Source organism: Pseudomonas sp. GM21, assembly GCF_000282215.1.
In the GTDB taxonomy this organism is placed as follows: domain Bacteria; phylum Pseudomonadota; class Gammaproteobacteria; order Pseudomonadales; family Pseudomonadaceae; genus Aquipseudomonas.
In genome coordinates, this window is the sequence record NZ_AKJS01000070.1 from 53,000 (window position 1) to 110,670 (window position 57,671).

A 57,671-nucleotide genomic window follows, 5' to 3' on the forward strand; every position below is an offset into this window, starting at 1 on the left:
CTGGGGCAGGGCGCTACGTTCAGTCTGGCGTTGACCCTGATCGTGCTGCGTTCGCGCGATTCTCATGTCGCGGCCAACCTGTCGAGCATGGCCCAGGGTTTCGGCTACACCCTGGCATCGATGGGGCCGTTCGCGGTCGGTATCGTGCATGACTGGACTGGCGGCTGGACGGCGGTGGGCTGGATCTTCGGCGTGATCGGCCTCAGTGCGATCATCGCCGGCCTCGGCGCCGGGCGTTCGCTGTACGTTCAGGTCGAAAGCGAAAAGGTCTGATGCCTCCCGCACTGTCGGTATTCGGCCCACGAATGCCGATAGTGTTTCGCACCGTGGCAGACTATCGTGCAGACCATCTTACGAAGTCATTTTTGCAAGCACAGGGAGTCTGCCCATGAGTGATGCCCACAGCGAATTGATCACCCGGTTTTACCAGGCTTTCCAGCGCCTGGATGCCGAGGCCATGAGCGCCTGCTACACCGACGATGTGGTGTTCAGTGATCCAGCGTTCGGCGAACTGCGCGGCCGCGATGCCGGCGACATGTGGCGCATGCTCACGACCCGGGCCAAGGATTTTTCACTGACTTTCGACAACGTGCGATCTGACGAGCGCGCCGGCGGCGCTCACTGGGTTGCCACCTATCTGTTCAGCCAGACCGGCAACACCGTGGTCAACGACATTCAGGCACGTTTCGTGTTTCGCGATGGCAAGATTTGCGAACATCACGACAGCTTTGATCTGTGGACCTGGTCCCGTCAGGCACTGGGTCTTAAAGGGTTGGTTCTGGGATGGACGCCCCTGGTCAGAAACGCCGTTCGCGCTCAGGCTCTGAAGGGGCTGAAGGCATTCCAGGCCAGTCGCTGATAAGATCGCGGCTTGTTTCCTACAAGCCTTGATCGTCACGTGAGCACCCTGAACGAATCTTCCGACATTGCCGCCGAAGCGACGCTGCCCGCCAGCAAACCCTGGTTCGTCTACCTCGTGCGCGCGGCCAATGGCTCGCTCTACTGCGGGATCAGCGACGATCCCGTGCGTCGCTTCGCTACTCACAAGAGCGGCAAGGGGGCGCGGTTTTTCCTTTCCAGCCCCGCCGTGGCGCTCGTCTACACGGAAATCTGCCGCGACAAAAGTGAAGCGCTGCGTCAGGAGCGACTGATCAAAAAACTCAAAAAAAGCGCCAAGGAATGTCTGGTCGCGAGTGCCGCTGTGGGCTTATCAACCTGACTGATAAGCGTCCATCAGGTAGATCTGTAGGCCGCTTGCTGATTGCGCGTTAAGCTGCGGATTCCTAATCCGTGCGGCGGAGCCGAGCATGTCCGAGTTGATTCTTCATCATTACCCGACGTCCCCTTTTGCTGAAAAGGCTCGCCTGCTGTTGGGTTTCAAAGGGCTGTCCTGGCGCTCGGTGAAAATCTCGCCGGTGATGCCCAAACCCGATCTGACCGCCTTGACCGGTGGCTACCGCAAGACGCCGGTGTTGCAGATTGGCGCGGATATTTACTGTGACACGTCACTGATCGCCCGTCGCCTTGAGCAGGAAAAAGCCCTGCCCGCGTTCTTCCCGGAAGGTCAGGAAATGATTGCTGCGACTTTCGCGGCCTGGGCTGATTCGGTCGTGTTCCAGCATGCGGTCAGTCTGGTATTTCAGCCGGAATCGATCGCGGTGCGTTTCGGCCATTTGCCACCGGAAGCGATCAAGGCGTTCCTCGTCGACCGCGCTGGCCTGTTCAGCGGTGGCAGCGCTACCAAGTTGTCCACCGAGCAGGCGAAGCATCAATGGCCGACGATCATGGCGCGTCTGGAGCAGCAACTTCAGCGTGAGCAGGGTGACTTTTTGTTCGGCGAACCATCGATTGCCGACTTTGCCCTGGCTCATCCAATGTGGTTCCTGAAAGCAACGCCGGTCACTTCACCGCTGGTTGATGCCTATCCGGCTGTTTCGGCCTGGTTTGGGCGGGTGATGGGCTTCGGTCATGGTGCGTCGAGCGAGATGACGTCCGAGGAGGCGCTGGAGGTGGCGCGTAATGCCACGCCAGCCAGGTTGCCGGACGAACAGTTCGACGAGCCGAATGGTTTTGAGACTGGCCAGCAGGTGGTGATCTCCGCCACTGATTATGGTGTTGACCCGGTGGCGGGCGAGTTGCTGTTTGCGGGCACCGAAGAACTGATTCTGCGCCGTGAAGACGAGCGCGGCGGTGTGGTGCATGTGCACTTTCCACGCTTTGGATTCCGCATCGAAAAACACTGATGCCCATACTCTTGTGGTGAGAGGGCAAGGCTCCCTCACCACAAGGGTTGTATGAATTATTTCAGTGCGGCGAGGATGGCGTCCGGGTCATACCCGCGAATCAGCGTGCCGTTCACGTCGATGATCGGAATCCCTCCACCACCCAGCGCGTCATAAGCCGTGCGCGCCTCGGTGTCTTTCTCGATATCGAATTCCTTGTACGGAATGCCTTTCTGATCGAGAAAGCGCCGGGTCAGTTTGCAGTAACCGCACCAGTCAGTGGCATAGAGCACGACGTTGGCCTTGGCCTGTGTCTGCTCCGACACCACTAGCGAAGGGTTGAACACCCGCTCGATCTTGCCCCAGTTCTGATAAACCACGACCACCAGCAAGATCAGCAGGAATTTTTTGAGGATGCCGTTGAGCATCAGTTGCGTCGCTTGAGCTGATCGGTCAACTGCGTCGGCAGGCCCTTGATGATCAGCGTGCCGGCTTCTTCGTCGTACTCGATCTTCGAACCCAGCAGGTGCGCTTCAAAGCTGATGGACAGGCCTTCCGCACGACCGGTGAAGCGACGGAATTGATTCAGGGTGCGCTTGTCCGCCGGAATTTCCGGAGACAGGCCGTAATCCTTGTTGCGGATGTGATCGTAGAACGCTTTCGGGCGCTCTTCGTCGATCAGCTCCGAGAGTTCTTCCAGGCCCATGGGCTCGCCGAGCTTGGCCTGACTGCTGGCGTAATCCACCAGGGTCTTGGTTTTCTCGCGGGCGGACTCTTCCGGCAGGTCTTCACTTTCTACGAAGTCGCTGAAAGCCTTGAGCAGGGTGCGGGTTTCGCCAGGGCCGTCGACACCTTCCTGGCAGCCGATGAAGTCGCGGAAATACTCCGACACCTTCTTGCCGTTTTTGCCTTTGATGAACGAAATGTACTGCTTGGACTGCTTGTTGTTTTGCCACTCGGACACGTTGATTCGCGCCGCCAGGTGCAACTGGCCCAAATCCAGGTGCCGGGACGGGGTGACATCCAGCTGATCGGTCACTGCAACGCCTTCACTGTGGTGCAGGAGGGCGATCGCCAGGTAATCGGTCATGCCTTGCTGGTAATGCGCGAATAGCACGTGGCCGCCCACTGAGAGGTTCGACTCTTCCATCAGCTTTTGCAGATGTTCCACCGCTACCCGGCTGAAGGCCGTGAAGTCCTTGCCGCCCTCGAAGTATTCCTTCAGCCAGCCGCTGAACGGGTGCGCCCCGGATTCGGCATGGAAAAAACCCCAGGCCTTGCCTTGTTTGGCGTTATAGCTTTCGTTGAGGTCGGCCAGCATGTTCTCGATGGCGCTCGACTCGGCCAGTTCGGAGTCGCGGGCGTGAAGAACTGCGGGCGTGCCGTCGGGTTTTTTGTCGATCAGGTGGACGATGCAATGACGGATCGGCATGGGCTTCTCGGCTGATTGAAGAGAGGAGGGCGTGCTCCCCGAAAAAGTGCCCAGTGTACCGTATCCACTGGTTTGGGCGCGGCATGAAGGGCAAATCCGGGGCGACCGGCGGCGCTTATGCGCTTTTTTCCCGTTTTAGAGCAATAAAGCTGACCAAATGGGTAGCTAGAGGCGGATATTTCCCCGTCGCTGTGCTAGTTTTGCCCGGTCTTACGCGAAGTCACTGCGTTAAGCGTGCATTCAGCATTTGTCAGGTCGAACCAAACCCTGATTTCGGCATCTATAACCCCGATCCAGTGGTTATTGGCCGAGGGTGCCAGATCCAGAAGATCGGGCTCGATGGCTGACACTGCACTCTGCAATCCATATGAATTTGATAGGGAAGGAACACTACATGGCTCTTACTAAAGACCAACTGATCGCCGACATCGCTGAAGCTATCGACGCGCCAAAAACCACCGCGCGTAACGCTCTGGACCAACTGGGCCAAATCGTTGCTGATCAGCTGGAAAACGGCGGCGAAATCACTCTGCCAGGTATCGGCAAACTGAAAGTGACTGAGCGTCCTGCCCGTACTGGCCGTAACCCTTCGACTGGCGCTGCCATCGAAATCGCTGCCAAGAAAGTTATCAAGCTGGTTGTGGCCAAAGGCCTGACCGACGCTGTTAACAAGTAAGACTTGTTATAAAAAAACCGTGCTCCGGAGCAATCCGGGCACGGTTTTTTTGTGTCTGTGATTTACTACCAACAGCGCTAAACCAATGTGGGAGCGAGCCTGCTCGCGAAAGCGATCTGACATTCAGCATCAATGTCAGCTGGGACGGCCCCTTCGTCGGAACGCCGCCCGGAGCCGGCTCGCTCCCACAGTTGATTTGTGTCGGTCAGTTACTCAGCTTTTTTTAACCCAGCGTTCGCGCCAGACTTTTTGCTCGGATTTGGTCTGGAACGTCCAGGCGACGAAGCGGCTTTGCTTCTGGCCTTGGGACATTTCCACCACCTGGCTTTCCAGCACGCCAGCCTTTTTGAGGGCTGTCTGGATCGCAGGCAGGTTAGAAGCTTTCGACACCAGGGTGCTGAACCACAGCACTTTGTGCTGGAAACTCGCACTTTCGGCGATCAACTGCGTCACAAACCGCGCTTCGCCACCTTCACACCACAACTCCGCCGATTGGCCGCCGAAGTTCAGCACCGGCAGTTTGCGTTTCGGGTCGGCACGGCCCAGGGCGCGCCATTTACGCTCGCTGCCCTTGGTCGCTTCGTCCATCGAGGCGTGGAACGGCGGGTTGCACATGGTCAGGTCAAAGCGCTCGCCCGGTTCCAGCAGGCCCAGCAGGATGTGCTTGGGATTGCTTTGCTGGCGCAACTGGATGGCTTTGTTCAACCCGTTGGACTGCACAATGGCTTTGGCGGCGGCGACGGCCGTAGGGTCGATTTCCGAACCGAGGAAGTGCCAGCGGTAGTCGCTGTAGCCTATCAACGGATAGACGCAGTTGGCGCCCATGCCGATGTCAAGCACCTTGACCGGCGCGCCACGAGGGATTTCACCGTCATTGACGCTGGCCAGCAGGTCGGCGAGGAAGTGCACGTAATCGGCACGTCCCGGAACCGGCGGGCAGAGGTAATCAGCCGGGATGTCCCAATGCGCGATGCCGTAAAACGACTTGAGCAACGCCCGGTTGAACACACGTACCGCGTCGGGGCTGGCGAAGTCGATGCTTTCCTTGCCGTACGGATTGATGATCACGAACTTCGCCAGTTCCGGCGTGGTTTTGATCAGCGCGGGGAAGTCGTAGCGACCCTGATGGCGGTTGCGCGGGTGCAGGCTGGCCTCTTTTCGCGGCGCGACGGGGTTGGCCGTGGCTGCTGTTTTAGGCTTCTTGCGCGAAGGTTCAGGCGTGGTAGGGGCGGTCATGTTGATTCTGGTGTTGGCTCAAAGTGGCGGTCATTGTCACACATTCATTGTTCTGAAACTGCTTTTCATGCGCGCTTTCTCGCCGCCTTCAGTAACGCGTGAATTTTATGTGAATAGGTTCTGAATTTTTTTTGTTATTTCGAATTGTTCTGTACGAACTAGTACTTTTGACAGTGGGCGCGCCTTGATGTCTCAACTATTATCGAGCGCAGAACAAGTTTTTTGTTCTGGTCAATGATGGTGAATTATACGCCATCTTTAAAGTTGGTATTTTTGTTGCGCGATATATATGAGGATACAAACATGAAGACAGTGCGTGTAGAAATTTATGCCCTTTCGGAAAATGACAGGAAGCGACTAATTCTGACGGATTATGAGAATGCAGGAGAGACTCTTTATAATTTGCTTGGGCACGACTGCGGAGTTGCACTTCCTCAGGGGGATATTACCAACGGTACGACCATCACGGTTGCGGCTGCTGGCGGGGGGATATATGTAGCTGGGAATAATGTCGAACCTTCCGAAGTTCCTGTCGGTCAGGGAGGCTCGGCGAAGTTTATTTATGATAGGTCTTCTGTAAAATGGAAAGTTGTATCAAATACTTCTGCAGCTAGCGGTGTGGTCAGTATCTAGTTTGAATTTTATAGCCAGATAGGAAATCCAAAGCTTGATCTAACAGTTGCCGGATTTTTGGTTGTAGTTGTCAGGTCAAGCTTTCGCGGTTAACAAAGCTTCGGAATGAGATCAACTTTTTCGGTAGCTCAATACGTTCTGGTTACGTGCACTGTCGCGGGTGCTATCACCCCTGGCGCTCTTTCTGGTGGGCAGCGGAATATCGCTCCTTCAAGCACGTCATGAATGAAGTGGTTTAACGACTGATCGATGGCGTTGTTTATGCTGGTCAACTGATCGGCCGGATCTAGTAGTAGGCATGATTTTTCACGATGTTCATTTTTATGTGGGGCAAAACCGTTACTGTTTCTTGAGATCAAGTAACTAAGAAGGTTATTAAATATGCGCGATTTTTATTCCTGGTTGGCGCTCAGGCTAAGGGTGTGGCTCTCGCTGCTAAGTATCTGAATATCGGCAAGCCAATTTAAAATCGCCATATTGTCAATATTTCACAAATATCCCCGGAACTGGGGTGAATGAATAACCAGAGGTGAGTCATGGAACATAACATCATGGGCATCGACCCTAGCGATTCGCAGAACCACGCGATTTTTAATGCCACCACTCAAAAGCGAAACACAGTTGACCCGCGAACAGGTTTGTTTGAAGTGTATGTGCCGTTACCGTCGGTGACCGGTAATACGGGTGCCGGGCCGGTGGTGGATATGAGCCTTTTCTACACCCCGGTAGTCAACAACGCGGCGGCCCTGGGAGACGGTTGGTCCTTCGCCTTTACCCATTACTATGAAAAAAACCAGCAGTTGACGTTGCACTCGGGCGAAGTGCTACGTGTGGAAAACAAGGATCTGGAGCAGCCAGCCGTCATTGTCACCTGGGATCAGGGAATACTGACGGTACTACGCCGGGATGGCAGGGCCGAAGTTCTGAAACAGCTGGGTGATACCCAGATTTATATGCCAGAAACGCTGACGACCGATGGTTACAACTTTCTGACACTGAGCTGGATTGCGACAGCTCATGTGATAGGCGAGAGCACTCACCATCAAATTAAATTGACACAAATCAAGGATGCTTTACGTGTTCTGCTCAAGGCGGAATACACCCCGGCATCAGTCGAAATCAACTTCTGGCCCGACGATGCCTCTGAAAAACTGAGCTTCAATCTTGCCCTTGAGGATTATGCGCTTAAATCAGTGACCGCTGCGAATGGCACAACATGTACCTTCGGTTATCAGGATCATGCCACCTGCGGTTGGTTGTTGAACGAGTTCAACAGTTTTGAAGGTCTTAAAGAAACAGTCGCCTATGAAGACGTCGGACTGGCGTTTGACGATAACCCCAAGTTGTCAACGCTTCCCAGTGTTCGCTCCCATACGTTGACACCGCGCGGAAGCACGACAGAGGTTAAAACTTATTACTCCTATGATCGTCTTGATTCTAAAAGTTACGCCACCACGGTTTGGTTGGGTGCCTCGGGAGTCTCCCCGACCCCAGAGCAGGTAGCTGATAACTCAATTCGCGAGACTGTTTATAAGTACGATGATCGCCATGAATTGTTCCAGGAGACGACGACGCAAGAGAGGGCTTCAGTCACAACGAAATATACGACGAGCTTATTTAACGAGTCAGTGCGCTCAACGATAGTCACGTATCAGAAAGATAATAAAACTCGTAAAAAAACAGTGTCGAGCAAGTTTGGCGGCAACGCGGAAATTCTTTCGAATTCTCAGTGTGGTGAATGCTCAGAGTGGTATCACTCCGACTCTATTTACCAAGCGCTTAGCAGGGCGCGAACAGTCTATGGGATTTTGCTGGGGGAAAACGCCGGGGAATTGGGTTCAAGCAATGGAGATTACAATGATTACAACCTTGTATTGGGTTTTCAGGAAGGCGCGGTTGGTAAAAAAAAGCTTGATCGTGCGCCCGGTGATTTTTTTTCAAAGTACCTTGAAGCTGAAGTGATTCAAAAAGGCATTAGTGCCGAAACATCGTTTTCTCTTCCTGAGAAGGAGTATCAATGGTTTGGGCGGCAGTATAAAACGATAAAGGATTGTACAGCTTTCAAATATTATAATTACAAACATATCTGGGGGCTGAGCGAAAAAAAGATCACCTATGTTTTACAAATGATTAATGCTGCCCAAGACATGACGAAGGCTGCCTTTGTTGGTCAGCAGATCGAATACTTCGAGGATGATGACTTTCGCAAAGGGCGTCAGCGGAAAGTTACCCTGGATTCCGCGGAAAGTAAGGGTGAATTATTGGGGATCGGTGAGCCTGCACGCACCTTCGACTATACCCTGGAGGGCACCGAACTCACTACCACGACCACAAAAACCGACGCACAAGGGCATACGCGTACCTCTTCAGAGACTCACAGCATTTTGAGTGGCCGTCTGATTCGTCAGGTCGATGAAGACGGCAATCGGGCCGACTATAGCTACGATACCTACGGTCGATTGTCCACTCACACTACGTGTGCACAAAGCCCCACTTACCAGCAGACCACCACCTATGCCTACCCATCCCCCGAGCGCTTGGAAGTAACAGAGCCCAATGGCTTGAAACGCGCCAGCGAACATGATGGTCAGGGCAATCTGGTCAAGGAGTATTTGCAAACACCTGAATGGGCCGAATGGCGTCTGGTTCTGGAGGTCAGCTATGACAAGCTGGGCCGCGAGTTGCGCACAACTCGCCATGATTACTTGGCCGACGGCACCCAAGTCAGCGAGTGGCACGAACTGAAGTACGACACCTGGAATGAGGAATGCGGTCGTCTGTACAGCGATGGCCTGGAAACATTCAACATTTACGACCCTGTGGCCATGACCCGGACGGAATGGACCGGAGGCGCGGCTGACAAACATGCCAAGGTCACGAGTTACAACGACGATGAAACCGTTGCCAAGGTCGAGTGGAAAAATGCGGTCGGTACGGTTTATCAATCCCAGACTGCCACCTATACCCCTGCCGGGCAGGTCTCGCAGCTGCAGACCACCACAGAGTTCGGGATTATCACTATCACGTATACCTACGATGGTTTCGGACGCTTGTTGAGTGAGCAACACTCGGAGAAAGGTAAGGCGCAAGGTGCCGCGGCACTCACTTATACCTACCGCTACCAGTACCCCCTGCACTGGCTGATCAGTGAGGCCAAGCAGATCGACATTGAGTTTGATGGGGTAACAAGGACATTGGGTAAACGCGTCTTCGACAGTTGGGGGCGGGTGAGTTCGTTTTCCCGAGGCAGTTCTACCGAAACTTTCACGTACGATGGCGCAAGTAATGTCCCTAGCTCGAAAAAAACCGCCGAGGACACAACGCTGAACTTTGAATACATCAAGGAACTAGGCAATCGCTTGAGTAAAGTGAGCGCAGCGGCTGGTACCGAGAAGAGTTTTACCTACGCCTATGGTGCGCAACTCACCTCAACGGCAGGCGAGGGTGAGCGGTTGTTGAAATATGATCACGATCTCAACACTCGATTAAGCAAGCAGCGAGCGCAAACGCAGGCAACTAAAGAGGCTCAAGCATCGCTCGCTAAAGAAGCCCAATGCACCTATTCATTCGGCGGGCGCTTGCTCAGTGAAGTGGATGTACAGGGTAATGAGATCAAGTACGACTATAACAATCTTGGGCAACGGCAGAAGACAGAAAGCAGCGACCTGAATACCACGCATGCCTACAATTCTTTTGGACGTTTGAAGGAGGAAATCATTACGCAGGGCCAGACGAGTCTCACAGTGAGCTACGACTACGATCCTCAACAGCGCGAAATCTGCCGCAGCTTCAAGCTTGGCGACAAGGTTGACCTGACGTTGCATCGTTTCTACAACTTCAATAACAGCTTAAACACGATCCAGCTGAAAAAAGGTAGCGAAGTTCTGGGCTCGCGTGTTCTGGACTACACGGAGGGTGGGCGGCTCGCCTCTTGCACAACCACCGGTGTATGGCGGCCGAAAAACCCGCAGAACAAAGACATCGACAGTCAGACGTTCACCTACGATGCGCTAGGGAACATCACTAAGTGTGTTACCCAATTCGGGACAGGAAGCTGCGAGAGCACCTACACCTACGATGATAAAAATGGCTGTCGTCTTGAAAGAGTTGCGCATAGCCATTCGGACTATCCCCATCCTTGGACCCTAGTCTATGACGGCGCAGGGCGGGTGACCAAAGACCAGAAAGGTACAACCTATAGCTATGACTGGTTGGGACGGATGACGCAGGCGGGGTCGAGGCATTTTACCTACGACCCCATGGACCGCTTAATGATCTGCAGCAAAGGGGAGGAGCAACGTCAGATCATCTATTCCGGGCTTCAGGTGCGCGGCGAGTATCACCTCAGTGAAGCAGGCACCGGCCGACATCTGTCCCCCGGTAGTGCTGCGTGTACCGTGCAGCTGGTCAGGCGTTCAGGGGTAGACAGGACCTTGTTAGAACTGCGCGATGCCGAGGGATCAGTATTGGTCAGCTGCGACGTGCAGGCAGAAACGATAAAGCATCATGCCTATACCGCCTATGGCGAACACTCATCCGACGAAAAAGACTCGTTACTGGGTTTCAACGGCGAGTACCGTGACGCTGACAACGATCAGTACCCACTGGGTCAGGGATATCGCTGGTATGACCCGGACAGCCGGCGCTTCAATAGTCAGGATAGCCTCAGCCCCTTCGGTTTGGGCGGCCATCACGCCTATGGGTACTGCAACGGAGACCCCGCCAATGTGCAAGACCCCAGCGGCCACGTCGGTTCCGGCGCGGTGAGCGAGGGATTACGCCGTCATTGGGGTGATCGCACGCCTGCTCCACTCAGCTTGGGCAAGCACGGGGCGTTGATCAGTACGATAATTTGGTCGGGCATTGGTGTGATGACTGCCTTAATGACCGGGGGGGCCTCATTGTTGCTGACAGCTGCCTTGGTCGGACTGGCTATTGCTGCGGCTGCCACCGCCATAACTGCCGTGGTCATTGCCGATACAAATCCCCAGCTGGCATCGATTTTGGGCTGGGTGTCACTAGGGTTGACGGTCTTTGGTGGCGTGGCGACATTGCTCAAGAAAGTCGGGCAATTTGCTCTTTACCTGGCCCGCTCCGGCATGGCCGTGGCCAGGAACCTCATCCATAAAGCTACGTCTAGCATGGTACCTACCCTGAGGCAGTTAAGATTGTTCAATGGTTACGCAAAATTGTATGCGCAGCCTGCTCAGCTCATTAAAAGCGGTATAAATGGACTGGATAAAACCGTCAGAAATCTGGTTGACGATGCGCTCCATCCGATCAAAAACTTCCCCTTCGATGGCAAGTCCTTGATAAGGGAGGGAGGAGCCGCTCAGCTCTTTAACGTCGGTGATTTGAATACGGTCATTTGCTTCGTCACTGGCGTGCTCGCGAATGCCGGGGTGTTTGAGTCTGACCGGGACAATTTCATCAATGGAAACATCAATAACGCCACATGGCTGGCTTGGGGGGAATTCAATATAGGGCGCCGTTGATTTAGACACTTAAGTCGTCGGCGTATGGTTCGTCGACAACCTGGGGGCGCTCGTCTTGGGCGAGTGCTCCCACAGTGCCGAATTTGCGTAGGGCGTGACTACAGACGTCTTGTCCCGTCTAAGCGAGGATTATATTTAGCCGGGCGTTATGAAGTTCCAATCTTCGAATTCTCAGATCAGAAGCAAAAAATGCCAGTCAACTTAGCTGACTGGCATTTTCCTTTACGCCATTACCCTTTTACAAACTGGCAATCCGCGCATGCTGCTCAGCCAACTTGCCCAAAGCCTGTTCAGCTTCAGCCAGTTTGGCGCGTTCTTTCTCGATGACTTCAGCCGGGGCCTTGTCCACGAAACCGGCGTTCGACAGCTTGCCACCGACGCGCTGAACTTCACCTTGCAGACGCTGGATTTCCTTGTCCAGACGCGCCAGTTCCGCACCTTTGTCTATGAGGCCGGCCATTGGCACCAGCACTTCCATCTCGCCAACCAGTGCCGTGGCGGACAGTGGTGCTTCTTCGCCGGCAGCTAACACCGTGATCGATTCGAGGCGAGCCAGCTTCTTCAGCAAGGCTTCGTTCTCGGTGAGACGACGCTGATCTTCAGTGCTGACGTTCTTCAGGTAAATCGGCAGGGGTTTGCCAGGGCCAATGTTCATTTCGCCACGGATGTTACGCGTGCCGAGCATCAGTTCCTTGAGCCATTCGATGTCGTCTTCGGCGGCCGGATCGATGCGCTCTTCATTGGCCACTGGCCAAGGTTGCAGCATGATCGTCTTGCCTTCGATACCGGCCAGCGGCGCGATGCGCTGCCAGATTTCTTCGGTGATGAACGGCATGAACGGGTGCGCCAGACGCAGCGCAACTTCCAGCACGCGAACCAGCGTACGGCGGGTGCCGCGCTGACGTTCGACCGGCGCGTTTTCGTCCCACAGCACAGGCTTGGACAGTTCCAGGTACCAGTCGCAATACTGGTTCCAGATGAACTCGTACAAGGCTTGTGCCGCCAGGTCGAAACGGAACTGGTCGAGTTGACGGGTCACTTCGGCTTCGGTGCGTTGCAGTTGCGAGATGATCCAGCGATCCGCCAGGGACAGCTCGTAGGCTTCGCCGTTTTGGCCACAGTCTTCGCCCTTGTCCAGAACATAACGCGCGGCGTTCCAGATCTTGTTGCAGAAGTTGCGATAGCCTTCAACGCGGCCCATGTCGAACTTGATGTCACGGCCGGTGGACGCCAGCGAGCAGAAGGTGAAGCGCAGGGCGTCGGTGCCATAGCTGGCGATACCGTCGGCGAACTCGTCGCGGGTCTGCTTCTCGATCTTCTTCGCCAGTTTTGGCTGCATCAGGCCGGACGTGCGTTTCTGCACCAGTTCTTCCAGTTCGATGCCGTCGATGATGTCCAGCGGGTCCAGGACGTTGCCCTTGGACTTGGACATCTTCTGGCCTTGGCCATCACGCACCAGACCGTGCACATAAACGGTCTTGAATGGAACCTGCGGCGTGCCGTCTTCGTTTTTCACCAAGTGCATGGTGAGCATGATCATCCGGGCGACCCAGAAGAAAATGATGTCGAAACCGGTCACCAGCACGTCGGTGGAGTGGAATTTCTTCAGGAATTCGGTCTGCTCAGGCCAGCCAAGCGTGGAGAATGTCCACAAGCCCGAACTGAACCAGGTATCGAGAACGTCGTTGTCCTGCTGCAGCGCAACGTCCGGGCCGAGGTTGTTCTTGGCACGCACTTCGGCTTCGTCGCGACCGACGTAGACCTTGCCCGACTCGTCGTACCAGGCCGGAATCCGGTGGCCCCACCACAACTGACGGCTGATGCACCAATCCTGGATGTCGCGCATCCACGAGAAGTACATGTTTTCGTATTGCTTGGGTACGAACTGGATGCGGCCGTCTTCTACGGCAGCAATCGCGGGTTCGGCCAATGGTTTGGTCGATACGTACCACTGGTCGGTCAGCCACGGTTCGATGATTGTGCCGGAGCGGTCGCCTTTCGGCACTTTCAGCGCGTGATCATTGACGCTGACTAGCAGGCCGGCGGCGTCGAACGCAGCAACAATCTGCTTGCGGGCTTCGAAACGGTCGAGGCCGGCGTATTCGGCCGGGATCTTGCCGTCGATGCTTTCGTTCAAGGTGCCGTCGAGGTTGAACACCTGGCAGGCCGGCAGTACGGCGGCGTTCTTGTCGAAGATGTTCAGCAGAGGCAGGTTGTGGCGTTTGCCGACTTCGTAGTCGTTGAAATCGTGGGCCGGGGTGATTTTCACGCAGCCGGTGCCGAATTCAGGGTCGCAGTAATCGTCGGCGATGATCGGGATGCGGCGGCCGACCAGCGGCAGCTCGACAAATTTGCCGATCAGGGCTTTGTAGCGTTCATCGTTCGGGTTAACCGCCACGGCGGCGTCGCCGAGCATGGTTTCCGGACGAGTGGTCGCGACGATCAGGTAGTCATTGCCTTCAGCGGTTTTTACGCCGTCGGCCAGCGGATACTTGAGGTTCCACAGGAAACCCTTCTCGTCGTGGTTTTCCACTTCAAGGTCGGAAATCGCTGTGTGCAGCTTGGTGTCCCAGTTGACCAGACGCTTGCCGCGGTAGATCAGGCCGTCTTCGTGCAGGCGCACGAAGGCTTCTTTTACGGATTCCGAGAGGCCGTCATCCATGGTGAAGCGCTCACGGCTCCAGTCTACGGACGAGCCGAGGCGACGGATCTGACGGCTGATGTTGCCGCCGGATTCATCCTTCCATTCCCAGATTTTCTCCAGGAATTTCTCGCGACCCAAGTCGTGGCGGCTCTGGCCTTTGGCTTCGAGTTGGCGTTCCACCAGCATTTGCGTGGCGATACCTGCGTGGTCGGTGCCCGGCTGCCACAGGGTGTTGCGACCCTGCATGCGGCGGAAACGGATCAGGGCGTCCATGATCGCGTTGTTAAAACCGTGACCCATGTGCAGGCTGCCAGTGACGTTCGGCGGCGGGATCATGATGGTGTAGGACTCGCCCGCGCCTTGCGGGGCGAAGTAATTCTCTGACTCCCAGGTGTTGTACCAGGAAGTTTCAATGGCGTGCGGCTGGTAGGTCTTATCCATGCGCGGCGGGACCCTATTGGCATTTATTCAGGAAAAGCCGGCAAGTATAGCGGGGCATGGGGCGCAGGGCGAGTGACGCAACGCCCCGCCGGCAATCCCTTCATCGGGCATTCTGTCTGTGCATGATTTTATTTTCTGGCGGGTCGTAGAGAAGAGTTTGGAGAACGGTGAGATGAGTTTGTTATAAAACGAAGTGCACCTATTCTTTATTTTTATATTGAACTGTAATTTAGAATAGGGCCATAAAATTGCAGATTTGAAGTGGTGTCCAAAGTAAATGGCTGTTTTTAAAGGCGACTGAGCGGATGGCGCGTCTGATTATAAGTATTGCTGGATTTGATGTTTAAAGGTGGTTGGTTAATTGATTTTGTCAACTGTCATTTATAGCAGTTGATGTCGTATTTCTGGGTTGCTATGGTTGTTGAACTTTCGAGTCAGATGAGTCGGGAGTTAAAATAAACTATATTGGTGCAAAAAAACATTTCGCATAAGTGGCCGTTTTTAGCATGAGCGAGTTCATGCTTGTGATGAATGTTATTGATGCCCGGTCTATAAAAGGTATTTAAGATGAGCAATTCAGGTGTTTTGTATGAAATAAATATTTATGACGATTATGCGGCAGAGCAAGGAGTGAAATTGCCAAGCACGAGTAAGGTTACGCCGGCTGCAAATAGGATTGTTGTAAAAAACCTCACGATCAAATTTTCGAAAGTCATTAATGTTGACGGTACAGAGACTCAAATTTCAGGGGGGAACAATCTGGAGTTTACCGCAGCCAAAGGGGACGCTAAGTGGCGCCTTTCGTCTAACAATACGTATAACCCGGAAAGTGGTGTAGCAAGCGTTCCTCCTCCTAGTTGGTAGGATTAATGATCAAATTGTACGCATATAGAAGGCGTTTATTTAATGGGGAGACTTTGGTCTCCCCTTTTTTCGGTTGTTAATTGGAGTGTTTCAGGTTTTTTACAGTTGGCGCTTTGTATGGCTGGTTTTCGATGTCAGCCCGCCTCGGGCACTTAGAGTGCGCATAATACTATCGTCACTTCAAGCGCATTTTCCGATGATGTTGATACTTTTTAACTGGTCTCCTATATCGATGGGAAAGGCCTGGTGATCATCGGTTTTTGTCCACCTTTTTGAGTGATTTCTGCAGGTATCTATTATGCATGTACGGTCAGTATGACACTCGTCCAGCCCGATACCCGCTCGCCCGCCGCGTTGAACCCAATCCCCATATTTGTTGACTGTTAGCTTGCCGAAAAAATACTGCCGTGTGTTTTATATACATAAACAATGGCGTGCGCGGCGTCCTGGACCTTGAGCGAGGGGGGAGGGAAGTCACCGTGGTGGGAGCGCGATAGCGTAAGAGGTAGTCATTGTGAGTGTCCTATGATTAGGATTAGATGTGCCTTCATCGACCTGTATCAGCGAAAAGGCACTCTTGTTTTTTGTTCGATAGAGCATTTCACGAACAGTTGGTTAGCTTGAAACATTGAAGTCGACGATTTCCCAAGGGGAAACCTCTGTCCCGTTTTCAACCTGTGCCGTGGCTGCGGAGAAGTTGCCGGCTGCGAGCTGCTGGGTTACCTGAAGTTCCCAACTGCCATCAGGCCGGACATAGGCGGTGCCCAGTTCCAGCCCGCCACCGGAGCGAGCCACGCGCAACTTGGTGTTGGGGGCTGCCGTGCCTTTGATCCAGAACGGCACCGAGACGGTTGTCGGGCGTCGGTTGGCTGATGATGGGTTTGCTGCCGTAGGGCATGGCTGTACTGCCGTTGGATGCCTCTACGATGAAAGGGAAGTTTTCAGCATATTCCGAAGTGCCTTCGGGGTAGGCCGAAATGGAGTATGGGCCTTCTGGCAAATTGATGGAGCATCGCGCTAGCCAGGAGCCATTGTTATCTGCGGTCGTCCTGGCCAGAACAAGTCCGGTCCCGGTTTGGCAGGCGATAACGACCGCCCCCCGGTGCCGCTTTGCCTAAAAAAACAGGCTTGTCTTGGGGGGGGGAGTTTAGTTATCGGTTGGAAGATTGTTGGGGCGCTCATTTCAACGTCTCCTGCAGTAAGTGTGAGGTGTTCACGCTTACGGTTTTTCAGGAGCGCGCCTACTGTCAGAAATAACAGTTCAGATAAGCGGTCAGGTATTCCATCGTCCTTGCGAGCTACGGGAAAGCTGTACGTGGCAAGCACGGCAGCGAACTGCCGTGGGTGATTTAGGGGTTATTCGTACTGACTTAATAACCGCTCCATCCGCGCATCCAGCCGGCGCTTGATCTCGGTTTCAATATGCGGGGCGAAGTCGTCGATCACGTCTTGCATGATCAGCATCGCGGCAGCGCGCAGTTCGCTGTCCAGATGCAGCAAGGCATCATTGCCCTTGCTGGGTTCCGACGAAGGTTGCGCGACAGGAGCCGGTGGCGGTGTCGGTTCGACCGGCTGCGGCGCATTGCCGACAGCCTCGAACAACATGGGAATCTGTTCCTGGTCACTGTCAATGACCGTGTCGGTCAGCAGCGGTGGTTGCAGGTTGTCATCGCCGAGCAGTTGGCGGATCGACTCGAGGTCGTCCAGTAAGTGCGCGGACTGTTGTTGCGGTTTCGGAGTGTCCATCGGAATGCTCAGAGTCGCTGTAAACGGTGGTCTTGCAGAGGATAGCCCTGTTCGCGGTAGAAACGGAAACTCTCCCGCGCAGCCGCACGAATCGTCGGATCTTCCACTACTACTTCCGCCACGCGGGCGAACTTGTTGGCGAATGCCGGCACTTTCAGGTCGAGATTGACCAGCAAATCCTGGTGCTGACCACAGTCATCACCCAGTCCCAGCACAATCAGACCGTCCGGCTCGCTTTCGACAGGACCATGAGGCACGAAGCTTTCGCCCTTGAAAGCCCACAAACGGGCATCGAGTTCCTCGCGCTGGGCGGCATCGCTGCAATGCAGGTAAATGCGGTGGCCCATGCGCCAGGCTTTTTCGGTGAGCTTGCAGGCGAAATCCAGCCGTGCCGACGGATCGGCGCTGGGCAGGATATAGAAGTCGACTTTGGTCATTGCGGTTCCTGAGCCAAGGGCGGCGCTACTGGAAAGCAACGCCGACCCAGGTCATCGGTTTCAGGCTTTGGCGCGGTCCAGCAGGTATTGGGTCAGCAATGGCACAGGACGGCCAGTGGCGCCCTTGTCCTTGCCACCGCTGGTCCATGCGGTGCCGGCGATGTCCAGGTGCGCCCAATTCAGGTTTTTGGTGAAGCGCGACAGGAAGCAGGCAGCGGTGATGGTGCCGGCTTTCGGGCCGCCAATGTTGGCGATGTCGGCGAACGGGCTGTCCAGTTGCTCCTGGTATTCGTCGAACAACGGCAATTGCCAGGCGCGGTCGTCAGCCGTCTGGCCGGCGCTCAGCAATTGGCCGATCAATTCGTCGTTGTTACCCAGCAGGCCCGAAGTGTGGGAGCCCAAGGCCACGACGCAAGCGCCGGTCAGGGTCGCGATATCAATCACGGCTTGCGGCTTGAAACGCTCGGAGTAGGTCAGGGCATCGCACAGCACCAGACGACCTTCGGCGTCGGTGTTGAGGATCTCCACAGTCTGGCCGCTCATGGTGGTGACGATGTCGCCCGGGCGCGAAGCGTTGCCGCTCGGCATGTTCTCGGCGCAGGCCAGGATGCACACCAGATTGATCGGCAGGCTGAGCTCAAGCACGGCACGCAGGGTGCCAAACACGCTGGCGGCGCCACCCATGTCGTACTTCATTTCATCCATGCCGGCGCCCGGCTTCAGGCTGATGCCGCCAGTGTCGAAGGTGATGCCTTTGCCGACCAAGGCGTAGGGTTTCTCGGATTTTTTGCCGCCGTTGTATTGCATGACGATCAGGCGCGGCGGCTGGGCGCTGCCCTGGCCTACGGCGTAGAACGAGCCCATGCCCAGGTCCTTGATCTTCTTCTCGTCAAGGACTTCGACTTTCAGGCTTTTGAATTCTTTACCAAGGTTCTTGGCTTGCTCGCCGAGGAACGTCGGGTGGCAGATGTTCGGCGGCAGGTTGCCCAGGTTGCGGGTGAAAGCCATGCCGTTGGCAATTGCGGTGGCGTGGGTCACGGCACGCTGGACTTCAGCCTGTGCAGCCTTGATGGTCAGCAGGGTGATTTTTTTCAGGGCGCGAGGTTCGGCTTTCTGGCTCTTGAACTGGTCGAAGGTGTATTCGCCGTCCACCAGGGTTTCTGCCAGCAGGCGGGTTTTGCCGTAGCTGTCTCGGCCTTTGACCACGACTTCATCCAGCGCCAGTACCGCATCACTGCCGCCCAGGCCTTTGAGGGTGTTGAGTACGCCGGCAATGATTTTGCGGAACGGGCGGTCGCCGAGCTCTTCGTCCTTGCCCACGCCTACCAGCAGAACGCGTTCAGCCTTGAGGTTTGGCAGGCTATGCAGCAACAGGCTCTGGCCAACCTTGCCGGCGATATCGCCGCGCTTGAGCACTGCACTCAGGGTGCCGCCACTCAGTTCGTCCAATTGTCTGGCCACAGCGCCAAGCTTGCGGCCTTCGCCGACGGCGACGACCAGAGTGGCGGTCTTCAACGTTTCTGGGCTAACGCTTTTTACAACCAGTTCCATGTCCGGGTCCCTGAATAATGGTCAACGTGCGTGGGCAAAACGGCGACGCACAGACGCTTGCTTATATAGATGGAAAAACGCAGGTCACGGCCCGCGATAAAGGCCGCAGTTTGAACCTCGCTCCGTGCGCCTGACAACCCTCGGTTGTACGATCTTCCGCGCATTGACCGCCAGCTTGAGCATGCGCAGTGACAGGCGCACCCAATCACAGGATAATGCGCGATCTTTTTCGGCAGCTCTGCCCTGTGGGCTGTCTGATACGTTTGCTTGTTTGGCCGCCTTAGCCTGACAACCCTGGAGTCTCTGGTTTGATCGTCTTCCGATATCTGTCCCGCGAAGTCCTGTTGACCTTGAGCGCAGTCAGCGCCGTGCTGCTGGTCATCATCATGAGCGGTCGCTTCATCAAATACCTTGCCCAAGCGGCCGCAGGCCTGCTGGATCCGGGCTCGCTGTTCCTGATCATGGGCTTCCGTCTACCGGGTTTCCTGCAACTGATCCTGCCACTGGGCCTGTTTCTCGGGATCCTGCTGGCCTATGGTCGCCTGTACCTCGAAAGCGAAATGACCGTGCTGTCGGCCACCGGTATGAGTCAGCAGCGTTTGTTTGTCATTACCCTGTTTCCGGCCACGCTCGTCGCGCTGGTAGTGGCTTGGCTGAGCCTGAGCCTGGCACCACAAGGTGCCAATCAGTTTCAGTTGCTGCTGAACAAACAGGATGCACTCACCGAATTCGATACCCTGGAGCCTGGGCGCTTCCAGGCGTTGCGTGACGGGACTCGGGTGACCTATACCGAGCAACTGACCGATGACCGCGTCAATCTGGCGGGTGTGTTCATTTCGCAGAAAAACACCAACTCCGACCAGAAGGATCGCGGGATTTCCGTACTGGTGGCCGAGAAGGGCCGTCAGGAAATTCGTCCGGACGGCAACCGCTACCTGATTCTCGACAACGGCTATCGCTATGACGGTAATCCAGGGCAGGCCGACTATCGGGCGATCAAATACGACGAGTACGGGGTATTGCTGCCAAAGCCGGAGGTCAGTGAAGAAGTGACTGATCGTGATGCAATGAGCACCCGTTCGTTGATAGACAACGAAGACCCTCGTTCGCACGGCGAGCTGCAATGGCGTTTGTCCCTGCCGTTGCTGGTGTTCATCGTGACCCTGATGGCGGTGCCGCTGTCACGCGTCAACCCGCGCCAGGGGCGTTTCCTCAAGCTGCTGCCGGCGATTCTTCTTTATATGGCTTACCTGACCATCCTGATCGCCGCTCGCGGCGCCCTCGATAAGGGCAAGATTCCGCCTGCCCTGGGGTTATGGTGGGTTCATGGGATGTTCCTGATTATCGGTCTCGGGTTGCTTTACTGGGAGCCGTTGCGCTTGAAGATGGCGAGTCGCCGCAGTGCACTGGAGGTGGCTCGTGGTTAAGCTCGATCGCTACATCGGTAGCAGCGTATTTATGGCGATCCTGGCGGTATTGGGGATTATTCTCGGCCTGGCGACGCTTTTTTCCTTCATCGATGAGATGAGCGACGTCGGCGAGTCCTATACCCTGTTGGACGCGTCCAGTTACGTCTTGCTGACGGCTCCGCGCCGTCTTTACGACATGTTGCCCATGGCGGCACTCATCGGATGCCTGATTGGCCTAGGCAGTCTGGCCAGCAACAGTGAGCTGACCATCATGCGCGCCGCTGGCGTGTCGATCGGTCGAATCGTCTGGGCGGTCATGAAGCCAATGCTGGTCCTGATGTTGGTGGGTGTGCTGATCGGCGAATACGTCGCGCCAGCCACCGAGGTCACCGCTCAGGCCAATCGCTCGCTGGCTCAGGGCGGCGGCGATGCGCAAAGCGCCAAACACGGCCTGTGGCACCGCCAGGGTGACGAGTTCATTCACGTCAACTCGGTGCAACCCAATGGCCTTCTTTACGGTGTGACCCGCTATCGCTTCGATAAAGAGCGACACATGCTGTCGTCAAGCTTTGCCAAGCGTGCCGAGTTCGACAAGGATCACTGGCAACTCAGCGACGTCACGACCACGGTGTTCCATGACAAGAGCACCGAAGTGGTCACTGTCCCCGTCGAACGCTGGGATATTGCTCTGAGCCCGCAGTTGCTGGACACCGTGGTAATGGCGCCTGAGTCGCTCTCGATCAGTGGTCTGTGGAATTACATCCACTATCTGGCTGACCAGGGCCTGAGCAATGGCCGCTACTGGCTGGCGTTTTGGGTCAAGGTGTTGCAGCCGCTGGTGACTGCCGCGCTGGTACTGATGGCGATTTCCTTCATTTTTGGTCCTTTGCGCTCCGTGACCCTCGGTCAGCGTGTGTTCACAGGCGTTCTGGTGGGTTTTACCTTCCGTATCGTCCAGGATTTGCTGGGGCCTTCGAGCCTGGTGTTCGGTTTCTCGCCGCTGTTTGCGGTGCTCATTCCGGCCGGTGTCTGTGCTCTGGCCGGTTTCTGGTTGTTGCGCCGGGCCGGCTGATCAAGGGTTCTACAGCCCTTGGCGGACGCTTAAAACGCCCCTGTCGCAAGACCGGGGCGTTTTTGTACCTGCCGTCTGACCTGCAAACGTGACGCTTGCGCCGTGGATCAGGTACAATTCCCGGCTATTTTTCGGCGGGCTATGCCTGCAGCCTTTTTGAGTGTTGATCCGTGAGTGATTTGAGTCATATCCGCAATTTCTCCATCATCGCCCACATTGACCATGGCAAGTCGACGCTGGCTGATCGATTCATCCAGATGTGCGGCGGCCTTGCCGAGCGCGAAATGGAAGCCCAGGTGCTGGACTCCATGGACCTGGAGCGTGAACGCGGGATCACCATCAAGGCCCACAGCGTCACCCTTTATTACACCGCTCGCGATGGCATCAAGTACCAGCTGAACTTCATTGACACCCCGGGCCACGTTGACTTCACCTACGAAGTCAGCCGGTCGCTGGCGGCCTGTGAAGGTGCGTTGCTGGTGGTCGATGCCGGTCAGGGCGTTGAAGCGCAGTCGGTTGCCAACTGCTACACGGCGATCGAGCAGGGTCTGGAAGTCATGCCGGTCCTGAACAAGATCGACCTGCCACAGGCCGATCCGGACCGTGTTAAAGAAGAAATCGAAAAAATCATCGGCATCGATGCCACCGACGCGGTCGAGTGCTCTGCCAAGACCGGCCTGGGCGTCGACGAAGTGCTCGAGCGCCTGGTCGCCACCATTCCTGCGCCGACCGGCAACTACGAAGATCCGCTGCAAGCGTTGATCATCGACTCCTGGTTCGACAACTACCTTGGCGTTGTTTCCCTGGTACGCGTGCGTCACGGTCGTGTGAAGAAAGGCGACAAGATCCTGGTCAAATCCACCGGCAAGATCCACCTGGTGGACAGCGTCGGTGTATTCAATCCGAAACACACCCCAACCGCTGACCTGAAGGCCGGTGAAGTGGGCTTCATCATTGCCAGCATCAAGGACATCCATGGTGCGCCAGTGGGCGACACCCTGACGTTGAGCACGACGCCAGACGTCGACGTGCTGCCGGGTTTCAAACGCATTCAGCCGCAGGTCTACGCCGGTCTGTTTCCGGTCAGCTCCGACGACTTCGAAGATTTCCGTGAAGCCCTGCAAAAGCTCACGCTGAACGATTCGTCCCTGCAGTACACCCCGGAAAGTTCCGACGCCCTGGGCTTCGGTTTCCGTTGCGGGTTCCTCGGCATGCTGCACATGGAAATCATCCAGGAGCGCCTGGAGCGCGAGTACAACCTGGACCTGATCACCACGGCGCCGACGGTAATCTTCGAGCTGCTGCTCAAGACCGGCGAGACGATCTACGTCGATAACCCGTCGAAGCTTCCGGACCTGTCCTCGATCGAAGACATGCGTGAGCCGATCGTGCGGGCCAATATTCTTGTGCCGCAAGAACACCTGGGCAACGTCATCACCCTGTGCATCGAAAAACGTGGTGTACAGGTCGACATGCTGTTCCTTGGCTCTCAGGTACAAGTGACCTACGACCTGCCGATGAACGAAGTGGTGCTGGACTTCTTTGACCGTCTGAAGTCCACCAGTCGCGGCTATGCTTCGCTGGACTACCATTTCGATCGTTATCAATCGGCTAGCCTGGTGAAACTGGACGTGCTGATCAACGGTGACAAAGTCGACGCCCTGGCGCTGATCGTGCACCGTGACAACTCGCACTATAAAGGTCGCCAGTTGACCGAGAAGATGAAGGAGCTGATTCCTCGACAGATGTTCGACGTGGCAATCCAGGCCGCCATTGGCGGGCAGATTGTGGCGCGGACAACCGTCAAGGCCCTCAGAAAGAACGTATTGGCCAAATGCTACGGCGGCGACGTCAGCCGTAAGAAAAAGCTGCTGGAAAAGCAAAAGGCCGGTAAAAAACGCATGAAGCAAGTCGGTAACGTGGAAATTCCACAAGAAGCCTTCCTTGCAGTGCTCAGGTTGGATAGTTAGGTCCTATGTCACTAAATTTCCCGCTGTTGCTGGTCATCGCCGTGTTCGTCTGCGGTTTGTTGGCGTTGCTCGATCTGGTTTTCCTGGCACCGCGTCGGCGTGCTGCCATTGCCTCCTATCAGGGCAGCGTCAGCCAGCCTGATGTGGTGGTGGTCGAGAAACTGAACAAGGAGCCGCTGCTGGTCGAATACGGCAAGTCGTTCTTTCCGGTGTTGTTCATCGTGCTGGTCCTGCGTTCGTTCCTGGTGGAACCGTTCCAGATTCCTTCCGGTTCGATGAAACCGACCCTGGATGTTGGCGACTTCATTTTGGTGAACAAGTTTTCTTACGGGATCCGCCTGCCGGTGATCGACAAGAAAGTCATCGAAGTGGGTGATCCACAACGCGGCGATGTGATGGTGTTCCGCTACCCGAGCGATCCGAACGTCAACTACATCAAGCGCGTCGTGGGCCTGCCGGGTGACAAGATTCGTTATACCGCTGACAAGCGTCTGTTCGTCAACGGCGAGTCGATTGCCGAGCAAATGGTCGGCTCCGAGCCGGGCACGCTGGGCAGTGCTGAGCTTTACAAGGAAAAACTCGGCGCTGCCGAGCACCTGATCCGCAAGGAAATGAGCCGCTATCGTGCTGCGCCGGATCATTCGTGGACCGTGCCAGCCGGGCACTACTTCATGATGGGCGACAACCGCGACAACTCAAACGACAGTCGCTTTTGGGATGATCCAAGCATTCCCAAGGATCTGCTGGGCATGGTTCCCGACAAGAATATCGTCGGCAAGGCCTTCGCAGTCTGGATGAGCTGGCCGGAACCTAAACTCAGTCACCTGCCGAATTTTTCGCGGGTTGGCCTGATCAAGTAATCACACACGGCGCTGTTGAACACAGCGCCGAATGCTTTTCTGGAGTCGACACAATCGGCGCCGTCAGCATGAAGCCAATGATATTCAGGACGTTATTTTTGAACACAGCGTTAATTGTCCCAGGCCTGCGCCGACTCTCGGCGATGGCGGTGGAATCCAACCACGAACTCAGCGTGGGTAAACCGTGAGCGTCTCCTTAAGTCGTCTCGAGCGTCAGCTCGGCTACACCTTCAAGGATCAGGAACTGATGGTCCTGGCCCTGACTCACCGCAGCTTTGCCGGGCGTAACAATGAACGCCTGGAATTCCTCGGTGATGCCATCCTCAACTTCGTCGCTGGCGAGGCGCTGTTCGATCGCTTCCCACTGGCGCGTGAAGGCCAGTTGTCACGTTTGCGTGCGCGCCTGGTGAAAGGCGAGACCCTGGCCGTACTGGCCCGTGGTTTCGATCTGGGCGACTACCTGCGCCTGGGCTCCGGTGAATTGAAAAGCGGCGGTTTTCGTCGCGAGTCGATTCTGGCTGATGCCCTGGAAGCGCTGATTGGTGCGATCTATCTCGACGCCGGCATGGACATGGCGCGCGAGCGCGTGCTGGCCTGGCTGGCCGGTGAGTTCGAAGGCCTGACATTGGTCGACACCAACAAAGATCCAAAAACCCGCCTGCAGGAATTCCTGCAATCGCGTGGTTGTGAGCTGCCACGTTATGAAGTGGTGGATATCCAGGGTGAGCCACATTGCCGGACGTTCTTCGTCGAATGTGAAATCACCTTACTGAATGAAAAAAGCCGAGGTCAGGGTGTGAGTCGTCGTATTGCCGAACAGGTAGCGGCCGCCGCAGCACTGATTGCCCTGGGTGTGGAGAATGGCAATGACTGATTCAACTGCAACTCGCTGTGGCTATGTTGCCATCGTCGGCCGTCCCAACGTGGGCAAGTCCACGCTGCTGAACCACATCCTGGGTCAGAAACTGGCGATCACCTCGCGTAAACCGCAAACCACCCGCCACAACATGCTGGGTATCAAGACCGAAGGCGCCGTGCAGGCGATCTACGTCGACACCCCGGGCATGCACAAGGGTGGCGAAAAAGCGCTGAACCGCTACATGAACAAGACCGCATCGGCGGCGTTGAAAGACGTCGACGTAGTGATCTTCGTCGTTGACCGCACCAAGTGGACCGACGAAGACCAGATGGTGCTCGAGCGCGTCCAGTACGTGACCGGTCCGTTGATCGTGGCGCTGAACAAGACTGACCGTATCGAAGACAAAGCTGAACTGATGCCGCACCTGACCTGGTTGCAGGAACAGCTGCCGAACGCGCAGATCATGCCGATCTCGGCCCAGCACGGGCACAACCTCGAAGCACTGGAGCGTGTGATTGCCGGTTACCTGCCGGAAAACGATCACTTTTTCCCGGAAGACCAGATCACCGACCGCAGCAGCCGCTTCCTCGCCGCTGAACTGGTGCGCGAGAAAATCATGCGCCAGATGGGCGCCGAGCTGCCGTACCAGATCACCGTGGAAATCGAAGAGTTCAAGCAGCAGGGCAAAACCCTGCACATCCATGCCTTGATCCTCGTTGAGCGTGACGGCCAGAAGAAAATCATCATTGGCGACAAGGGTGAGCGCATCAAGCGCATCGGCACCGAGGCGCGCAAGGACATGGAGCTGCTGTTCGACTCCAAGATCATGCTCAACCTCTGGGTCAAAGTGAAAGGCGGCTGGTCCGATGACGAGCGCGCGTTGCGTTCGCTGGGTTATGGCGACCTGTAACGCCTGATCCTGGATGCATAATTCCCGTGTGGGAGCGAGCCTGCTCGCGATAGCGGTCTGACATTCAACATTGATGCTGAATGTGATGCCCCCATCGCGAGCAGGCTCGCTCCCACAGTGGTTTGTGGTGGTCAGTAAAACTGTGTTTGCTCATTGAGAAGTGCGACTTCCATGTCCTCAACCCCTCCCATCGCCCAACCCGCCTACGTCCTCCACTCCCGCGCTTACCGCGAAAACAGCGCATTGGTGGATTTCCTCACGCCGCAAGGTCGGCTGCGGGCGGTGTTGCGCAGTGCGCGGGGCAAGGCCGGGACGTTGGCGCGGCCGTTCGTGCCGCTGGAAGTCGAGTTTCGGGGGCGCGGTGAGTTAAAGAACGTCGGGCGGATGGAAGCCGCCGGTGTTTCAACCTGGCTCAGTGGTGAGGCGCTGTTCAGCGGCCTCTACCTGAATGAGCTGTTGATTCGCCTGCTGCCCGCCGAAGACCCTCATCCCGCGGTATTCGATCACTACGCCGCCACGTTGCTCGCCCTGGCCGAAGGCCGTCCGCTGGAGCCGTTGCTGCGCTCTTTCGAATGGCGCCTGCTCGACGACCTCGGTTACGGCTTTGCGCTGACCTCGGACATCCACGGCGAGCCCATCGCCCCGGACGGTCTCTACCGCTTACAGGTGGATGCTGGCCTGGAGCAGGTCTACCTGCTGCAACCCGGGCTGTTCAATGGCACCGAACTGTTGGCCATGGCGGATGCCGACTGGACTGCGCCCGGGGCGCTGTCCGCCGCCAAGCGTCTGATGCGTCAGGCATTGGCCGTGCATCTGGGCGGCCGTCCTTTAGTCAGCCGCGAGCTGTTTCGCAAGCCGTAGTCTCCCCGTATGCTGTGCGCCGAATCTTTCAATTCAGGAGCGCTTCCGTGACCACCAGCAATCGCATTCTTCTTGGCGTGAACATCGACCACGTTGCCACCCTGCGTCAGGCCCGGGGCACTCGCTACCCGGATCCGGTCAAGGCTGCACTGGACGCGGAAGAGGCGGGCGCTGACGGCATCACCGTGCATTTGCGCGAAGACCGTCGGCACATCCAGGAGCGCGACGTTTTGCTACTCAAGGACGTGCTGCAAACCCGCATGAACTTCGAAATGGGCGTCACCGAAGAAATGATGGTGTTCGCCGAACGCATCCGCCCGGCGCACATTTGCCTGGTCCCGGAAACCCGTCAGGAACTGACTACTGAAGGTGGCCTGGACGTGGCAGGGCAGGAGGCGCGGATCAAGGCCGCCGTGGATCGCTTGTCGAAGCTTGGCTGCGAAGTGTCGCTGTTCATCGACGCGGATGAGCGGCAGATTGAAGCGTCCCGCCGTGTTGGTGCGCCGGCCATCGAACTGCATACCGGTCGTTACGCCGATGCCGAGACGCCGACCGACGTGGCTGAGGAGCTCAAGCGTGTGGCCGATGGCGTCGCGTTTGGTTTGGCTCAAGGGCTGATCGTCAATGCCGGGCACGGTTTGCACTACCACAACGTTGAAGCGGTGGCGGCGATCAAAGGCATCAACGAACTGAACATCGGCCATGCGCTGGTGGCACATGCGTTGTTTGTCGGCTTCAAGTCGGCGGTGTCGGAGATGAAAGCGCTGATCCTGGCCGCCGCAAAAGCCTAAAGACCAAACACAAAACAACTGTGGGAGCGAGCCTGCTCGCGATGGCGTCTTAACATTCAACGAAGATGTTGACTGCAAGAAAGCTATCGCGAGCAGGCTCGCTCCCACATTATTTGATTTGTGTCGTTGGGGTCAGAGCGGTGCAGGCTCTTGAGCAGGCTTCGACTTGTCGATCCCCGGCACATGCAGGTTACCTTCGGCCACCTGATCACCTTCAAGCTGTGGCTGCGTGACCCACGTAAGGATGTCGTAGTAACGACGGATGTTCGCCACGAAATGCACCGGCTCGCCGCCCCGGGCGTAGCCATAACGCGTCTTGCTGTACCACTTCTTCTCTGACAGGCGCGGCAGCATTTTCTTCACATCCAGCCACTTGTCCGGGTTCAACCCTTCCTTCTTCGCCAGTTTGCGCGCGTCATCCAGGTGGCCGGTGCCGACGTTGTAGGCCGCCAGGGCAAACCAGGTGCGATCCGGCTCCTGAATCGACGCGTCCAGTTGATCCTTGATATAGGCCAGGTACTTGGCTCCACCCATGATGCTTTGCTTGGGGTCGAGGCGGTTGGACACGCCCATTGCTTGCGCGGTGTTCTGGGTCAGCATCATCAGGCCGCGCACGCCGGTCTTGGACGTGACCGCCGGTTGCCACAACGACTCCTGATAACCGATGGCGGCCAGCAGACGCCAGTCGACTTTTTCTTTCTTGGCGTATGCCTTGAAGTGCTGTTCGTACTTGGGCAGGCGCTGCTGCAAGTGCTGGGCGAACGTGGTGGCACCCATGTAGCCGAGCACGTCGACATGCCCGTAGTAGCGGTCTTTGAGGCGCTGCAGGGTGCCGTTTTTCTGCACCTTGTCGAGGTAGTCGTTGATTTCGTTGAGCAGGCTGTTATCTTCGCCAGCGGCCACGGCCCAGCTCTGGTTGCTGGCATCGCCGAGATCGAAGGCGACCCGGATGTTGGTGAAGTACACCTGGTTCATCGCAACTTCGTTGGAGTCGACCAGGGTCAGATCGATCTGGCCTTCATCGACCATGCGCAGCAGGTCGACGACTTCGACCGCGTCGGATTCTTCATACTCAATGCCGGGGTATTTCTTTTTCAGCTCCGCCAACTGTTCTGCGTGGGTGCTGCCTTTGAGCACCATGATCTTCTTGCCGACCAGATCACCGGCGTCGGTCGGCCGCGATTGGCCGTTGCGGTAGATGACCTGTGGGGTGACATCCAGGTAGGAGTGGGAAAACCTGACCTGTTTTTTACGTTCTTCGCTGCCGACCAGACCGGCCGCAGCCAGCACCGGGCCGTTAGGCTTGCCGACCTGGCTGTACAGGTCGTCGAGGTTGTCGGCGGTCTCGATCTTGAGTTCCACCCCCAGATCGTCGGCGAAGCGCTTCACCAGCTCGTATTCGAAGCCGGTTTCACCGTTGCGATCCTGGAAGTAGGTGGCGGGGCTGTTGCGGGTAACCACGCGCAGCACGCCATCCTCCTTTACGCGCTCCAGCGTGTTGGGTTTATCAACACAGCCATTGAGCAGCAGGAAGAGTCCGGTTGCGATCAGCCATTTGGCGTACCGCGGACGCAAAGCCGTTGGGGAAAACATCTGCGCAGTATACGCAAAGGACCACGAGCGCCATATCTCGACAGCAAAGGGCTTGTCTGCTAGGCAATTGAAAAGGCCTCCGGAGCCCGCAGGAATGGGCCCGGACAGCATTTTCCGAGTGGAAAAAATAACCCTTTTTGAGTGTCTTTTCGAGGCCCGTATCTGCGGTCCGACACCCAGGTGCAGCCGCCCGTACCGTTTCGGGTGATGTCGCGGGCGGTTTAGGCTAGAATGCACGGCCTCAAAGCACACCCCTCCCGAGGCTGTCCCGAAGATGTTGATCCTGCGCGGCGCTCCTGCCCTTTCTGCCTTTCGCCACAGCAAACTCCTTGAGCAACTGAGCCAGAAGGTCCCGGCTGTCAGCGGCTTGTATGCTGAATTCGCTCACTTCGCCGAAGTTACCGGCGTCCTGACCGGCGACGAACAGCAGGTGCTCGCGCGCCTTCTGAAGTACGGCCCAAGTGTTCCGGTACAAGAGCCGACCGGTCGTCTGTTCCTGGTGTTGCCGCGTTTCGGCACCATCTCGCCGTGGTCCAGTAAAGCGAGTGACATCGCCCGCAACTGTGGCCTGAGCAAGATCCAGCGCCTGGAGCGCGGCATCGCGTTCTACGTGGCTGGCCAGTTCAGCGACGCCCAAGCACAGCTTATCGCTGACGTACTGCACGATCGCATGACGCAGATCGTTCTGGCCAACCTCGAACAGGCCGCCGGCCTGTTCAGCCACGCCGAACCCAAGCCGCTGACTGCGATCGACGTGCTGGGTGGCGGTCGCGCCGCGCTGGAAAAAGCCAACACCGAGCTGGGCCTGGCCCTGGCCGAAGACGAAATCGACTACCTGGTCAACGCCTTCGTCGGCTTGAAGCGCAACCCGCATGACATCGAACTGATGATGTTCGCCCAGGCGAACTCCGAGCACTGCCGTCACAAAATCTTCAACGCCAGTTGGGACATCGACGGTCAGAGCCAGGAAAAAAGCCTGTTCGGCATGATCAAGAACACCTACCAGATGCACAGCGAAGGTGTTTTGTCGGCTTATAAGGACAACGCTTCGGTGATCGTCGGTAACGTCGCCGGTCGTTTCTTCCCGGACCCTGAAACCCGCCAGTACGGCGCGGTGCAGGAACCGGTGCACATCCTGATGAAAGTCGAAACCCACAACCACCCGACCGCGATTGCCCCGTTCCCGGGTGCATCCACCGGCAGTGGCGGTGAGATCCGGGACGAAGGCGCGACCGGCCGTGGCGCCAAGCCGAAGGCTGGCCTGACCGGTTTCACCGTATCCAACCTGCAAATCCCGGGCTTCGAACAGCCGTGGGAAGTGCCGTACGGCAAGCCTGAGCGCATCGTGACCGCGCTGGACATCATGATCGAAGGCCCACTGGGTGGTGCCGCGTTCAACAACGAATTCGGTCGTCCAGCCCTGACCGGCTACTTCCGTACCTTCGAACAGTCGATCACCACCCCGCGTGGCGACGAAGTTCGTGGTTACCACAAGCCGATCATGCTGGCCGGCGGCATGGGTAACATCCGTGCCGAACACGTACAGAAAGGCGAGATCACCGTCGGCTCCAAGCTGATCGTGCTCGGCGGCCCGGCGATGCTGATCGGTCTGGGCGGCGGCGCGGCTTCCTCCATGGCCACCGGCACCAGCTCGGCTGACCTGGACTTCGCTTCGGTACAACGCGAAAACCCTGAGATGGAGCGTCGCTGCCAGGAAGTCATCGACCGTTGCTGGCAGTTGGGTGACAAGAACCCGATCAGCTTCATTCACGACGTCGGCGCGGGCGGTCTGTCCAACGCCTTCCCGGAACTGGTCAACGACGGCAACCGTGGTGGCCGCTTCGAACTGCGCAACATTCCAAACGACGAGCCGGGCATGGCCCCGCACGAAATCTGGAGTAACGAATCCCAGGAACGCTATGTTCTGGCGGTCGGCCCGGCTGACTTCGAACGCTTCCAGGCGATCTGCGAGCGCGAGCGCTGCCCGTTCGCCGTGGTCGGCGAAGCCACTGCCGAACCGCAACTGACGGTCACCGACAGCCACTTCGGCAACAGCCCGGTGGACATGCCGCTGGAAGTGCTGCTGGGCAAAGCCCCGCGCATGCACCGTTCGGCCGTTCGTGAAAACGAACTGGGCGACGATTTCGATCCGTCGACGCTTGAAATTGCAGATTGCGTCGAGCGCGTTCTGCATCACCCGGCCGTGGCGAGCAAAAGCTTCCTGATTACCATCGGCGACCGCACCATCACCGGCCTCGTGGCCCGTGACCAAATGGTTGGCCCGTGGCAGGTTCCGGTGGCCGACGTTGCCGTCACCGCCACCAGCTTCGACGTCTACACCGGTGAAGCCATGGCCATGGGCGAGCGCACTCCGCTGGCGCTGCTGGACGCTCCGGCGTCGGGCCGTATGGCTATCGGCGAAACCCTGACCAACATCGCCGCTTCGCGCATCAATAAGATCTCCGACATCAAACTATCGGCGAACTGGATGTCCGCTGCCGGTCACCCGGGTGAAGACGCGCGCCTGTACGACACCGTGAAAGCGGTCGGCATGGAACTGTGCCCTGAGCTTGGCATCACCATTCCGGTGGGCAAGGACTCCATGTCCATGGCCACGCGCTGGAGCGACGAAGGCGTCGACAAGACCGTGACTTCGCCAATGTCCCTGATCGTGACCGGTTTCGCGCCAGTGGCTGACATCCGTCAGACCCTGACCCCGGAACTGCGCATGGACAAGGGCACCACCGACCTGATCCTGATCGATCTGGGCCGTGGTCAAAACCGCATGGGCGCCTCGATCCTGGCACAGGTGCACGGCAAGCTCGGCTCGCAAGCGCCGGACGTTGATGATTCCGAAGACCTCAAAGCCTTCTTTGCGGTGATCCAGGGCCTGAATGCCGACGGTCACCTGCTGGCGTACCACGACCGTTCCGACGGTGGTCTGCTGACCAGCGTGGTGGAAATGGCCTTCGCCGGCCACTGCGGTCTGAGCCTGAACCTCGACGGTCTGGCAGAAACCTCCGCCGACATCGCTGCGATCCTGTTCAACGAAGAACTGGGCGCCGTGATTCAGGTTCGTCAGGACTCCACACCGGACATCCTCGCGCAGTTCAGCGCTGCCGGTTTGGGCGAGTGCGTGTCGGTGATCGGTCAGCCGATGAACAACGGTCAGATCAACATCACCTTCAACGGCGAAACCGTGTTCGAAGGTCAGCGTCGTCTGCTGCAGCGTCAGTGGGCTGAAACCAGCTACCAGATCCAGCGTCTGCGTGACAACGCCGATTGCGCCGAACAAGAGTTCGACGTGCTGCTGGAAGAAGACAACCCGGGCCTGAGCGTCAAGCTCAGCTTCGACGTCAACCAGGACGTTGCCGCGCCTTACATCAAAAAAGGCATCCGCCCACAGGTTGCCGTTCTGCGTGAGCAGGGCGTCAACGGTCAGGTGGAAATGGCGGCCGCGTTCGACCGCGCCGGTTTCAATGCGATCGACGTGCACATGAGCGACATTCTGGCCGGCCGTGTCGACCTGAACGAGTTCAAAGGTCTGGTGGCGTGCGGTGGTTTCTCCTACGGCGACGTACTCGGTGCCGGCGAAGGCTGGGCCAAGTCCGCGCTGTTCAACAGCCGTGCTCGCGATGCGTTCCAGGGCTTCTTCGAACGCAACGACAGCTTCACCCTCGGCGTGTGCAACGGTTGCCAGATGATGTCCAACCTGCACGAGCTGATTCCGGGCAGCGAGTTCTGGCCGCACTTCGTGCGTAACCGCTCCGAGCAGTTCGAAGCGCGCGTGGCCATGGTTCAGGTCCAGGAGTCGAACTCGATCTTCCTGCAAGGCATGGCCGGTTCGCGCATGCCAATCGCCATCGCTCACGGTGAAGGCCATGCCGAATTCGCCAGCGAAGAAGCGTTGCTGGAAGCCGATCTGTCGGGCTGCGTGGCAATGCGCTTCGTCGACAACCACGGCAAGGTCACCGAAAAATACCCGGCCAACCCGAACGGCTCGCCGCGCGGGATCACCGGTTTGACCAGCCGCGACGGTCGCGTAACGATCATGATGCCGCACCCGGAACGTGTGTTCCGCGCCGTGCAGAACTCGTGGCGTTCGGAAGACTGGAACGAAGACGCACCTTGGATGCGTATGTTCCGTAATGCTCGGGTCTGGGTAAACTAAAAGCGGGTTAACTAAGCGTCGTGTACAAGCTCAGCTTTTTTGTTCCAACCAGCCATGTGGAACAAGTCAAAAACGCCGTATTCGCCGCTGGTGGCGGACGGATCGGCGCTTACGACCATTGCGCCTGGCAAGTGCTCGGCCTCGGCCAGTTTCGCCCGTTGGACGGCAGTCAGCCGTTCATTGGTGAAGCGGGACAGGTCGAACAGGTTGAGGAATGGAAGGTTGAGCTGGTGGTCAGCGATGAGTTGATTCGCTCTGTGGTGGTGGCGCTGAAGCAAAGCCACCCCTATGAGACGCCGGCTTATGAAGTGTGGCGGTTGGAGGATTTTTGATTCTCTTGCCGCTGAAATGAAAAACCCGCTGAATTCGCGTTCAGCGGGTTTTTTGTTGCTCTGAATTACAAGGATCCAGCCAGAATGGGGTTACGGGCGGATCTCGATCATCGTGCCGTCCGGTACCAGGTTCCAGACTTCGCGCATGTCCATGTTGCGCATGGCGATGCAGCCGTCCGTCCAGTCCAGGGTGTGGAACAGGGATTCAGGGTTTTCCTCAGTGTCCGGCGTTCCGTGGATCATGATCATGCCACCGGGATCGACACCCTCTCTGCGCGAACGGGCAGAGTCGCTGATGTTCGGGTAGGAGATGTGCATTGCCAGGTTGAAGCGATCGCTGACCTTGCGCCAGTCCACCCAATAGAGACCTTCTGGCGTGCGTTTGTCACCCTCCATCAGTTTTGGGCCTTGGGGATGCTTGCCCAAGGATATGCGATAGGTCTTGAGCGGCTTGCCATTATTGATCAATTGCAGTTGGTGAGCGGATTTCAGGACCAGAATTTTTTCGATGACTCTGCCATTCAGGGGTTCCGCAACGGAAGCCTGTGACATGGCAACGAACGACAAGCATAAAACGACAAGCAACCAGCGCATTGAAACGATATCCCTAGAGGTGTCGGCTATTTTAGTTATAGATGTTTTAAGTGATGGCAAGCTGAGCAAGTGGCGGGATCGATTCGGACCGCACAGGGTAGGCCTCGGTCCGCCGGTCAGCGAAGAAGCATTCTAGGGTACGGCCCACTGTGCGGAAAGCCAGGTCGGACCAAGGGATGTCGGCTTCCTCGAAAAGCTGCACTTCCAGGCTCTCGGGGCCGGCACAAAAGTCCAGGTCTGCCAGCTCGGCGCGAAAGAATACATGCACCTGGCTGATGTGCGGCACGTCGATCAATGTATAGATACTCAGGTTGCGCACCCGGGCACAGGCTTCTTCGGCGGTTTCGCGAATGGCCGCCTGCTCGATGGTTTCACCGTTCTCCATGAAACCGGCAGGCAGGGTCCAGTAACCGAGCCGTGGCTCGATGGCACGCCGACACAGCAACACTTTCGAGCCCCAGGTCGCGACGCAACCGGCGACGATGTTGGGGTTCTGGTAGTGAATCGTATGGCAGCTGTCGCAGACAAATCGCAGACGCGAATCGCCTTCGGGAATACGCTGGGTCACCGGGTTGCCGCACTGACTGCAAAATTTCATGCTTGGGTTCCTGAATGCTGCGCCTATCTTGGCGTGCGGCGGTGTCTGTCGGCAAGTTGTCGTTTAGCGACATGCAGTGGTTATGGGGTTGGGCGGTCGGTTCGATTGGTGCATGATGCAAAGTAGAGAATAAATCGAGAAGTCTCATGCTGGACGAGCTACTGCATCGAGTAAGCAACCACACTCCACGCACACTGGAAACCGACAAGCGTTTCCCGGAGGCTGCGGTACTGGTGCCCATCACTCGCAGTGATGAACCAGAACTGGTTCTGACCCTGCGCGCCAGCGGGCTCTCGACCCACGGCGGTGAAGTGGCCTTTCCCGGTGGTCGTCGCGACCCCGAGGACCCCGACCTGATTTTCACCGCGCTACGTGAGGCCGAAGAAGAAATCGGCTTGCCACCGGGCCTGGTTGAAGTGATCGGCCCGCTTAGCCCGTTGATCTCATTGCACGGCATCAAGGTCACGCCTTATGTCGGGGTGATTCCGGATTTTGTCGAATATCGGGCCAACGATGCCGAGATCGCTGCTGTCTTCAGCGTACCGCTCGAATTCTTCCGCAAGGACCCGCGCGAACACACCCATCGCATCGATTACCAGGGCCGTAGCTGGTACGTGCCGAGCTACCGTTATGGCGAATACAAGATCTGGGGCTTGACGGCGATTATGATCGTCGAGTTGATCAATCTGCTCTATGACGCGAAAATCAGCCTGCATCAACCGCCCAAGAGTTTTATCAACACCTGAGCCATCGTTCGTATGGCGTCAACCGTGCTTTGTATGAGCCTGCCTGGCCTTGAGGACAACAAGATGAAATATCGTTTGGGCGACGCCCGCGTCGAAACCCATCCGCAGAGCTGGGTCGCGCCCAATGCCGTGCTGGTGGGCAAGGTCAAACTGGAAGAGGGCGCCAACGTCTGGTTCAACGCCGTACTGCGGGGCGACAACGAACTGATCCTGATCGGCAAGAACAGCAATGTCCAGGACGGTACCGTGATGCACACCGACATGGGCTACCCGCTGACCATCGGCACTGGCGTGACCATTGGTCATAACGCCATGCTGCATGGCTGCACCGTGGGTGATTACAGCTTGATCGGCATTAATGCGGTCATTCTGAATGGCGCGAAAATTGGCAAAAACTGCATCATCGGCGCCAATTCGCTGATCGGCGAAGGCAAGGAAATTCCCGATGGGTCGCTAGTCATGGGTTCCCCAGGCAAAGTGGTGCGTGAGCTGACCGAGCAGCAGAAGAAGATGCTGGAGGCCAGCGCTGCCCACTATGTGCATAACTCGCAGCGCTATGCCCGTGATCTGGTCGAGCAGGAAGAATGAGCGCCACTGAACGACCGGTGCCATCGCCCTGCGTGAATATTTGCGCGTTGGATGACGACGACATTTGCACCGGGTGTCAGCGGACGGTGGAAGAGATCACGCGCTGGAGCCGTATGAACAACGAAGAGCGCCGCGCGGTGTTGGGGTTGTGTCATGAGCGGGCCAAATCCAGCGGGTTGCTGTGGATGATCGGCAAAACCCCGGACCTGTAGCAGCTGGCGAAGCCTGCGTCCGGCTGCGTCCGGCTGCGCAGCAGTCGCAAAATCAGGCACTTCGGTTATTCAGTCAAATCGCGTTCTCAGGGTTTACGACTGCTGCGCAGCCGGACGCAGCCTTCGGCAGCTGCTACAAGGTTAGCGTTCGGGTTTGGTGGTTGGGCATGGCATTGGCCAGCGCCACGGCGTTTGCGGTGTCCGAGTGCATCGACTGGCTGGTGTTCAGCATCACCAAACGCCCGTTGCACGATCGCCTCTGGATAAGTTCGGCGCTGAGCATTCCCCTCGATACCTTCATTTTTTTCGGCATGATCGACGCGTTTACTCCCGGTGTGATCCTCACAGCCATGGGTTCGAAGTTCGCTGGCGTGACCGTTGTTTGGCTGATCATGGCCTGGCGCTTGCGCAAACAGGCCCTCGTCAGCTGAAGCCAAACCCTTCGGTTCATGTAAAATGCCGCGCTTTCTCCCCATGGGAAGCGCGCATGGCGTTGCATCCCTCGATGATCCGCTTCTTGAGGACCTGAGATGACCCGTATCGGAACTCCATTGTCGCCAACCGCGACCCGCGTATTGCTGTGTGGCTGTGGTGAGTTGGGCAAGGAAGTGGTAATCGAGCTGCAACGCCTGGGCGTTGAAGTGATTGCCGTGGATCGTTATGCCGACGCCCCGGCCATGCAGGTCGCCCATCGCAGCCACGTGATTAATATGCTCGATGGCGCCGCCCTGCGTGCGGTGATCGAAGCCGAGAAGCCGCACTTCATCGTGCCGGAAATCGAAGCCATCGCGACCGCCACTCTGGTCGAACTGGAAGCCGAAGGCTTCACCGTGATTCCGACCGCGCGTGCCGCGCAGCTGACCATGAACCGTGAAGGCATCCGTCGCCTGGCCGCCGAAGAGCTGGACCTGCCGACCTCGCCGTACCATTTCGCCGATACTTTCGAGGATTACAGCAAAGCCGTCGAAGACCTCGGCTTCCCATGCGTGGTCAAGCCGGTGATGAGTTCCTCGGGCAAAGGCCAGAGCCTGTTGCGTAGCGCCGATGACGTCAAAACCGCGTGGGACTACGCGCAAGAAGGCGGCCGCGCCGGCAAAGGTCGCGTGATCGTTGAAGGTTTCATCGACTTCGACTACGAAATCACCCTGCTGACCGTGCGTCACGTCGGCGGTACCACCTTCTGCGCGCCGGTCGGTCACCGTCAGGAGAAGGGCGACTATCAGGAATCCTGGCAGCCACAAGCCATGAGCCCGGTTGCTTTGGCTGAGTCCGAGCGTGTGGCCAAAGCGGTCACCGAGGCGCTGGGCGGTCGTGGCCTGTTTGGCGTCGAGTTGTTCATCAAAGGCGATCAGGTGTGGTTCAGCGAAGTCTCGCCGCGCCCGCATGACACTGGCCTGGTGACCCTGATTTCCCAGGACCTGTCGCAGTTCGCGCTGCACGCACGGGCGATTCTGGGCCTGCCGATTCCGCTGATCCGTCAGTTCGGCCCTTCGGCTTCAGCGGTGATTCTGGTGGAAGGGCAGTCGACCCAGACCGCTTTCGCCAACCTGGGGTCTGCGTTGAGCGAGCCGGACACGGCGTTGCGTCTGTTTGGCAAGCCAGAAGTGAATGGTCAGCGCCGGATGGGCGTGGCATTGGCGCGGGATGAGTCGATTGAATTGGCTCGTGCCAAGGCCACCCGTGCTTCTCAGGCTGTCGCGGTAGAGCTGTAAACCGAGTCGCGCCTATCGCGGGCAAGTCCGACTCCCACAGGTATTGCATTCTTTCTGGCCGAATGCGTTCCCTGTGGGAGCCGGGCTTGCCCGCGATGGCGATCTATCAGGTTACCCGATTCAAATCGTTGTTACGCGTCTCCTTCAGGCACAGCACCGCAATCAAGCTCAACACCGCCGCCACCGACACATACCCGCCGACATAACTCAGACCGCCCATCGCCACCAGCTTCTGCGCGAAGAATGGCGCCGCCGAGGCCCCGACGATCCCGCCCAGGTTGTACGCCGCCGAGGCTCCGGTATAGCGAACGTGAGTCGGAAACAGCTCAGGCAGCAACGCACCCATCGGCGCAAACGTCACGCCCATCAGAAACAATTCGATGCACAGGAACAGCGCCACGCCCCAGGTTGAACCTTGGGTTAGCAGCGGTTCCATCAAGAACCCGGACAAAATCGCCAGCACGCCACCGATGATCAGCACCGGTTTGCGCCCGTAACGGTCGCTGGCCCACGCCGACAGTGGCGTCGCGGCGGCCATGAACAGCACCGCGAAGCACAGTAAGGCGAGGAAGGTTTCACGGGTGTAGCCGAGGGTCGTCACGCCGTAACTCAGCGAAAACACCGTCGAGATGTAGAACAGCGCATAGCACACCACCATCGAGCCGGCGCCCAGCAGCATCGGCGCCCAGTATTGGCTGAACAGCTCGATCAGCGGGATCTTCACCCGCTCCTGGCGGGCCATGGCATTGGCGAACACCGGGGTTTCGTGGAGTTTGAGGCGCACGTACAACCCGACCATCACCAATACGGCGCTGAGCAGGAAGGGAATCCGCCAGCCCCACGAGCGGAATTGTTCATCGTTCAGCGTCATTGCAAGGGTCAGGAACAGACCGTTTGCCGCCAGAAAGCCAATCGAAGGGCCAAGCTGGGGGAACATGCCGAACCATGCGCGTTTGCCTTTGGGCGCGTTCTCCGTGGCCAGCAACGCCGCACCGCCCCATTCACCGCCCAGCCCCAAGCCTTGGCCGAAGCGCAGCACGCAAAGCAGGATCGGCGCCCAGGCGCCAATGCTGTCGTAACCCGGCAACACGCCGATCAGCGTCGTGCAGACGCCCATCAGCAGCAGCGAAGCGACGAGTGTTGATTTTCGCCCGATGCGATCACCGAAGTGGCCGAACAGGGCAGAACCCAGCGGTCGCGCAAGAAAGGCGATACCGAAGGTGAGAAACGCCGACAACATTTGCGCGGTGCCGGAGGTCTGTGGAAAGAACACCGGCCCGATCACCAACGCTGCTGCGGTGGCATAGACGTAGAAGTCGTAAAACTCGATGGCGGTGCCGATGAAACTCGCGGTGGCCACCCGGGTGGCGGAGTTCGTCGGTTGTGCGGACGTGGTTTCGGTATAAGTCGTGCTGGTCGTCATGCGGTTATCCCTGACAGTCATGTGCCCCAGTGGAGCGAATTATTATGGTCGAACACCCAGGGATGTGGGTTTTGTTGCAGAGTGCGGGTAGCACTGAAGTGAGGCGGGGCTTGGGTAAGCGCCCCGATTATAGGAAGGAGCCTAACGATTCAACAAGGGGATTAAATAACGACTGGAACTGAACTGGTATGCCAGATCAGCACCCGCGTGACGCGATTGTCTTCGGTCTCCAGAATTTCCAGGCGATAGCGCCCGATCTTCAGGCATACCGCGCTGTCCGGAATGGTCTCAAGGGCTTCGGTCACCAGTCCGTTAAGGGTTTTCGGGCCATCGCTGGGCAGGTGCCAGCCCAGGCTCTTGTTCAAGTCGCGAATCGACGCCGCACCATCAATCACCAGGCGTCCATCGGCCTGAGGATGGATGTGCGGGTTGTCCAGGCTGTGCTGGCTTTCGAACTCACCGACGATTTCTTCAAGAATGTCCTCCAGGGTCACGATACCCAGCACTTCGCCGTACTCGTCGACCACCATGCCCAAGCGCCGCTGCTGCTTGTGGAAGTTCAGCAGCTGCAGCTGCAGCGGGGTGCTTTCCGGGACGAAATAAGGGTCATGGCTGGCCGCCATCAGCGCTTCCATCGTCAGGCTGGCATCGGCCAGCAAATGACGGATGTGCCGGGTGTTGAGCACCGCTTCGACCTGGTTGATGTCGCTGTGGAACACCGGCAGGCGCGTGCGCTTGTTGTGGCGCAATTGCTCGATGATTTCTTCAATCGGGTCGTCGAGGTTGATGCCGTCGACGTCACTGCGCGGCACCAGAATGTCGTTGACCGTGATGTTGTCCAGCGCGTGGATGCCGGACAGCGGGTGCGGGCGGCAGACGCTATGGTCCTGATCTTCGTGCCGATCCGTCGGCGCTTCGTCTTCGCTCTGCTGCACGACTTTGACTTTGCGAGCGAACGGTCGCATCAACAACTGGCTCAAGCCATTGAGCATCCAGGCGGCCGGGTAGATGATTTTCAGTGGCGCGCCGAGCAAGGTGTTGCCCAGGTTCAGCACCGCGTCAGGGTGGCGATAGGCGAGTGTGCGCGGCAGGTAGTCGGCGAACACCAGGAGTGCGGCGCCAGCGCCGAGACAGGCGACCCATGGGCCGTTCCCGGCCCAGGTGAAAATCGCCAGCAACGTGCTGATGACCATGACCAGCGCACGGCACAGGGTGTTGCAGAAGATCAGGCTGTTGAGCGGGAAGCTCAGCTTCGCCACCGGTTTGTCGCTCGAACGCGAGGCAGTCCGCTGGGCCAGCAACTGCTGTTGTGCTGCTTCGATGGCGGTAAACAGCCCCGACCATAAAATCAGCAGGGCCAATACCGCGAGCATCGGCCCTATGGGCAAGTCGTCCATTAATGCCGCCCGTCAGATATGCAGGATGTATTCACGAACCAGCTTGCTGCCGAAATACGCCAGCATCAGCAGGCAGAAACCAGCCAGGGTCCAGCGAATTGCCTTGTGTCCGCGCCAGCCGAGGCGATTGCGGCCCCACAGCAGAACACTGAAGACAATCCAGGCCAGGCACGCCAGCAAGGTTTTATGCACCAGGTGCTGGGCGAACAGGTTGTCGACAAACAACCAGCCGGAGATCAACGACAACGATAGCAGCGTCCAGCCGGCCCACAGGAAACCGAACAGCAGGCTTTCCATGGTTTGCAGCGGCGGGAAATTCCTGATCAGCCCTGACGGATGTTTGTGCTTGAGCTGATGGTCTTGAACCAGCAGTAGCAAGGACTGGAACACCGCAATGGTGAACATGCCGTAGGCGAGGATCGACAGCAGGATATGGGCGAGGATGCCCGGTGCTTCGTCGATGACCTGTACGGTGCCGGCCGGCGCGAACTGCGCCAGCAGCACGGTCGCGGCCCCCAGCGGGAACAGCAATATCAGCAGGTTTTCCACCGGGATCCGCGAGCAGGCCAGCAAGGTCAAGGCAATGACCGCGGCGGCAATCAGGCTGGCGGCGCTGAAAAAATCCAGGCCCAGGCCGATCGGCGTCAGCAGGTGGGTAAGCAGGCTGGCGCTGTGAGCCAGGACCGCCAATACGCCGAGCGTGACCAGCAGGCGCTTGTTCGCCTTGGCGCCGGTGGCCAGGCGAGAGCCCTGATAAAGAGTCGCAGCGGCATATAAGCAGGCGGCGGCGAGAGTGGTAAGCAAACTGGGTGACAAGGGGAGCATAAATCCTGTTAGGCAAGCCCGAAAGGGGCTGAGTTTGGCATAGAACCCCCGCCGCACGAAAGTGTGAGGTGTCCGCCAGACGCAGTCTTCGCTATAATCCGCGACCTGCCCACGCCGCAGGCTCGCCGAGCACATGTTTATTCCGGTCTGGGCCGCCATTATCCCGGTCTACACAGGGCCTGAAAGGATCGCGCAATGTTTGAAAACTTAACCGACCGTCTCTCGCAGACGCTGCGCCATGTCACCGGCAAGGCCAAACTGACCGAAGACAACATCAAAGACACCCTGCGTGAAGTGCGCATGGCGTTGCTCGAAGCCGACGTCGCCTTGCCCGTGGTCAAAGACTTCGTCAATTCGGTCAAGGAACGCGCTGTCGGCACCGAGGTGTCGCGCAGCCTGACACCGGGCCAGGCCTTTGTGAAGATCGTCCAGGCCGAGCTCGAAAGCCTGATGGGCGCGGCCAACGAAGACCTGAACCTGAGCGCCGTTCCACCTGCCGTGATCCTGATGGCCGGTTTGCAGGGCGCGGGTAAAACCACCACCGCCGGCAAACTTGCGCGCTTCCTTAAAGAGCGCAAGAAAAAGTCGGTCATGGTCGTGTCCGCGGACGTTTACCGTCCGGCGGCAATCAAACAGCTGGAAATGCTTGCGGGTGAAGTCGGTGTTACCTTCTTCCCGTCCGACCTGAGCCAGAAGCCGGTCGACATCGCGCAAGCGGCTATTAAAGAAGCAAAGCTTAAGTTCATTGATGTGGTCATCGTCGATACCGCCGGTCGTTTACACATCGACGAAGAGATGATGGGCGAGATCAAGGCGCTGCACGCCGCGATCAACCCGGTCGAAACCCTGTTCGTGGTTGACGCCATGACCGGCCAGGACGCCGCCAACACCGCCAAGGCGTTTGGTGATGCACTGCCGCTGACCGGCGTGATCCTGACCAAGGTCGACGGCGATGCCCGTGGCGGTGCCGCCCTGTCGGTTCGAGCCATCACCGGCAAGCCGATCAAGTTCATCGGTATGGGCGAGAAGAGCGAAGCGCTCGATCCGTTCCATCCTGAGCGTATTGCTTCGCGCATCCTCGGCATGGGCGACGTGCTCAGCCTGATCGAACAGGCCGAAGCGACCCTCGACAAGGACAAGGCCGACAAACTGGCCAAGAAACTGAAGAAGGGCAAGGGCTTCGACCTCGAAGACTTCCGCGATCAGTTGCAACAAATGAAAAACATGGGCGGCCTCGGCGGTCTCATGGACAAACTGCCCAACATGGGCGGCGTGAACCTGGCGCAGATGGGCAATGCCCAGGGTGCGGCAGAAAAGCAATTCAAGCAGATGGAAGCCATCATCAACTCCATGACCCCGGCCGAACGCCGCGACCCTGATGTGATCAGCGGTTCGCGCAAACGCCGGATCGCCATGGGTTCCGGCACTCAGGTGCAGGACATCGGTCGCTTGATCAAGCAACACAAGCAGATGCAGAAGATGATGAAGAAATTCTCCGCCAAGGGCGGAATGGCCAAAATGATGCGCGGCATGGGCGGTATGTTGCCCGGCGGCGGCATGCCAAAGATGTAAAGAATTCGCGCAAGGGCTTGCTCTTGCGCAACCCCACAAGGAAGTGGGAACTCCAGCAAACCCGCACTTGGCGGGAGCTGACTGGCCGTTTTCAACGACGGCTCTATAGCAAATCTGGATGGCGTCCGATAGGCCGCCGGAAAAAGACATTTGCAAAAGTCCGGATATTCCTTAGAATATGCGGCCTTTCGGGCACCTATGCCCGCTGTGCCTTTAGATTTGCAGCACCGACTACAGGAACGATGTTCACATGCTAACAATCCGTCTTGCCCTTGGCGGCTCCAAAAAGCGCCCGTTTTACCACTTGACCGTAACCGACAGCCGCAACCCGCGCGACGGTTCGCACAAGGAACAGGTTGGTTTCTTCAACCCTGTTGCTCGTGGTCAAGAAGTCCGTCTGTCCGTGAACCAAGAGCGCGTAGCCTACTGGCTGAGCGTTGGTGCACAACCTTCTGAGCGTGTTGCTCAGTTGTTGAAGGACGCGGCTAAGGCTGCGGCCTGAGCAATATGAACGCGACGCCAGCTGTTGCTGATGATTTGATCGTTATTGGCAAAATTTATTCGGTTCATGGCGTTCGCGGCGAAGTGAAGGTGTATTCCTTTACTGATCCGACAGAAAACCTGTTGCAGTACAAAACCTGGACGCTCAAGCGCGAAGGCAATGTGAAACAGGTCGAGCTGGTCAGCGGACGTGGGAACGACAAGTTCCTGGTCGCAAAGCTCAAGGGTCTTGATGATCGTGAAGAAGCCCGTCTTCTGGCCGGTTATGAGATCTGCGTGCCGCGCAACCTGTTCCCTGAATTGACCGACGGCGAGTACTACTGGTACCAGCTGGAAGGTCTGAAGGTTATTGATCAACTCGGGCAATTGCTCGGGAAAATCGATCATCTTCTGGAAACCGGCGCCAATGATGTAATGGTGGTCAAGCCTTGCGCTGGCAGCCTGGATGATCGCGAACGCCTGTTGCCCTATACGGAACAATGCGTGTTGGCTGTCGATCTGGCCGCAGGCGAGATGAAGGTGGATTGGGACGCGGACTTCTAAGCGTGGCTAACTTGCGCGTAGAAGTGATCAGTTTGTTTCCCGAGATGTTCTCCGCCATCAGCGAGTACGGCATCACCAGTCGGGCGGTGAAACAGGGGCTGTTGCAGCTCACCTGTTGGAACCCGCGAGACTACACGACGGATCGACATCACACTGTGGATGATCGCCCATTTGGCGGTGGTCCGGGCATGGTGATGAAGATCAAGCCCCTGGAAGATGCACTGGTTCAGGCCAAGGCAGCAGCCGGGGAGGCGGCGAAGGTAATTTACCTGTCCCCCCAAGGCCGTCAACTGACTCAGTCGGCGGTGCGCGAGTTGGCGAATCTGGATGCATTGATCCTGATTGCCGGCCGCTATGAAGGCATTGACGAGCGTTTTATAGATACTCATGTCGATGAAGAGTGGTCGATTGGCGACTATGTACTGTCTGGCGGCGAGCTGCCGGCGATGGTCCTGATCGATGCGGTTACACGACTGCTGCCTGGAGCTTTAGGGCATGCGGACTCCGCCGAGGAAGATTCCTTTACGGATGGTCTGCTGGATTGCCCGCACTACACCCGACCGGAGGTGTATGCGGATCAGCGTGTTCCCGACGTGTTGCTAAGTGGCAATCACGCGCATATCCGGCGTTGGCGTTTACAGCAGTCCCTTGGTAGGACCTTTGAACGACGCGCCGATCTTCTGGAAAGCCGCTCGCTTTCTGGAGAAGAGAAGAAGCTGCTCGAGGAATACATCCGCGAGCGGGACGATAGTTAACAACGTATCGATGGTAGATCCGACGATTTACCTTAGGAGCACAGCATGACTAACAAAATCATCCTTGCACTCGAAGCAGAGCAGATGACCAAAGAGATCCCTACCTTTGCCCCGGGCGACACCATTGTCGTTCAGGTGAAAGTGAAGGAAGGCGACCGTTCGCGTCTGCAAGCGTTCGAAGGTGTTGTTATCGCCAAGCGTAACCGCGGCGTAAACAGTGCTTTCACCGTTCGTAAAATCTCCAACGGTGTTGGCGTAGAGCGTACTTTCCAGACCTACAGCCCGCAAATCGACAGCATGGCCGTTAAACGTCGCGGTGACGTACGTAAAGCCAAGCTGTACTACCTGCGTGACCTGTCCGGTAAAGCAGCTCGCATCAAGGAAAAACTGGCTTAAGTCCAGCTTCCGATGCAGAAAAAAGCAGCCTACGGGCTGCTTTTTTGTTGCCTGCGATTTATGCCGGCAATGGTTCCGCGAGTGCGCGTGCTATGAAAGACTGTTCGTCACTTTCCAGTCGTTACCTGTCTTGCCTGAGCCTTTATGCCTGCCATTGATCATCCGCTGATAGACCAATTTCTCGACGCCCTGTGGCTGGAAAAAGGTCTTGCCGATAACACCCGCGATGCCTATCGCAGCGACCTCGCGCTGTTCAACGGCTGGTTGCAGGAGAAAGGACTGGAGTTGATCAACGCTGGCCGTGAGTTGATCCTCGATCACTTGGCCTGGCGACTGGAGCAAAACTACAAACCCCGTTCCACGGCGCGATTCCTCTCGGGTGTGCGTGGCTTTTATCGTTATTTGCTGCGGGAAAAACTGATCGCGGTTGACCCCACCTTGCGCGTCGACATGCCGCAGCTGGGCAGGCCCTTGCCGAAATCCCTGTCGGAAGCCGACGTCGAGGCCTTGCTCAAGGCGCCGGATCTGAGCGAAGCCATCGGCCAACGTGACCGCGCCATGCTCGAAGTGCTTTATGCGTGTGGTTTGCGGGTGACAGAGCTGATCAGCCTGACGCTGGAGCAGGTCAATTTGCGCCAGGGTGTGCTCCGGGTCATGGGCAAGGGCAGCAAGGAGCGCTTGGTGCCGATGGGCGAGGAAGCGATTGTCTGGGTCGAGCGCTACATGCGCGACGCCCGTGGCGAGTTGCTCGGCGGGCGTCCCAGTGATGTGCTGTTCCCCAGCCTGCGCGGCGAACAGATGACCCGCCAGACCTTTTGGCATCGCATCAAGCACCAGGCCAAGGTCGCCGGAATCGGCAAGTCGTTGTCACCACACACCCTTCGCCACGCTTTTGCGACGCACCTGCTCAACCACGGCGCCGACCTGCGTGTGGTGCAAATGCTGCTTGGCCACAGCGATTTGTCCACCACGCAGATCTACACCCATGTCGCCCGTGCACGCTTGCAGGACTTGCACGCCAAACACCACCCGCGCGGTTAGCGCGGACCGGCCGACGCAGGCTTCGCCAGCTGCATAAATGCGTCGTGCAGCGTGAGCGAGATGTCGTGCATCAGGCGCATTCGGCCACGCGAGCCTTATGTGGTAGGCTTTGCCGGTTTGCACGATGGGCGTTTATGACCCGGTGTATCGCACGGGCGTTCTGATCGTCCCATTTGTCCGCCTTCAGGAGTTCTCATGCGTCTGACCCAGATTTTCGCCGCCGCCGCCATTGCGTTGGTCAGCACCTTTGCCGTCGCTGATGACGCGGCCGACAAAGCCATTCGTAAAAGTCTGGAAAACCTCCAGCTCGACGTGCCCGTCGAAACCATCACGGCCAGCCCGCTGCCAGGTCTGTACGAAGTCAAACTCAAAGGTAGCCGCGTGTTGTACGCCAGCGCCGATGGCCAGTACGTGGTTCAGGGCTACATGTTTCAGCTCAAGGACGGCAAACCGGTCAACCTGACCGAGAAGACCGAGCGCCTGGGCGTTTCCAAACTGGTCAATGAGATTCCGGTCGCGGACACCGTGGTGTATCCGGCCATCGGTGAAACCAAGTCGCACATCACGGTGTTTACCGACACCACCTGCCCGTACTGTCACAAACTGCACGCCGAAGTGCCTGAGCTGAATAAACGTGGCATCGAAGTGCGTTATGTCGCATTCCCGCGCCAGGGTCTGGGATCGCCGGGTGACGAACAGCTGCAAGCGGTCTGGTGCTCGAAAGACAAGAAAGCCGCCATGGACAAAATGGTCGACGGCAAGGAAATCAAGGCCGCCAAGTGCGATAACCCGGTTTCCAAACAGTTCGCCCTCGGTCAGTCGATTGGCGTGAATGGTACACCGGCCATCGTTTTGGCCGACGGTCAGGTCATTCCGGGCTACCAGCCAGCGCCACAAGTCGCCAAACTGGCACTGAGCGCGAAGTAAATTCGAATCGTCACGGTCAGCCATTGACGATCATGGTCCGGCAGCAACATTGCCGGGTCATTAATAGGGAACCGCGAGCACGCGGTTGTTTTCACGGCCGACCTTGAGTCGGCCGTTTTATGGGGAGTTCACAGTGAAACCGGTCAAAGTAGGCATCTGTGGGTTAGGAACCGTCGGTGGCGGTACCTTCAACGTACTTCAGCGCAACGCCGAGGAAATTGCTCGTCGTGCCGGGCGTGGAATCGAAGTGGCACAAATTGCCACGCGCACGCCAAAGCCTCAGTTCCAAACGACCGGTATTGCGATTACCAACGATGTCTTCGAAGTGGCCACGAACCCTGAGATCGACATCGTTATAGAGTTGGTGGGCGGCTACACCGTTGCCCGCGAGCTGGTACTCAAGGCCATCGAGAATGGCAAGCATGTGGTCACCGCGAACAAGGCACTGATTGCCGTTCACGGTAATGAAATTTTCGCCAAGGCTCGCGAGAAAGGCGTGATTGTGGCGTTCGAAGCGGCTGTGGCCGGCGGCATTCCGGTGATCAAGGCGATCCGTGAAGGCCTGTCCGCCAACCGCATCAACTGGGTCGCCGGGATCATCAACGGCACCGGCAACTTCATCCTCACCGAAATGCGTGAAAAGGGCCGAACCTTCGAAGACGTGTTGGCCGAGGCGCAAGCCCTGGGTTACGCCGAAGCCGATCCGACTTTCGACGTTGAAGGCATCGACGCAGCCCACAAGCTGACGATCCTGGCCTCCATCGCGTTCGGTATCCCGCTGCAATTCGACAAGGCCTACACCGAAGGCATCACCAAGCTGACCACCGCTGACGTGAACTACGCCGAAGCGTTGGGCTACCGCATCAAGCACCTCGGTGTGGCACGCAGCACGCCTGCCGGTATCGAACTGCGCGTACACCCGACGCTGATCCCGGCTGATCGCCTGATCGCCAACGTCAACGGCGTGATGAACGCGGTCATGGTCAACGGCGATGCGGCCGGTTCGACGCTGTTCTACGGCGCAGGTGCGGGCATGGAGCCAACCGCTTCGTCGGTGATCGCCGACCTGGTGGACGTGGTTCGCGCCATGACCTCCGACCCGGAAAACCGCGTACCGCATCTGGCCTTCCAGCCGGACTCGCTGTCGGCGCATCCGATCCTGCCGATCGAATCCTGCGAAAGCGCCTACTACCTGCGCATTCAGGCCAAGGACCATCCGGGCGTGTTGGCTCAGGTGGCGAGCATCCTGTCGGAGCGTGGCATCAACATCGAATCGATCATGCAGAAAGAAGTGGAAGAGCATGACGGTCTGGTGCCGATGATCATGCTGACTCACCGTGTGCTGGAACAGCACATGAACGACGCGATTGCCGCCCTTGAAGCGTTGACCGGTGTTGTCGGTCCGGTTGTACGGATCCGTGTCGAACACCTTAACTAAGCAGCTGCAAGCTGCAAGCTGAAAGTTGCAAGCTAGAGACCAGTGTTGCTCAGCTTGCAGCTTGAAGCTTGAATCTTGAGGCTCAAACCGAAGGTTTGAAAAAATGCGCTATATCAGTACCCGCGGCCAGGCACCGGCCCTGAATTTCGAAGACGTCCTGCTGGCCGGTCTCGCCACAGACGGCGGTCTGTACGTCCCGGAAAACCTGCCACGTTTCACCCAGGAAGAAATCGCTTCCTGGGCCGGCCTGCCGTATCACGAGCTGGCCTTCCGGGTGATGCGCCCGTTCGTGACCGGCAGCATCCCTGATGCCGATTTCAAAAAGATTCTCGAAGAAACGTACGGTGTGTTCTCGCACAACGCCGTAGCGCCACTGCGTCAGTTGAACGGCAACGAGTGGGTGCTGGAACTGTTCCACGGCCCAACCTTGGCGTTTAAAGACTTCGCCCTGCAACTGCTCGGTCGCCTGCTCGACTACGTGCTGGAAAAGCGCGGCGAGCGTGTGGTGATTGTCGGCGCGACTTCCGGTGATACCGGTTCGGCCGCCATCGAAGGCTGCAAGCATTGCGAAAACGTCGACATCTTCATCCTGCACCCGCACAACCGCGTGTCCGAAGTGCAGCGTCGGCAGATGACCACCATTTTCGGCGAGAACATCCACAACATCGCCATCGATGGCAACTTCGATGACTGCCAGGAAATGGTCAAGGCGAGCTTCGCTGACCAGAGCTTCCTCAAAGGTACGCGTCTGGTCGCGGTGAACTCGATCAACTGGGCGCGGATCATGGCCCAGATCGTCTACTACTTCCACGCCGCCCTGCAGCTCGGAGGCCCGGCGCGTTCGGTATCGTTCTCGGTGCCAACCGGCAACTTCGGCGACATCTTCGCCGGTTACCTGGCGCGCAACATGGGCCTGCCGATCAACCAGTTGATCGTCGCCACTAACCGCAACGACATCCTGCACCGCTTCATGAGCGGCAACCAGTACGTCAAGGAAACCCTGCACGCCACGCTGTCGCCGTCGATGGACATCATGGTGTCGTCGAACTTCGAACGCCTGCTGTTCGACTTGCACGGTCGCAATGGCGCGGCGATTGCCGGGCTAATGGACAGCTTCAAACAGGGTGGTGGTTTCAGCGTCGAAGAGGAGCGCTGGACCGAAGCCCGCAAACTGTTTGATTCGCTGTCCGTGGACGACGTGCAAACCTGCGAAACCCTCGCCGAGGTGTACGAGCAAACCGGCGAGCTGCTGGACCCTCACACGGCCATCGGCGTGAAAGCTGCACGCGAGTGCCGTCGCAGCCTGGATATTCCAATGGTGATTCTCGGCACCGCGCATCCAGTCAAATTCCCTGACGCAGTGGAGAAGGCTGGCGTAGGAAAAGCGCTTGAGCTCCCTGCACATCTTTCTGATTTGTTTGAGAGAGATGAGCGTTGCACCGTGTTGCCAAACGACCTGAAAGCCGTGCAGGCCTTTGTCAGTCAGCATGGCAACCGCGGCAAGCCGCTGTAACCGTAAAAGCTGTCACATTTTGAAGCCCGTCTCCTGACGGGCTTTCTCATTTCTGCGTGCCACACTTGTAGCGTTTTCGCCCGTGAGGAAAGGGTGAGTTGATCACGAAGGAAGTGGCAATGTGGTTTTGTAGAGGGTTCAAACCAGCTGTGTGCTGGGTGTTTTTAGTCAGCGCCATCGGCTTTATTCAAACGGCGCTGTCGGCACAATTGGCGATTTCCGAGGCAAAGGGCTCTGTCATTGGCGTGATGATTGAGCTGAATGCCGAAGAAAAAAAATGGATGGCCGAAAACCCGCAAATCATCGTCGCGTCGACTCAATATCCGCTGTATCTGTTCAAGGATGAGCACGGTCAATGGAGCGGTTTGAACAATGACCTCCTCAATCGCATCGGTGAGATGACGGGGTTGCAGTTTATTCATGAGGAGTCGTTTTCCACCGCCCAATTGCTTGAGAGGCTGGAGAGTGGCGCGGCGGACATGAGCACGACGCTGGCGATGAACGACGAACGCAAGACGTTCCTGGATTTCAGTCATGCATTCGGAGGAGCGGGGTGGGTATTTGTCGGACGGGCGGGTTTGCCTGAGATCCAGTCTCTGGAGCAACTGATGAAAAGGGTGGTGGTGCTGCCGGCCAGGCATGCGCTGGAGCCGGTGATTCGTCGTGACTTTCCCTCCATCGAGCTACGCTCGGTCAAAACGTACGCCGAGGCCAGGGCCTTGGTCGAGAGCGGAGATGCCTACGCCACCATCGAAAATGAAACCGGCGCGCAGCTCTACCCGTCTGGACAACTCAAGGTGGGGCGTACGGTGGAGGGCAAATGGGAAGCGGACTACCTGACAATACGCAAAGGTCAGCCGCAGTTGCTCAGCGTCCTCAACAAGGCGCTCGAGGCGTTTCCGCCTGCCGAGTTGCGTGCCATTCGCTCGAAGTGGCTCAACGGGATCGGCCCGGTGCGTGAGCCGACTGGATGGCAACGGTTCACCCAGTGGGGGTGTTGGGGCGTTTGTATAGTCAGCGTGTTCGGCCTGCTGTCCTTGCTCTGGAATCGACGTCTGACGGTACTGATCCAGCATCGCCTGAAGGCCGAGAAAAGTCTCAGCGATCAACTGGCCTTCCAGCAGGCGATGATGGACGCGATGCCCGACCCGATGTTTGTACGTGACCTGGAAGGGCGGATGGTCATTTGCAACAAGAGTTATGAGGAAGGCTTGTCGACCCGTTTTGATCAGGTTCAGGGGCGACAGCTGATCGAGCTCGACCTTCTGCCCAAGGCGACCGCCGAACTTCTGCATGCCGAATTTACCGTCCAGCTCGCCACGCGCCAACCCCGGTTCATTGAGCGTCATTTGTTGTTTCACAATGGCGTCAGGAACGTTTACCAATGGACTGTGCCGTTCTACAGCGCCGACGGCCAATTGCGAGGTTTATTGGGAGGCTGGACCGACAGAAGTCGGCGACGAGGAGAGTGAAGCCTTTGTTTTCTCCTTGTCATCTTCGCCGTGCATGCTCTATCAACCAGAGGCGCCGACGCGCCTGCACCTGAAATCCAGAACTTTCTTCTCGGGCCAGTGGTCATTAATGGTGAGCAGACCCCAGGCACTTTGTTTTCGGACTATTGAGTGGTGATCGAGATGGAAAGTATTAGTCTATTGCTCGTAGAGGCGCTGAGCCCCTATCAGGTCACGCTGACTCCGTCGGGCGCCCAGGGTGAATGCCTGGTGACATTGAAGAATACGACGGGCGCGATTGTCGTCGAACGCGCATTCAATCAAGCGCAGCTGACCGACAAACGTCTGCTGACCGACGTCGTCGACGGATTGCACCGCGACGTACTCATTGCCGAAGGACGGCTGGAGCCCTGTGTCATCGCGGCATTGCGTAATGCGGCTCAGGACAAAATCCTGGCCAGCCGAAATTGAAGTGATTTTTGTGGGAACCATCCCGCGACAAAGTCAGTCAGACCCTACAACAGCAGGATCAAGCATTGTGCTCCGGTGCTTGTAGCTTGCTGCTACGGGCCTTTATGTAGGCCACGTTTGACCCCGAGTCGTCTCCCCACTTCTCGGGGTTTCTTTTTGCCTGCGATTGGCCGTAACGCAGAATCAGCGCTTGAGCTTAGATAGCCCCATCTTTGCGCAATTGTGCAATTTGCAGCGCGTCATAGCCAAGTTCCTGGAGCACTTGTGCGTTGTGCTCACCGAGTTGCGGCCCGACCCATTCTGAAGTGCCAGGTGTTTCAGAGAGTTTCGGCACAATACCCGGCATCTTGAAATCCTTGCCATCCGGAAGCTTGGCCTGCAGGAACATTTCCCGGGCCAGGTACTGCGGATCGCTGAACATGTCTTCGGCGCTGAAGATCCGGCTGGCCGGGACGTCCGCTTGATTCAGCCGTTCGATGACCGTGTCCAGTGGCAGCGAATTGACCCAGCGGTCGATCACCCCATAAATCTCGTCGCGACGGCCATCACGCCCGTCATTGCTGGCCAGCACTGGGTCATTGGCCAGGTCGTCGCGGCCGATGATCAGCATGAAACGTTTGAAAATCGCATCGCCATTGGCGCCGATCTGCACATGTTTGCCGTCGGCGCTGGTGTGGATCGAGGAGGGCGTGATGCCCGGCATGATGTTGCCAGTGCGCTCGCGAATGAATCCAAACACATCGAACTCCGGCACCATGCTTTCCATCATCGCGAAGATTGCTTCGTACAGCGCCACGTCGACCACTTGGCCGAGACCGCCGTTCACTTCGCGATGACGCAGGGCCATCAGTGCGCCGATCACACCCCAGAGTGCCGCAATCGAGTCGCCGATGGAAATTCCGGTGCGCACCGGTGGCCGGTCCTCGAACCCGGTGATGTAGCGCAGGCCACCCATGGATTCACCGACCGCGCCAAAACCGGGTTGATCTTTCATCGGCCCGGTCTGACCGAAACCGGAGAGGCGCACCATCACCAGCTTCGGGTTCAATGCATGCAGGACTTCCCAGCCCAGGCCGAGCTTTTCCAGGACGCCAGGGCGAAAGTTCTCGATCAGGATGTCCGCTTCGCTGAGCAGCTTTTTCAGAATCGCCAGGCCGTCGGGGTGTTTCAGGTTCAGGGTCAGGGACTTTTTGTTACGCGCCTGAACGAACCACCACAGCGAGGTGCCTTCGTACAGCTTTCGCCATTTGCGCAACGGATCGCCACCGTCGGGGGATTCGATCTTGATCACTTCGGCGCCAAACTCACCGCAAATGCGCGAGGCAAACGGCCCGGCGATCAGGGTACCCAATTCAATGACTTTCAGACCTGAGAGTGGTTTTCCGGAGAGCGGCATGCGGGATCCTGTAGGACAAAGGCTGGGCGAATACGCCGTTTTAACATAGCCGAACGTCAGACGAGCAAGCAGAATCGCCTTCAGTTCGATGATTACCTACAGCATCGGTTAGACTTGCCGCCTTTCCTCGTATCAAGAAGCCCGTTCATGGCCCAGCCGTCCACGACCTACAAGTTTGAACTGAACCTCACCGACCTCGACCGCAGCGTTTACGAGACCGTGAAGCAGACCATCGCCCGTCACCCTTCGGAAACCGAAGAACGCATGACCGTGCGGCTGCTGGCCTACGCCTTCTGGTACAACGAGCAGCTGTCATTCGGCCGTGGTCTGTCGGACGTGGATGAACCCGCCTTGTGGGAAAAGAGCCTGGACGACCGCGTCCTGCACTGGATCGAAGTCGGCCAGCCAGACGCCGATCGCCTGACCTGGTGCTCGCGTCGCACCGAACGCACCAGCCTGCTGGCTTACGGCAGCTTGCGCGTCTGGGAAACCAAAGTGATCCCGGCCATCAAAAACCTGAAAAACGTGCACATTGCTGCCGTGCCGCAGGAAGTGCTGGAAACCCTGGCCAAAGACATGCCACGGGTAATCAAGTGGGACGTGATGATCAGTGAAGGGACGATTTTCGTCACCGACGATCGTGGTCAGCACGAAGTCCAGTTGCAATGGTTGAGCGGCGAACGCGGCTGATCAATCGCTGCAGTCCCGTTTCACTCGGTTTTATCCAACGTATTCAAGAGAAGCACCTGTCACCCCATGCGCATCGAACCTCGCCTGTTGCCCGACACCCTGCCATTTCTCGGTGATCTGCCGCCGCTGCTGACCCGCCTGTACGCGGCGCGGGGCGTGCTGACCGAGGCGGAACTGGACAAGAGCCTGGCGCGGCTGATTCCGTTTCAGCAGCTCAAGGGCATTGAAGCCGCCGTGGATTTGCTGGTGACGGCGCTGGAGCAGCGCCAGCGCATTCTGATCGTCGGCGACTTTGACGCCGATGGTGCGACGGCCAGTACCGTGGGCGTATTGGGTTTGCGCCTGCTGGGCGCGGCTCACGTCGATTATCTGGTGCCGAACCGGTTTGAGTACGGCTACGGCCTGACGCCTGAAATCGTCGAAGTGGCCTTGACCCGCACGCCGCAATTGCTGATCACCGTGGACAACGGCATCTCCAGTGTCGAAGGCGTGGCGGCGGCGAAAAAGGCCGGCCTCAACGTGTTGGTCACCGACCACCACTTGCCCGGCGATGAATTGCCGCTGGCCGATGCCATCGTCAATCCAAACCAGCCAGGGTGCGACTTCCCGAGCAAGGCGCTGGCCGGCGTCGGGGTGATTTTCTATGTGCTGATGGCCCTTCGCGCCCGACTGCGCAGCCTCGGCTGGTACGAAAGCAAGCCGCAACCGAACATCGGCGAGTTGCTGGATCTGGTCGCGCTGGGCAGTGTTGCAGATGTGGTGCCGCTGGATGCCAACAACCGGATTCTGGTGCACCAGGGCCTGGAGCGGATTCGCGCCGGACGTGCCCGGCCGGGAATCAAGGCCATCCTTGAAGTGGCCAAGCGTGATCATGCCCGTATCACTTCCACGGATTTGGGCTTCATTGTCGGCCCGCGCCTGAACGCAGCAGGGCGCCTGGACGACATGAGCCTGGGCATCGAGTGCCTGCTCACCGACGACACGGGGATGGCGCGGGAAATGGCCGTGCAACTCGACGGCATGAACCAGGACCGCAAATCCATCGAGCAGGGCATGCAGCGTGAAGCGCTGGCGCAACTGAAGGATTTGCCGGTCGAGTCGATGCCGTTCGGTTTGTGCCTGTTTGATCCCGAGTGGCACCAGGGTGTCATCGGTATCCTCGCTTCGCGTATGAAAGAGCGCTATTTCCGTCCGACCATCGCCTTTGCCGATGCCGGCGATGGTTTGCTCAAGGGCTCGGGGCGTTCGGTACAGGGTTTCCACATTCGCGACGCGTTGAGCGTGGTGGCGGCGCAGCATCCCAACCTGATCAGCAAATACGGCGGCCACGCCATGGCGGCTGGCTTGACTCTGCCGGAAGCGAATTTTCCGCTGTTCGCCGAGGCCTTCGACGCGGAAGTGCGCCGGCAATTGCGCGAAGAAGACCTGACCGGGCGCCTGCTGTCGGACGGCACGCTGGCGGTCGAAGAGTTCCACCTCGAACTGGCCCGCGCCCTGCGTCATGCCGGTCCATGGGGGCAGCACTTTCCCGAGCCGTTGTTCCATGGCGTGTTCCAGTTGGTCGAGCAGCGTGTCGTCGGCGAACGTCACCTGAAAGTGGTGCTAAAAAGCGAATGCGGTTCGGTGAAACTAGACGGTATCGCCTTCGGCATCGACCGCGAAATCTGGCCGAACCCGACCATCAAGTGGGTGGAACTGGCCTACAAACTCGACCTCAACGAGTTTCGCGGTAACGAAACCGTGCAGCTAATGATTGCCCACATCGAACCGCGATAGCGATCTCCCTGACGCCAAATATCCCAGGAACCCTCCCTCATCTCCCCGATGTCGACTAGGCTCTAATCACTGCTTGATTATCCTTGTGACGTCTTGTCGAATTTTTTGCCCGCGGGGGCGGGTGCTGCGTCTTTTTCCTGTCACTCGTCGACTTTTCAAACAGAACCCTGGAGCCTGCCCACTGATACGAGAGGTGACCCATGAGTCTGCTGCTTGAACCCTATACCCTGCGTCAATTGACCCTGCTCAACCGTATCGCGGTTTCCCCAATGTGCCAGTACTCCAGCGTCGATGGGCTGGCCAATGACTGGCACCTCGTTCACCTCGGCAGTCGCGCGGTCGGCGGCGCCGGCCTGGTGTTTACCGAAGCCACGGCAGTCACCGCCGACGGGCGCATCACCGCCCAGGACCTCGGCCTGTGGAACGACGAACAGATCGAACCCCTGCAACGCATTACGCGCTTTATCGCTGCACAGGGCGCCGTGGCCGGTATCCAGTTGGCACATGCCGGGCGTAAAGCCAGCACCCATCGGCCGTGGCTCGGCAACCATGGCAGCGTCAAACCCGAAGACGGCGGCTGGGTGCCGGTGGGCCCGTCGACGATTGCCTTTGACCCGCAGCACACTCATCCACGGCAACTCGATGAAAGCGAGATCGCCGAGGTCGTTCAGGCCTTTGTTGATTCGGCCAAGCGCGCACTGACAGCCGGTTTCAAAGTGGTCGAAATACACGCCGCCCACGGTTACCTGTTGCATCAATTTCTATCACCGCTGAGCAATCAGCGACGCGATCAATATGGCGGTTCGTTCGAGAATCGCATTCGGCTGGTGCTGCAAGTCACCGAAGCGGTGCGTGCGGTGTGGCCTGAAGAGCTGCCGCTGTTCGTGCGGGTGTCGGCTAC

51 protein-coding genes and 1 pseudogene (2 of these 52 running past the window's edge) are annotated in these 57,671 nt (G+C 57.7%); 37 read left to right on the plus strand and 15 right to left on the minus strand.

What is annotated here, in order from left to right; all coding sequences use genetic code 11:
• From PMI22_RS19085 to PMI22_RS19070, 4 genes are all read left to right on the plus strand, one after another.
• On the plus strand, positions 1–273 hold the 3' portion of the coding sequence (locus PMI22_RS19085; RefSeq protein ID WP_007944827.1) for a CynX/NimT family MFS transporter. The gene continues 1,038 nt to the left of window position 1, outside the view; the window shows 273 of its 1,311 coding nt (coding positions 1,039–1,311); its start codon lies beyond the left edge, outside the window; its stop codon occupies positions 271–273.
• Positions 274–388: 115 nt separating this feature from the next.
• Positions 389–859, plus strand: coding sequence for a nuclear transport factor 2 family protein (locus PMI22_RS19080; protein WP_007944829.1), 471 nt, complete (start codon positions 389–391; stop codon positions 857–859).
• 39 nt (positions 860–898) lie between these two features.
• Positions 899–1,219 carry a GIY-YIG nuclease family protein gene (locus PMI22_RS19075; RefSeq protein ID WP_007944830.1) on the plus strand — a complete coding sequence of 107 codons (321 nt, stop codon included), beginning with the start codon at positions 899–901 and terminating at the stop codon, positions 1,217–1,219.
• Positions 1,220–1,307: 88 nt separating this feature from the next.
• Entirely contained in the window at positions 1,308–2,243 is a 936-nt protein-coding gene (locus PMI22_RS19070) for a glutathione S-transferase family protein (RefSeq protein WP_007944831.1), read from the plus strand.
• A 56-nt stretch (positions 2,244–2,299) separates the two neighbouring features.
• On the opposite strand, the gene PMI22_RS19065 is transcribed toward PMI22_RS19070, so the two are convergent.
• On the minus strand, positions 2,300–2,650 hold the full coding sequence (locus PMI22_RS19065; protein WP_007944832.1) for a glutaredoxin family protein: 351 nt from the start codon (positions 2,648–2,650) through the stop codon (positions 2,300–2,302).
• On the minus strand, positions 2,650–3,654 hold the full coding sequence (gene yejK / locus PMI22_RS19060; RefSeq protein ID WP_007944833.1) for a nucleoid-associated protein YejK: 1,005 nt from the start codon (positions 3,652–3,654) through the stop codon (positions 2,650–2,652). Before yejK ends, PMI22_RS19065 begins: the two co-directional genes overlap by 1 nt.
• 394 nt (positions 3,655–4,048) lie before the next feature.
• On the opposite strand from yejK, the gene PMI22_RS19055 reads away from it, so the two are divergent.
• On the plus strand, positions 4,049–4,330 hold the full coding sequence (locus PMI22_RS19055; RefSeq protein WP_007905514.1) for an HU family DNA-binding protein: 282 nt from the start codon (positions 4,049–4,051) through the stop codon (positions 4,328–4,330).
• 213 nt (positions 4,331–4,543) lie between these two features.
• On the opposite strand, the gene rlmF is transcribed toward PMI22_RS19055, so the two are convergent.
• A complete protein-coding gene (gene rlmF, locus PMI22_RS19050; RefSeq protein WP_007944835.1) occupies positions 4,544–5,566 on the minus strand; it encodes a 23S rRNA (adenine(1618)-N(6))-methyltransferase RlmF in 1,023 nt (340 codons plus the stop codon).
• 303 nt (positions 5,567–5,869) lie between these two features.
• Here rlmF and PMI22_RS0129305 point away from each other — a divergent pair, with 303 nt between their 5' ends.
• Positions 5,870–6,199, plus strand: a complete 330-nt coding sequence (locus PMI22_RS0129305) for a hypothetical protein (RefSeq protein WP_157214420.1) — start codon at positions 5,870–5,872, stop codon at positions 6,197–6,199.
• Between the two features lie 536 nt (positions 6,200–6,735).
• A complete protein-coding gene (locus PMI22_RS19045) occupies positions 6,736–11,694 on the plus strand; it encodes an RHS repeat domain-containing protein (RefSeq protein WP_007944836.1) in 4,959 nt (1,652 codons plus the stop codon).
• Between the two features lie 238 nt (positions 11,695–11,932).
• Here the strand turns inward: PMI22_RS19045 and PMI22_RS19040 are convergent, their stop codons facing one another.
• Complete coding sequence (locus tag PMI22_RS19040; protein ID WP_007944837.1) at positions 11,933–14,779, minus strand: valine--tRNA ligase; 2,847 nt, start codon at positions 14,777–14,779, stop codon at positions 11,933–11,935.
• A gap of 567 nt (positions 14,780–15,346) precedes the next feature.
• Here PMI22_RS19040 and PMI22_RS31335 point away from each other — a divergent pair.
• Complete coding sequence (locus tag PMI22_RS31335; RefSeq protein ID WP_157214421.1) at positions 15,347–15,643, plus strand: hypothetical protein; 297 nt, start codon at positions 15,347–15,349, stop codon at positions 15,641–15,643.
• A 615-nt stretch (positions 15,644–16,258) separates the two neighbouring features.
• On the opposite strand, the gene PMI22_RS0129310 is transcribed toward PMI22_RS31335, so the two are convergent.
• The 4 genes from PMI22_RS0129310 to PMI22_RS19025 form a co-directional block, all read right to left on the minus strand.
• Positions 16,259–16,486 carry a hypothetical protein gene (locus PMI22_RS0129310; RefSeq protein ID WP_033049083.1) on the minus strand — a complete coding sequence of 76 codons (228 nt, stop codon included), beginning with the start codon at positions 16,484–16,486 and terminating at the stop codon, positions 16,259–16,261.
• 513 nt (positions 16,487–16,999) lie between these two features.
• Positions 17,000–17,389, minus strand: a complete 390-nt coding sequence (locus PMI22_RS19035) for a hypothetical protein (protein WP_007944838.1) — start codon at positions 17,387–17,389, stop codon at positions 17,000–17,002.
• Positions 17,390–17,397: 8 nt separating this feature from the next.
• On the minus strand, positions 17,398–17,826 hold the full coding sequence (locus tag PMI22_RS19030; protein ID WP_007944839.1) for a DNA polymerase III subunit chi: 429 nt from the start codon (positions 17,824–17,826) through the stop codon (positions 17,398–17,400).
• A gap of 60 nt (positions 17,827–17,886) precedes the next feature.
• Positions 17,887–19,377: a leucyl aminopeptidase gene (locus PMI22_RS19025; protein ID WP_007944840.1), complete on the minus strand. Its 1,491-nt coding sequence runs from the start codon at positions 19,375–19,377 to the stop codon at positions 17,887–17,889.
• 308 nt (positions 19,378–19,685) lie between these two features.
• On the opposite strand from PMI22_RS19025, the gene lptF reads away from it, so the two are divergent.
• The 8 genes from lptF (at position 19,686) to pdxJ (ending at position 28,109) form a co-directional block, all read left to right on the plus strand.
• Entirely contained in the window at positions 19,686–20,804 is a 1,119-nt protein-coding gene (gene lptF, locus PMI22_RS19020) for an LPS export ABC transporter permease LptF (protein WP_007944841.1), read from the plus strand.
• Entirely contained in the window at positions 20,797–21,858 is a 1,062-nt protein-coding gene (gene lptG, locus PMI22_RS19015) for an LPS export ABC transporter permease LptG (protein ID WP_007944843.1), read from the plus strand. The genes lptF and lptG overlap by 8 nt, the downstream gene beginning before the upstream one ends.
• 170 nt (positions 21,859–22,028) lie before the next feature.
• On the plus strand, positions 22,029–23,828 hold the full coding sequence (gene lepA / locus PMI22_RS19010) for a translation elongation factor 4 (protein ID WP_007944844.1): 1,800 nt from the start codon (positions 22,029–22,031) through the stop codon (positions 23,826–23,828).
• Between the two features lie 5 nt (positions 23,829–23,833).
• Positions 23,834–24,688, plus strand: a complete 855-nt coding sequence (gene lepB, locus PMI22_RS19005) for a signal peptidase I (protein ID WP_007944845.1) — start codon at positions 23,834–23,836, stop codon at positions 24,686–24,688.
• Positions 24,689–24,872: 184 nt separating this feature from the next.
• Positions 24,873–25,562, plus strand: a complete 690-nt coding sequence (rnc, locus tag PMI22_RS19000) for a ribonuclease III (RefSeq protein WP_027924885.1) — start codon at positions 24,873–24,875, stop codon at positions 25,560–25,562.
• The gene (gene era, locus PMI22_RS18995; RefSeq protein WP_007944847.1) at positions 25,555–26,457 is read left to right on the plus strand and encodes a GTPase Era; all 903 of its coding nucleotides are present in this window, start codon (positions 25,555–25,557) and stop codon (positions 26,455–26,457) included. Before rnc ends, era begins: the two co-directional genes overlap by 8 nt.
• A 171-nt stretch (positions 26,458–26,628) precedes the next feature.
• On the plus strand, positions 26,629–27,318 hold the full coding sequence (gene recO / locus PMI22_RS18990; protein WP_007944848.1) for a DNA repair protein RecO: 690 nt from the start codon (positions 26,629–26,631) through the stop codon (positions 27,316–27,318).
• Positions 27,319–27,365: 47 nt separating this feature from the next.
• Positions 27,366–28,109, plus strand: coding sequence for a pyridoxine 5'-phosphate synthase (gene pdxJ / locus PMI22_RS18985; protein ID WP_007944849.1), 744 nt, complete (start codon positions 27,366–27,368; stop codon positions 28,107–28,109).
• Between the two features lie 132 nt (positions 28,110–28,241).
• On the opposite strand, the gene mltF is transcribed toward pdxJ, so the two are convergent.
• On the minus strand, positions 28,242–29,702 hold the full coding sequence (gene mltF / locus PMI22_RS18980) for a membrane-bound lytic murein transglycosylase MltF (protein WP_033049084.1): 1,461 nt from the start codon (positions 29,700–29,702) through the stop codon (positions 28,242–28,244).
• A 274-nt stretch (positions 29,703–29,976) separates the two neighbouring features.
• Here mltF and purL point away from each other — a divergent pair, with 274 nt between their 5' ends.
• Both purL and PMI22_RS18970 read left to right on the plus strand, forming a co-directional pair.
• On the plus strand, positions 29,977–33,873 hold the full coding sequence (gene purL, locus PMI22_RS18975; RefSeq protein WP_007944852.1) for a phosphoribosylformylglycinamidine synthase: 3,897 nt from the start codon (positions 29,977–29,979) through the stop codon (positions 33,871–33,873).
• A 20-nt stretch (positions 33,874–33,893) separates the two neighbouring features.
• Positions 33,894–34,205, plus strand: a complete 312-nt coding sequence (locus PMI22_RS18970) for a YqfO family protein (protein ID WP_007944853.1) — start codon at positions 33,894–33,896, stop codon at positions 34,203–34,205.
• Between the two features lie 90 nt (positions 34,206–34,295).
• Here PMI22_RS18970 and PMI22_RS18965 read toward each other — a convergent pair whose 3' ends face one another.
• Together PMI22_RS18965 and PMI22_RS18960 are read right to left on the minus strand one after the other, a co-directional pair.
• Positions 34,296–34,799 (minus strand): L,D-transpeptidase family protein, encoded by a 504-nt coding sequence (locus tag PMI22_RS18965; RefSeq protein ID WP_007944854.1) that lies wholly within the window; start codon positions 34,797–34,799, stop codon positions 34,296–34,298.
• A 46-nt stretch (positions 34,800–34,845) separates the two neighbouring features.
• Entirely contained in the window at positions 34,846–35,397 is a 552-nt protein-coding gene (locus PMI22_RS18960) for an NUDIX hydrolase (RefSeq protein WP_007944855.1), read from the minus strand.
• A 146-nt stretch (positions 35,398–35,543) separates the two neighbouring features.
• Between PMI22_RS18960 and PMI22_RS18955 the strand changes: the two genes are divergently transcribed.
• From PMI22_RS18955 to purT, 5 genes and pseudogenes are all read left to right on the plus strand, one after another.
• Complete coding sequence (locus PMI22_RS18955; RefSeq protein ID WP_007944856.1) at positions 35,544–36,143, plus strand: CoA pyrophosphatase; 600 nt, start codon at positions 35,544–35,546, stop codon at positions 36,141–36,143.
• Positions 36,144–36,206: 63 nt separating this feature from the next.
• A complete protein-coding gene (locus PMI22_RS18950; RefSeq protein ID WP_007944857.1) occupies positions 36,207–36,731 on the plus strand; it encodes a gamma carbonic anhydrase family protein in 525 nt (174 codons plus the stop codon).
• Positions 36,728–36,943 carry a DUF1289 domain-containing protein gene (locus PMI22_RS18945; RefSeq protein WP_007944860.1) on the plus strand — a complete coding sequence of 72 codons (216 nt, stop codon included), beginning with the start codon at positions 36,728–36,730 and terminating at the stop codon, positions 36,941–36,943. The genes PMI22_RS18950 and PMI22_RS18945 overlap by 4 nt, the downstream gene beginning before the upstream one ends.
• Before the next feature lie 167 nt (positions 36,944–37,110).
• Positions 37,111–37,374 (plus strand): annotated as a pseudogene (locus PMI22_RS32335) (VUT family protein); the annotation flags it as partial.
• 99 nt (positions 37,375–37,473) lie between these two features.
• Positions 37,474–38,655: a formate-dependent phosphoribosylglycinamide formyltransferase gene (purT, locus tag PMI22_RS18935; RefSeq protein ID WP_007944864.1), complete on the plus strand. Its 1,182-nt coding sequence runs from the start codon at positions 37,474–37,476 to the stop codon at positions 38,653–38,655.
• 106 nt (positions 38,656–38,761) lie between these two features.
• On the opposite strand, the gene PMI22_RS18930 is transcribed toward purT, so the two are convergent.
• From PMI22_RS18930 to PMI22_RS18920, 3 genes are all read right to left on the minus strand, one after another.
• Complete coding sequence (locus tag PMI22_RS18930; RefSeq protein WP_007944866.1) at positions 38,762–40,078, minus strand: MFS transporter; 1,317 nt, start codon at positions 40,076–40,078, stop codon at positions 38,762–38,764.
• 161 nt (positions 40,079–40,239) lie between these two features.
• Positions 40,240–41,475, minus strand: a complete 1,236-nt coding sequence (locus PMI22_RS18925; RefSeq protein WP_007944868.1) for a transporter associated domain-containing protein — start codon at positions 41,473–41,475, stop codon at positions 40,240–40,242.
• 12 nt (positions 41,476–41,487) lie between these two features.
• On the minus strand, positions 41,488–42,300 hold the full coding sequence (locus PMI22_RS18920) for a cytochrome C assembly family protein (RefSeq protein WP_033049085.1): 813 nt from the start codon (positions 42,298–42,300) through the stop codon (positions 41,488–41,490).
• Positions 42,301–42,495: 195 nt separating this feature from the next.
• On the opposite strand from PMI22_RS18920, the gene ffh reads away from it, so the two are divergent.
• The 11 genes from ffh (at position 42,496) to PMI22_RS18865 (ending at position 52,908) form a co-directional block, all read left to right on the plus strand.
• Positions 42,496–43,872 (plus strand): signal recognition particle protein, encoded by a 1,377-nt coding sequence (gene ffh, locus PMI22_RS18915; RefSeq protein ID WP_007944871.1) that lies wholly within the window; start codon positions 42,496–42,498, stop codon positions 43,870–43,872.
• Between the two features lie 250 nt (positions 43,873–44,122).
• Positions 44,123–44,374: a 30S ribosomal protein S16 gene (gene rpsP, locus PMI22_RS18910; RefSeq protein WP_007944872.1), complete on the plus strand. Its 252-nt coding sequence runs from the start codon at positions 44,123–44,125 to the stop codon at positions 44,372–44,374.
• 5 nt (positions 44,375–44,379) lie between these two features.
• The gene (gene rimM / locus PMI22_RS18905) at positions 44,380–44,916 is read left to right on the plus strand and encodes a ribosome maturation factor RimM (protein ID WP_007944873.1); all 537 of its coding nucleotides are present in this window, start codon (positions 44,380–44,382) and stop codon (positions 44,914–44,916) included.
• A gap of 2 nt (positions 44,917–44,918) precedes the next feature.
• Entirely contained in the window at positions 44,919–45,671 is a 753-nt protein-coding gene (gene trmD / locus PMI22_RS18900) for a tRNA (guanosine(37)-N1)-methyltransferase TrmD (protein ID WP_007944874.1), read from the plus strand.
• A 45-nt stretch (positions 45,672–45,716) separates the two neighbouring features.
• Positions 45,717–46,067, plus strand: a complete 351-nt coding sequence (rplS, locus tag PMI22_RS18895; protein ID WP_003175895.1) for a 50S ribosomal protein L19 — start codon at positions 45,717–45,719, stop codon at positions 46,065–46,067.
• 144 nt (positions 46,068–46,211) lie between these two features.
• Complete coding sequence (gene xerD / locus PMI22_RS18890) at positions 46,212–47,108, plus strand: site-specific tyrosine recombinase XerD (RefSeq protein ID WP_007944877.1); 897 nt, start codon at positions 46,212–46,214, stop codon at positions 47,106–47,108.
• Between the two features lie 195 nt (positions 47,109–47,303).
• A complete protein-coding gene (dsbC, locus tag PMI22_RS18885) occupies positions 47,304–48,035 on the plus strand; it encodes a bifunctional protein-disulfide isomerase/oxidoreductase DsbC (RefSeq protein ID WP_007944878.1) in 732 nt (243 codons plus the stop codon).
• 133 nt (positions 48,036–48,168) lie between these two features.
• Entirely contained in the window at positions 48,169–49,473 is a 1,305-nt protein-coding gene (locus PMI22_RS18880; RefSeq protein WP_007944880.1) for a homoserine dehydrogenase, read from the plus strand.
• A 103-nt stretch (positions 49,474–49,576) separates the two neighbouring features.
• Positions 49,577–50,986: a threonine synthase gene (thrC, locus tag PMI22_RS18875; RefSeq protein ID WP_007944882.1), complete on the plus strand. Its 1,410-nt coding sequence runs from the start codon at positions 49,577–49,579 to the stop codon at positions 50,984–50,986.
• 119 nt (positions 50,987–51,105) lie between these two features.
• Positions 51,106–52,458, plus strand: a complete 1,353-nt coding sequence (locus PMI22_RS18870; protein WP_007944883.1) for a transporter substrate-binding domain-containing protein — start codon at positions 51,106–51,108, stop codon at positions 52,456–52,458.
• 162 nt (positions 52,459–52,620) lie between these two features.
• Entirely contained in the window at positions 52,621–52,908 is a 288-nt protein-coding gene (locus tag PMI22_RS18865; protein ID WP_007944884.1) for a DUF3509 domain-containing protein, read from the plus strand.
• A 196-nt stretch (positions 52,909–53,104) separates the two neighbouring features.
• Here PMI22_RS18865 and PMI22_RS18860 read toward each other — a convergent pair whose 3' ends face one another.
• Positions 53,105–54,304, minus strand: coding sequence for a CaiB/BaiF CoA transferase family protein (locus PMI22_RS18860; RefSeq protein ID WP_007944885.1), 1,200 nt, complete (start codon positions 54,302–54,304; stop codon positions 53,105–53,107).
• 147 nt (positions 54,305–54,451) lie between these two features.
• Between PMI22_RS18860 and PMI22_RS18855 the strand changes: the two genes are divergently transcribed.
• From PMI22_RS18855 to PMI22_RS18845, 3 genes are all read left to right on the plus strand, one after another.
• Complete coding sequence (locus PMI22_RS18855; RefSeq protein ID WP_007944886.1) at positions 54,452–54,994, plus strand: YaeQ family protein; 543 nt, start codon at positions 54,452–54,454, stop codon at positions 54,992–54,994.
• A gap of 66 nt (positions 54,995–55,060) precedes the next feature.
• Complete coding sequence (recJ, locus tag PMI22_RS18850) at positions 55,061–56,770, plus strand: single-stranded-DNA-specific exonuclease RecJ (protein ID WP_007944887.1); 1,710 nt, start codon at positions 55,061–55,063, stop codon at positions 56,768–56,770.
• Positions 56,771–56,970: 200 nt separating this feature from the next.
• On the plus strand, positions 56,971–57,671 hold the 5' portion of the coding sequence (locus PMI22_RS18845; RefSeq protein ID WP_007944889.1) for an NADH:flavin oxidoreductase/NADH oxidase. It continues 406 nt past the right edge of the window; 701 of the gene's 1,107 nt are visible here — the first part of the coding sequence; it begins with the start codon at positions 56,971–56,973; its stop codon lies off the right edge, out of view.

What these genes read in the sequence shown, in the direction of transcription:
- PMI22_RS19040 (WP_007944837.1), bottom strand. Translation starts at nt 14,779, where the DNA reads ATGGATAAGACCTACCAGCCGCACGCCATTGAAACTTCCTGGTACAAC.
- PMI22_RS19065 (WP_007944832.1), bottom strand. Translation starts at nt 2,650, where the DNA reads ATGCTCAACGGCATCCTCAAAAAATTCCTGCTGATCTTGCTGGTGGTC.
- PMI22_RS18960 (WP_007944855.1), bottom strand. Translation starts at nt 35,397, where the DNA reads ATGAAATTTTGCAGTCAGTGCGGCAACCCGGTGACCCAGCGTATTCCC.
- PMI22_RS19030 (WP_007944839.1), bottom strand. Translation starts at nt 17,826, where the DNA reads ATGACCAAAGTCGACTTCTATATCCTGCCCAGCGCCGATCCGTCGGCA.
- era (WP_007944847.1), top strand. Translation starts at nt 25,555, where the DNA reads ATGACTGATTCAACTGCAACTCGCTGTGGCTATGTTGCCATCGTCGGC.
- PMI22_RS18930 (WP_007944866.1), bottom strand. Translation starts at nt 40,078, where the DNA reads ATGACGACCAGCACGACTTATACCGAAACCACGTCCGCACAACCGACG.
- recO (WP_007944848.1), top strand. Translation starts at nt 26,629, where the DNA reads ATGTCCTCAACCCCTCCCATCGCCCAACCCGCCTACGTCCTCCACTCC.
- PMI22_RS18950 (WP_007944857.1), top strand. Translation starts at nt 36,207, where the DNA reads ATGAAATATCGTTTGGGCGACGCCCGCGTCGAAACCCATCCGCAGAGC.
- rplS (WP_003175895.1), top strand. Translation starts at nt 45,717, where the DNA reads ATGACTAACAAAATCATCCTTGCACTCGAAGCAGAGCAGATGACCAAA.
- PMI22_RS18925 (WP_007944868.1), bottom strand. Translation starts at nt 41,475, where the DNA reads ATGGACGACTTGCCCATAGGGCCGATGCTCGCGGTATTGGCCCTGCTG.
- rlmF (WP_007944835.1), bottom strand. Translation starts at nt 5,566, where the DNA reads ATGACCGCCCCTACCACGCCTGAACCTTCGCGCAAGAAGCCTAAAACA.
- rpsP (WP_007944872.1), top strand. Translation starts at nt 44,123, where the DNA reads ATGCTAACAATCCGTCTTGCCCTTGGCGGCTCCAAAAAGCGCCCGTTT.
- PMI22_RS19055 (WP_007905514.1), top strand. Translation starts at nt 4,049, where the DNA reads ATGGCTCTTACTAAAGACCAACTGATCGCCGACATCGCTGAAGCTATC.
- PMI22_RS18865 (WP_007944884.1), top strand. Translation starts at nt 52,621, where the DNA reads ATGGAAAGTATTAGTCTATTGCTCGTAGAGGCGCTGAGCCCCTATCAG.
- PMI22_RS18955 (WP_007944856.1), top strand. Translation starts at nt 35,544, where the DNA reads ATGCTGGACGAGCTACTGCATCGAGTAAGCAACCACACTCCACGCACA.
- PMI22_RS18870 (WP_007944883.1), top strand. Translation starts at nt 51,106, where the DNA reads ATGTGGTTTTGTAGAGGGTTCAAACCAGCTGTGTGCTGGGTGTTTTTA.
- yejK (WP_007944833.1), bottom strand. Translation starts at nt 3,654, where the DNA reads ATGCCGATCCGTCATTGCATCGTCCACCTGATCGACAAAAAACCCGAC.
- rimM (WP_007944873.1), top strand. Translation starts at nt 44,380, where the DNA reads ATGAACGCGACGCCAGCTGTTGCTGATGATTTGATCGTTATTGGCAAA.
- recJ (WP_007944887.1), top strand. Translation starts at nt 55,061, where the DNA reads ATGCGCATCGAACCTCGCCTGTTGCCCGACACCCTGCCATTTCTCGGT.
- PMI22_RS18920 (WP_033049085.1), bottom strand. Translation starts at nt 42,300, where the DNA reads ATGCTCCCCTTGTCACCCAGTTTGCTTACCACTCTCGCCGCCGCCTGC.
- PMI22_RS18945 (WP_007944860.1), top strand. Translation starts at nt 36,728, where the DNA reads ATGAGCGCCACTGAACGACCGGTGCCATCGCCCTGCGTGAATATTTGC.
- PMI22_RS18965 (WP_007944854.1), bottom strand. Translation starts at nt 34,799, where the DNA reads ATGCGCTGGTTGCTTGTCGTTTTATGCTTGTCGTTCGTTGCCATGTCA.
- lepB (WP_007944845.1), top strand. Translation starts at nt 23,834, where the DNA reads ATGTCACTAAATTTCCCGCTGTTGCTGGTCATCGCCGTGTTCGTCTGC.
- ffh (WP_007944871.1), top strand. Translation starts at nt 42,496, where the DNA reads ATGTTTGAAAACTTAACCGACCGTCTCTCGCAGACGCTGCGCCATGTC.
- PMI22_RS31335 (WP_157214421.1), top strand. Translation starts at nt 15,347, where the DNA reads ATGAGCAATTCAGGTGTTTTGTATGAAATAAATATTTATGACGATTAT.
- PMI22_RS19045 (WP_007944836.1), top strand. Translation starts at nt 6,736, where the DNA reads ATGGAACATAACATCATGGGCATCGACCCTAGCGATTCGCAGAACCAC.
- purT (WP_007944864.1), top strand. Translation starts at nt 37,474, where the DNA reads ATGACCCGTATCGGAACTCCATTGTCGCCAACCGCGACCCGCGTATTG.
- PMI22_RS19035 (WP_007944838.1), bottom strand. Translation starts at nt 17,389, where the DNA reads ATGGACACTCCGAAACCGCAACAACAGTCCGCGCACTTACTGGACGAC.
- PMI22_RS19025 (WP_007944840.1), bottom strand. Translation starts at nt 19,377, where the DNA reads ATGGAACTGGTTGTAAAAAGCGTTAGCCCAGAAACGTTGAAGACCGCC.
- PMI22_RS19080 (WP_007944829.1), top strand. Translation starts at nt 389, where the DNA reads ATGAGTGATGCCCACAGCGAATTGATCACCCGGTTTTACCAGGCTTTC.
- PMI22_RS18860 (WP_007944885.1), bottom strand. Translation starts at nt 54,304, where the DNA reads ATGCCGCTCTCCGGAAAACCACTCTCAGGTCTGAAAGTCATTGAATTG.
- xerD (WP_007944877.1), top strand. Translation starts at nt 46,212, where the DNA reads ATGCCTGCCATTGATCATCCGCTGATAGACCAATTTCTCGACGCCCTG.
- purL (WP_007944852.1), top strand. Translation starts at nt 29,977, where the DNA reads ATGTTGATCCTGCGCGGCGCTCCTGCCCTTTCTGCCTTTCGCCACAGC.
- mltF (WP_033049084.1), bottom strand. Translation starts at nt 29,702, where the DNA reads ATGTTTTCCCCAACGGCTTTGCGTCCGCGGTACGCCAAATGGCTGATC.
- PMI22_RS19070 (WP_007944831.1), top strand. Translation starts at nt 1,308, where the DNA reads ATGTCCGAGTTGATTCTTCATCATTACCCGACGTCCCCTTTTGCTGAA.
- dsbC (WP_007944878.1), top strand. Translation starts at nt 47,304, where the DNA reads ATGCGTCTGACCCAGATTTTCGCCGCCGCCGCCATTGCGTTGGTCAGC.
- PMI22_RS0129305 (WP_157214420.1), top strand. Translation starts at nt 5,870, where the DNA reads ATGAAGACAGTGCGTGTAGAAATTTATGCCCTTTCGGAAAATGACAGG.
- PMI22_RS18855 (WP_007944886.1), top strand. Translation starts at nt 54,452, where the DNA reads ATGGCCCAGCCGTCCACGACCTACAAGTTTGAACTGAACCTCACCGAC.
- thrC (WP_007944882.1), top strand. Translation starts at nt 49,577, where the DNA reads ATGCGCTATATCAGTACCCGCGGCCAGGCACCGGCCCTGAATTTCGAA.